The 54346-nt window shown below is 65.4% G+C and carries 55 protein-coding genes, 2 tRNA genes and 1 pseudogene (2 of these 58 cut by a window edge); 31 read left to right on the forward strand and 27 right to left on the reverse strand.

Features of this window, described 5'->3' with window-relative positions; all coding sequences use genetic code 11:
• From rplM to prfA, 4 genes are all read left to right on the forward strand, one after another.
• Window positions 1–276: the 3' portion of a 50S ribosomal protein L13 gene (rplM, locus tag CJZ82_RS07215; protein WP_094555118.1), read on the forward strand. It extends 177 nt beyond the left edge of the window; 276 of the gene's 453 nt are visible here — the last part of the coding sequence; its start codon lies off the left edge, out of view; the stop codon is at window positions 274–276.
• Window positions 273–680 (forward strand): 30S ribosomal protein S9, encoded by a 408-nt coding sequence (gene rpsI, locus CJZ82_RS07220; RefSeq protein ID WP_094555119.1) that lies wholly within the window; start codon window positions 273–275, stop codon window positions 678–680. The genes rplM and rpsI overlap by 4 nt, the downstream gene beginning before the upstream one ends.
• A gap of 32 nt (window positions 681–712) precedes the next feature.
• Complete coding sequence (gene rpmE / locus CJZ82_RS07225; protein WP_094555120.1) at window positions 713–985, forward strand: 50S ribosomal protein L31; 273 nt, start codon at window positions 713–715, stop codon at window positions 983–985.
• Between the two features lie 72 nt (window positions 986–1057).
• Window positions 1058–2161 (forward strand): peptide chain release factor 1, encoded by a 1104-nt coding sequence (gene prfA, locus CJZ82_RS07230; RefSeq protein ID WP_094555121.1) that lies wholly within the window; start codon window positions 1058–1060, stop codon window positions 2159–2161.
• A 33-nt stretch (window positions 2162–2194) separates the two neighbouring features.
• On the opposite strand, the gene CJZ82_RS07235 is transcribed toward prfA, so the two are convergent.
• Window positions 2195–2692, reverse strand: coding sequence for an HNH endonuclease (locus tag CJZ82_RS07235; RefSeq protein ID WP_094555122.1), 498 nt, complete (start codon window positions 2690–2692; stop codon window positions 2195–2197).
• Between the two features lie 136 nt (window positions 2693–2828).
• On the opposite strand from CJZ82_RS07235, the gene alr reads away from it, so the two are divergent.
• Window positions 2829–4040, forward strand: a complete 1212-nt coding sequence (gene alr, locus CJZ82_RS07240) for an alanine racemase (RefSeq protein WP_198949686.1) — start codon at window positions 2829–2831, stop codon at window positions 4038–4040.
• 18 nt (window positions 4041–4058) lie between these two features.
• Window positions 4059–4147, forward strand: a tRNA-Ser gene (locus CJZ82_RS07245).
• A gap of 73 nt (window positions 4148–4220) precedes the next feature.
• Here CJZ82_RS07245 and CJZ82_RS07250 read toward each other — a convergent pair.
• Entirely contained in the window at window positions 4221–5153 is a 933-nt protein-coding gene (locus CJZ82_RS07250) for a serine hydrolase (RefSeq protein WP_094555123.1), read from the reverse strand.
• 17 nt (window positions 5154–5170) lie between these two features.
• On the opposite strand from CJZ82_RS07250, the gene CJZ82_RS07255 reads away from it, so the two are divergent.
• The gene (locus CJZ82_RS07255) at window positions 5171–5902 is read left to right on the forward strand and encodes a C40 family peptidase (protein WP_094555124.1); all 732 of its coding nucleotides are present in this window, start codon (window positions 5171–5173) and stop codon (window positions 5900–5902) included.
• Between the two features lie 43 nt (window positions 5903–5945).
• Window positions 5946–6917 carry a glycosyltransferase family 2 protein gene (locus tag CJZ82_RS07260; protein ID WP_094555125.1) on the forward strand — a complete coding sequence of 324 codons (972 nt, stop codon included), beginning with the start codon at window positions 5946–5948 and terminating at the stop codon, window positions 6915–6917.
• Here the strand turns inward: CJZ82_RS07260 and CJZ82_RS07265 are convergent.
• Window positions 6875–7405, reverse strand: a complete 531-nt coding sequence (locus tag CJZ82_RS07265; RefSeq protein WP_094555126.1) for a hypothetical protein — start codon at window positions 7403–7405, stop codon at window positions 6875–6877. The two genes, CJZ82_RS07260 and CJZ82_RS07265, sit on opposite strands and share 43 nt — an antisense overlap.
• Window positions 7406–7497: 92 nt before the next feature.
• Here CJZ82_RS07265 and CJZ82_RS07270 point away from each other — a divergent pair, with 92 nt between their 5' ends.
• From CJZ82_RS07270 to CJZ82_RS07280, 3 genes are all read left to right on the forward strand, one after another.
• On the forward strand, window positions 7498–7614 hold the full coding sequence (locus CJZ82_RS07270) for a photosystem I reaction center subunit VIII (RefSeq protein ID WP_094555195.1): 117 nt from the start codon (window positions 7498–7500) through the stop codon (window positions 7612–7614).
• A gap of 47 nt (window positions 7615–7661) precedes the next feature.
• Window positions 7662–8153 (forward strand): photosystem I reaction center subunit XI, encoded by a 492-nt coding sequence (locus tag CJZ82_RS07275; protein ID WP_094555127.1) that lies wholly within the window; start codon window positions 7662–7664, stop codon window positions 8151–8153.
• Between the two features lie 185 nt (window positions 8154–8338).
• A complete protein-coding gene (locus CJZ82_RS07280; protein WP_094555128.1) occupies window positions 8339–11473 on the forward strand; it encodes an efflux RND transporter permease subunit in 3135 nt (1044 codons plus the stop codon).
• A 72-nt stretch (window positions 11474–11545) separates the two neighbouring features.
• On the opposite strand, the gene psaB is transcribed toward CJZ82_RS07280, so the two are convergent.
• Both psaB and psaA read right to left on the reverse strand, forming a co-directional pair.
• Window positions 11546–13765, reverse strand: coding sequence for a photosystem I core protein PsaB (psaB, locus tag CJZ82_RS07285; protein WP_094555129.1), 2220 nt, complete (start codon window positions 13763–13765; stop codon window positions 11546–11548).
• A 21-nt stretch (window positions 13766–13786) separates the two neighbouring features.
• Complete coding sequence (gene psaA, locus CJZ82_RS07290; RefSeq protein ID WP_094555130.1) at window positions 13787–16090, reverse strand: photosystem I core protein PsaA; 2304 nt, start codon at window positions 16088–16090, stop codon at window positions 13787–13789.
• Between the two features lie 454 nt (window positions 16091–16544).
• Between psaA and CJZ82_RS07295 the strand changes: the two genes are divergently transcribed.
• Together CJZ82_RS07295 and cobJ are read left to right on the forward strand one after the other, a co-directional pair.
• Complete coding sequence (locus CJZ82_RS07295; protein WP_143593562.1) at window positions 16545–17957, forward strand: hypothetical protein; 1413 nt, start codon at window positions 16545–16547, stop codon at window positions 17955–17957.
• On the forward strand, window positions 17954–19726 hold the full coding sequence (gene cobJ, locus CJZ82_RS07300) for a precorrin-3B C(17)-methyltransferase (protein ID WP_094555132.1): 1773 nt from the start codon (window positions 17954–17956) through the stop codon (window positions 19724–19726). Before CJZ82_RS07295 ends, cobJ begins: the two co-directional genes overlap by 4 nt.
• A gap of 255 nt (window positions 19727–19981) precedes the next feature.
• Here cobJ and CJZ82_RS07305 read toward each other — a convergent pair whose 3' ends face one another.
• Window positions 19982–20260, reverse strand: coding sequence for an ATP-dependent helicase (locus CJZ82_RS07305; RefSeq protein ID WP_198949687.1), 279 nt, complete (start codon window positions 20258–20260; stop codon window positions 19982–19984).
• A gap of 54 nt (window positions 20261–20314) precedes the next feature.
• On the opposite strand from CJZ82_RS07305, the gene CJZ82_RS07310 reads away from it, so the two are divergent.
• From CJZ82_RS07310 to CJZ82_RS07320, 3 genes are all read left to right on the forward strand, one after another.
• A complete protein-coding gene (locus tag CJZ82_RS07310; RefSeq protein ID WP_094555133.1) occupies window positions 20315–21733 on the forward strand; it encodes an amidohydrolase family protein in 1419 nt (472 codons plus the stop codon).
• Complete coding sequence (locus tag CJZ82_RS07315) at window positions 21733–22788, forward strand: alpha/beta hydrolase (protein WP_094555134.1); 1056 nt, start codon at window positions 21733–21735, stop codon at window positions 22786–22788. The genes CJZ82_RS07310 and CJZ82_RS07315 overlap by 1 nt, the downstream gene beginning before the upstream one ends.
• A 573-nt stretch (window positions 22789–23361) precedes the next feature.
• Window positions 23362–23889, forward strand: a complete 528-nt coding sequence (locus CJZ82_RS07320) for a hypothetical protein (RefSeq protein ID WP_094555135.1) — start codon at window positions 23362–23364, stop codon at window positions 23887–23889.
• A 135-nt stretch (window positions 23890–24024) separates the two neighbouring features.
• Here CJZ82_RS07320 and CJZ82_RS07325 read toward each other — a convergent pair whose 3' ends face one another.
• On the reverse strand, window positions 24025–24258 hold the full coding sequence (locus CJZ82_RS07325) for a hypothetical protein (protein WP_094555136.1): 234 nt from the start codon (window positions 24256–24258) through the stop codon (window positions 24025–24027).
• Entirely contained in the window at window positions 24255–24401 is a 147-nt protein-coding gene (locus CJZ82_RS18295; protein WP_158218504.1) for a hypothetical protein, read from the reverse strand. The genes CJZ82_RS07325 and CJZ82_RS18295 overlap by 4 nt, the downstream gene beginning before the upstream one ends.
• A gap of 164 nt (window positions 24402–24565) precedes the next feature.
• Between CJZ82_RS18295 and CJZ82_RS18300 the strand changes: the two genes are divergently transcribed.
• Window positions 24566–24733, forward strand: a complete 168-nt coding sequence (locus tag CJZ82_RS18300) for a hypothetical protein (protein ID WP_158218505.1) — start codon at window positions 24566–24568, stop codon at window positions 24731–24733.
• A gap of 221 nt (window positions 24734–24954) precedes the next feature.
• On the opposite strand, the gene CJZ82_RS17730 is transcribed toward CJZ82_RS18300, so the two are convergent.
• From CJZ82_RS17730 to CJZ82_RS07345, 4 genes are all read right to left on the reverse strand, one after another.
• The gene (locus CJZ82_RS17730; RefSeq protein WP_143593563.1) at window positions 24955–25149 is read right to left on the reverse strand and encodes a hypothetical protein; all 195 of its coding nucleotides are present in this window, start codon (window positions 25147–25149) and stop codon (window positions 24955–24957) included.
• Window positions 25150–25235: 86 nt separating this feature from the next.
• Window positions 25236–28199 (reverse strand): DEAD/DEAH box helicase family protein, encoded by a 2964-nt coding sequence (locus tag CJZ82_RS07330; protein ID WP_094555137.1) that lies wholly within the window; start codon window positions 28197–28199, stop codon window positions 25236–25238.
• 532 nt (window positions 28200–28731) lie between these two features.
• Window positions 28732–29922 carry a site-specific integrase gene (locus CJZ82_RS07340; RefSeq protein WP_094555139.1) on the reverse strand — a complete coding sequence of 397 codons (1191 nt, stop codon included), beginning with the start codon at window positions 29920–29922 and terminating at the stop codon, window positions 28732–28734.
• Between the two features lie 126 nt (window positions 29923–30048).
• Window positions 30049–30122: transfer RNA gene (locus CJZ82_RS07345), tRNA-Pro, on the reverse strand.
• Window positions 30123–30206: 84 nt separating this feature from the next.
• Between CJZ82_RS07345 and lipA the strand changes: the two genes are divergently transcribed.
• Complete coding sequence (gene lipA, locus CJZ82_RS07350) at window positions 30207–31076, forward strand: lipoyl synthase (RefSeq protein ID WP_094555197.1); 870 nt, start codon at window positions 30207–30209, stop codon at window positions 31074–31076.
• A gap of 8 nt (window positions 31077–31084) precedes the next feature.
• Here the strand turns inward: lipA and CJZ82_RS07355 are convergent, their stop codons facing one another.
• Genes CJZ82_RS07355 through CJZ82_RS07365 form a run of 3 tightly spaced genes read right to left on the reverse strand, consistent with a single transcriptional unit; the run spans window position 31085 to window position 33450 of the window.
• Complete coding sequence (locus tag CJZ82_RS07355) at window positions 31085–32119, reverse strand: RluA family pseudouridine synthase (RefSeq protein ID WP_233130097.1); 1035 nt, start codon at window positions 32117–32119, stop codon at window positions 31085–31087.
• Window positions 32112–32873 (reverse strand): response regulator transcription factor, encoded by a 762-nt coding sequence (locus tag CJZ82_RS07360; protein ID WP_094555141.1) that lies wholly within the window; start codon window positions 32871–32873, stop codon window positions 32112–32114. The genes CJZ82_RS07355 and CJZ82_RS07360 overlap by 8 nt, the downstream gene beginning before the upstream one ends.
• 52 nt (window positions 32874–32925) lie before the next feature.
• Window positions 32926–33450 carry a hypothetical protein gene (locus CJZ82_RS07365; RefSeq protein ID WP_198949688.1) on the reverse strand — a complete coding sequence of 175 codons (525 nt, stop codon included), beginning with the start codon at window positions 33448–33450 and terminating at the stop codon, window positions 32926–32928.
• 62 nt (window positions 33451–33512) lie between these two features.
• On the opposite strand from CJZ82_RS07365, the gene CJZ82_RS07370 reads away from it, so the two are divergent.
• The 3 genes from CJZ82_RS07370 to CJZ82_RS07380 all read left to right on the forward strand — a co-directional run bounded on the left by CJZ82_RS07370 (window position 33513) and on the right by CJZ82_RS07380 (window position 35767).
• Window positions 33513–34643, forward strand: coding sequence for a cysteine desulfurase family protein (locus CJZ82_RS07370; RefSeq protein ID WP_094555142.1), 1131 nt, complete (start codon window positions 33513–33515; stop codon window positions 34641–34643).
• A gap of 93 nt (window positions 34644–34736) precedes the next feature.
• Entirely contained in the window at window positions 34737–35513 is a 777-nt protein-coding gene (locus CJZ82_RS07375; RefSeq protein ID WP_094555143.1) for a hypothetical protein, read from the forward strand.
• Between the two features lie 11 nt (window positions 35514–35524).
• Window positions 35525–35767: a hypothetical protein gene (locus CJZ82_RS07380; protein WP_094555144.1), complete on the forward strand. Its 243-nt coding sequence runs from the start codon at window positions 35525–35527 to the stop codon at window positions 35765–35767.
• A 102-nt stretch (window positions 35768–35869) separates the two neighbouring features.
• Here the strand turns inward: CJZ82_RS07380 and CJZ82_RS07385 are convergent, their stop codons facing one another.
• Window positions 35870–36841, reverse strand: coding sequence for a fatty acid desaturase (locus CJZ82_RS07385; RefSeq protein WP_094555145.1), 972 nt, complete (start codon window positions 36839–36841; stop codon window positions 35870–35872).
• A gap of 512 nt (window positions 36842–37353) precedes the next feature.
• On the opposite strand from CJZ82_RS07385, the gene CJZ82_RS07390 reads away from it, so the two are divergent.
• The 3 genes and pseudogenes from CJZ82_RS07390 (at window position 37354) to rimK (ending at window position 39830) form a co-directional block, all read left to right on the forward strand.
• Window positions 37354–38310 (forward strand): aldo/keto reductase, encoded by a 957-nt coding sequence (locus CJZ82_RS07390; RefSeq protein WP_198949689.1) that lies wholly within the window; start codon window positions 37354–37356, stop codon window positions 38308–38310.
• A gap of 95 nt (window positions 38311–38405) precedes the next feature.
• Window positions 38406–38807, forward strand: a pseudogene (locus tag CJZ82_RS19550) (ATP-dependent zinc protease); the annotation flags it as partial.
• 90 nt (window positions 38808–38897) lie between these two features.
• Window positions 38898–39830, forward strand: a complete 933-nt coding sequence (gene rimK / locus CJZ82_RS07395) for a 30S ribosomal protein S6--L-glutamate ligase (protein WP_369820030.1) — start codon at window positions 38898–38900, stop codon at window positions 39828–39830.
• A 25-nt stretch (window positions 39831–39855) separates the two neighbouring features.
• Here the strand turns inward: rimK and CJZ82_RS07400 are convergent, their stop codons facing one another.
• Together CJZ82_RS07400 and rsmH are read right to left on the reverse strand one after the other, a co-directional pair.
• Complete coding sequence (locus tag CJZ82_RS07400; protein WP_094555147.1) at window positions 39856–40398, reverse strand: DUF456 domain-containing protein; 543 nt, start codon at window positions 40396–40398, stop codon at window positions 39856–39858.
• Complete coding sequence (gene rsmH / locus CJZ82_RS07405) at window positions 40398–41306, reverse strand: 16S rRNA (cytosine(1402)-N(4))-methyltransferase RsmH (RefSeq protein ID WP_094555148.1); 909 nt, start codon at window positions 41304–41306, stop codon at window positions 40398–40400. The genes CJZ82_RS07400 and rsmH overlap by 1 nt, the downstream gene beginning before the upstream one ends.
• A gap of 47 nt (window positions 41307–41353) precedes the next feature.
• Between rsmH and CJZ82_RS07410 the strand changes: the two genes are divergently transcribed.
• Window positions 41354–42538, forward strand: coding sequence for an NAD(P)H-quinone oxidoreductase subunit H (locus CJZ82_RS07410; protein ID WP_094555149.1), 1185 nt, complete (start codon window positions 41354–41356; stop codon window positions 42536–42538).
• A gap of 23 nt (window positions 42539–42561) precedes the next feature.
• A complete protein-coding gene (locus CJZ82_RS07415) occupies window positions 42562–42978 on the forward strand; it encodes a DUF2752 domain-containing protein (RefSeq protein ID WP_233130098.1) in 417 nt (138 codons plus the stop codon).
• Window positions 42979–43207: 229 nt separating this feature from the next.
• Here CJZ82_RS07415 and CJZ82_RS07420 read toward each other — a convergent pair whose 3' ends face one another.
• On the reverse strand, window positions 43208–43546 hold the full coding sequence (locus tag CJZ82_RS07420) for a hypothetical protein (protein WP_094555151.1): 339 nt from the start codon (window positions 43544–43546) through the stop codon (window positions 43208–43210).
• 353 nt (window positions 43547–43899) lie between these two features.
• Here CJZ82_RS07420 and CJZ82_RS07425 point away from each other — a divergent pair, with 353 nt between their 5' ends.
• The 4 genes from CJZ82_RS07425 (at window position 43900) to CJZ82_RS07440 (ending at window position 47917) form a co-directional block, all read left to right on the forward strand.
• Window positions 43900–45021, forward strand: a complete 1122-nt coding sequence (locus tag CJZ82_RS07425; protein WP_094555152.1) for an AAA family ATPase — start codon at window positions 43900–43902, stop codon at window positions 45019–45021.
• A gap of 202 nt (window positions 45022–45223) precedes the next feature.
• Entirely contained in the window at window positions 45224–45598 is a 375-nt protein-coding gene (locus CJZ82_RS07430) for a hypothetical protein (RefSeq protein ID WP_094555153.1), read from the forward strand.
• A gap of 607 nt (window positions 45599–46205) precedes the next feature.
• A complete protein-coding gene (locus CJZ82_RS17735) occupies window positions 46206–46787 on the forward strand; it encodes a hypothetical protein (protein WP_143593564.1) in 582 nt (193 codons plus the stop codon).
• A 920-nt stretch (window positions 46788–47707) separates the two neighbouring features.
• Window positions 47708–47917 carry a DUF3955 domain-containing protein gene (locus CJZ82_RS07440; protein WP_143593565.1) on the forward strand — a complete coding sequence of 70 codons (210 nt, stop codon included), beginning with the start codon at window positions 47708–47710 and terminating at the stop codon, window positions 47915–47917.
• 441 nt (window positions 47918–48358) lie between these two features.
• Here the strand turns inward: CJZ82_RS07440 and CJZ82_RS19325 are convergent, their stop codons facing one another.
• Together CJZ82_RS19325 and CJZ82_RS07445 are read right to left on the reverse strand one after the other, a co-directional pair.
• Window positions 48359–48487 carry a hypothetical protein gene (locus CJZ82_RS19325; RefSeq protein ID WP_255380789.1) on the reverse strand — a complete coding sequence of 43 codons (129 nt, stop codon included), beginning with the start codon at window positions 48485–48487 and terminating at the stop codon, window positions 48359–48361.
• Window positions 48488–48505: 18 nt separating this feature from the next.
• On the reverse strand, window positions 48506–49645 hold the full coding sequence (locus tag CJZ82_RS07445) for a cyclopropane-fatty-acyl-phospholipid synthase family protein (RefSeq protein ID WP_094555156.1): 1140 nt from the start codon (window positions 49643–49645) through the stop codon (window positions 48506–48508).
• A gap of 437 nt (window positions 49646–50082) precedes the next feature.
• Here CJZ82_RS07445 and CJZ82_RS07450 point away from each other — a divergent pair, with 437 nt between their 5' ends.
• Window positions 50083–50619, forward strand: coding sequence for a thioesterase family protein (locus tag CJZ82_RS07450; RefSeq protein ID WP_094555157.1), 537 nt, complete (start codon window positions 50083–50085; stop codon window positions 50617–50619).
• A gap of 39 nt (window positions 50620–50658) precedes the next feature.
• On the opposite strand, the gene CJZ82_RS07455 is transcribed toward CJZ82_RS07450, so the two are convergent.
• The 6 genes in view from CJZ82_RS07455 to menA are tightly spaced (at most 23 nt apart) and all read right to left on the reverse strand, a layout consistent with a single transcriptional unit that may run on beyond the window.
• On the reverse strand, window positions 50659–50895 hold the full coding sequence (locus tag CJZ82_RS07455; protein ID WP_094555158.1) for a hypothetical protein: 237 nt from the start codon (window positions 50893–50895) through the stop codon (window positions 50659–50661).
• Window positions 50895–51173: a TM2 domain-containing protein gene (locus tag CJZ82_RS07460; protein WP_094555159.1), complete on the reverse strand. Its 279-nt coding sequence runs from the start codon at window positions 51171–51173 to the stop codon at window positions 50895–50897. The genes CJZ82_RS07455 and CJZ82_RS07460 overlap by 1 nt, the downstream gene beginning before the upstream one ends.
• Before the next feature lie 23 nt (window positions 51174–51196).
• Window positions 51197–52474 carry an AMP-binding protein gene (locus CJZ82_RS07465; protein ID WP_094555160.1) on the reverse strand — a complete coding sequence of 426 codons (1278 nt, stop codon included), beginning with the start codon at window positions 52472–52474 and terminating at the stop codon, window positions 51197–51199.
• 17 nt (window positions 52475–52491) lie between these two features.
• Window positions 52492–52818 carry a hypothetical protein gene (locus CJZ82_RS07470; protein WP_094555161.1) on the reverse strand — a complete coding sequence of 109 codons (327 nt, stop codon included), beginning with the start codon at window positions 52816–52818 and terminating at the stop codon, window positions 52492–52494.
• Complete coding sequence (locus CJZ82_RS07475; protein WP_094555162.1) at window positions 52815–53894, reverse strand: enolase C-terminal domain-like protein; 1080 nt, start codon at window positions 53892–53894, stop codon at window positions 52815–52817. Before CJZ82_RS07475 ends, CJZ82_RS07470 begins: the two co-directional genes overlap by 4 nt.
• Window positions 53894–54346, reverse strand: the end of a protein-coding gene (menA, locus tag CJZ82_RS07480; RefSeq protein WP_094555163.1) for a 2-carboxy-1,4-naphthoquinone phytyltransferase. Its footprint extends 567 nt past the window's final position; 453 of the gene's 1020 nt are visible here — the last part of the coding sequence; the start codon falls outside the window, past its right edge; the stop codon is at window positions 53894–53896. The genes CJZ82_RS07475 and menA overlap by 1 nt, the downstream gene beginning before the upstream one ends.

Here is a 54346-nt window from a genome sequence, read left to right on the forward strand (position 1 = left end):
GCCGACAAGATCCGCATCAGCGGCAACAAGGCCAGCCAGAAGATCTACCGCCGTCATTCCGGTCGTCCTGGCGGCATGAAGACCGAAACCTTCGAGGCACTGCAGGCTCGCCTGCCCGAGAGGATTGTCGAGAAGGCCATCAAGGGCATGCTTCCTCACAACGCCCTCGGCCGTCAGTTGTTCCGCAAGCTGAAGGTGTACAAGGGTGCCGAGCATCCCCACACCGCCCAGCAGCCTCAGGTTCTGGCTCTCGATCCTTCTGCCACCGCCAAATGAGCACCGCTTCCAATCGCGTCGTCTACTGGGGCACCGGCCGCCGTAAAACGGCAGTAGCCCGCGTGCGTGTCGTTCCCGGCACCGGCTCGATCACCATCAATGGTCGCCCCGGCGACAACTACCTCAACTACAACCCCAGCTACCTCAGTGCAGTGAAGGCACCCCTTGACACACTGGGGCTCTCCACCGAGTACGACCTGCTTGTCAACGTCAGGGGCGGCGGTCTTACCGGTCAGGCCGATGCCATCAAGCAGGGAGCTGCCCGGGCCCTCTGTGAGCTCTCGCCGGACAACCGGAAGCCCCTCAAAACTGAAGGTCACCTCAGCCGCGATCCCCGGGCCAAGGAACGGCGTAAGTACGGCCTGAAGAAAGCCCGCAAAGCGCCCCAGTTCTCCAAGCGCTGATCCTTCCTCTCGGTATCCATTCCATTCCAGCCATGCCCAAGGCCGACATCCATCCCACTTGGTATCCCGACGCCAAGGTGATCTGTAACGGAGAGGTGGTGATGACCACCGGCTCCACCCAGCCAGAGCTGCACGTCGACGTCTGGAGTGGCAACCACCCCTTCTACACAGGCACCCAGAAGATCCTCGATACCGAGGGCCGCGTGGACCGTTTCATGCGCAAGTACGGCATGGGCAGTGCCGATACCGCCAGCACCAAGCCGAGCAGCGAAGAGCCCAAGGCCGAGGTTGAGGTCGAGGCCTGATCGCTCGAGATCCGCTTCAGAGACCGGACACTCCCCAGTGTCCGGCTTTGTGCTGTCTGCTCACCTGCCCCCATGGATTCATCCTTGCTGCGTGAGCGCCTTGAGGCTGCCGATCGCACCTTCCACGCGCTCGAGCGTCAGCTGGCAGATCCCGCCGTAGCCGCCGACCCCTCTGAGTTACGCCGTCTCTCCAAGGAACGGGCCCGGCTTGAGCCGCTGGCCACGGGCCTAAGCCACTGGCAGAGCCTGCAGCAGCAACTGAAGGATGCTCAGCAACTGGTGCGCCAGAGCAAGGGGGATTCCGAGATGGAGGCCCTGATCCAGGACGAGCTCACCCAGCTCGGAGGTCAGCTCGATGCACTCGAGCAAGAGCTCACCCTCGCCCTGCTCCCCAGTGACCCCCGTGATGAGCGCAGTGTGATGCTGGAGATCCGCGCCGGCACTGGGGGGGATGAAGCGGCACTTTGGGCCGGCGATCTCGCCCGGATGTACGAGCGCTTTGCCCAGGCCGTGGGCTGGAGCGTTCAGCCCCTCAGTGCTTCGGAATCCGACCTGGGCGGCTTCAAGGAGCTGATCCTGGCGATCCGCGGCGATGGCGTCTACAGCCAGCTCAAGTACGAGGCCGGCGTTCACCGGGTCCAGCGGGTGCCTGCCACCGAGTCCCAGGGACGGGTGCACACCTCCACCGCGACCGTGGCGGTGATGCCGGAGGCTGATCCGGTGGAGGTCCAGCTTGATCCCGCTGATCTCGACATCAGCACGGCCCGCTCAGGTGGAGCCGGCGGGCAGAACGTCAACAAGGTGGAAACAGCTGTGGATCTGCTGCACAAGCCAACGGGCATCCGGGTGTTCTGCACTCAGGAGCGCTCCCAGCTGCAGAACCGTGAGCGGGCTCTGGAGATCCTGCGGGCGAAGCTGCTGGAGAGGGAGCTGGCTGAGGCCGCTGCCGCCGAGAGTTCTGCCCGCCGTGCCCAGGTGGGCAGCGGTGAACGCAGCGAAAAGATCCGCACCTACAACGCCAAGGACAACCGGGTCACCGACCACCGCCTGGGGCGGAACTTCGCTCTTGAGCCGGTGCTGCAGGGACAGCTCGCCGAAATGATCGGCGCCTGCGTGGCGGCGGAGCAGAAAACCCGTCTGGAGCAACTGGTGGCCGAGGGCGCAGGCGCGGACTGAGGTCCAAGCTGAGGGGCGTCCCGAAAGCGTGCTTCAGGCCCCGATCACGTACTTGGCCCATTCCTGGCGACCGGAGCGGATGTGGCGGCTGGCCTCGAAGTAAAGGGTGCTCACCGGCCGCCTCGGCACCCGGGCCAGGGGCATGGCCGCTTCTCTGGGTGTGCGGCTGCCCTTGTGCACATTGCAGCGCAGGCAGGCCGTGGTGACGTTCTCCCAGGTGTCGGTTCCGCCGCGGCTGCGGGGGATCACATGGTCGATCGAGAGTTGCTCGCCCTGGTAGCCGCAGTATTGGCAGCTATGGCCATCACGCTGGAAGACGTTGCGTCGGGTCAGCGGCAACTGCTTGAAGGGCACCCGCACGAACTGGCGCAGACGGATCACCGAAGGCAGAAGCATCTCGCCACGGATCGGATGCTGAGAATCGTGCTCAAGACCTTCAGCCTTGCCCTTGAGCAGCATCACCGTGGCCCGACGCCAACTGGTGATGTTCAAAGGCTCATAGGATGCATTCAGGACCAGAACCTGGCTCACGGCGCATGGTCCACGGAAGGGGTGCCAGATCCCCAGATGGCCGCCATGCTAATGGGTCTGAGCCATCAGGCACGAGATTGGACTCACGGATCACATCAGATTGACCCTGCTGCGATGCCGGTCTGAGCTTGCACCGATGCCCCAGCCCTGCCAACAACTGCCAGTTGAGGATCCCCAGCGGTTCGGGGCACCCGGAGTGCACGCGCGGCAGAGGGCCTGGGTGGAGGTGGATGAGAAAGCAATCGAGAACAACGCCAGGGCGCTCGGCCGGTGGCTGGCTCCGGAGTCGTCGCTGATGGCAGTGGTCAAGGCCGATGGCTACGGCCATGGCGCCGCACCGGTGGCTCGCGCGGCCATGGCCGGTGGCGCAACCTCCCTGGGGGTGGCAACCCTGCAGGAAGGCATCGAGTTGCGCCAGTCGGGCCTGAAAGCGCCGGTACTGGTGATGGGGAATCTGATCCACCCCGACGAGCTGCGCAGCTGCCTGGAGTGGGAGCTGATGCCCACCATCAGCGGCATGCGCGAAGCTCTGCTTTGCCAGAATCTGGCCAGCGGCAGCGGCCGCTCCATGGCGCTGCACCTCAAGCTCGACACCGGCATGGCCCGGCTTGGAGTGGACTGGAGCGATGGGGTGAGGCTGCTGCAGGCCCTCCATGGTCTGGAGGCGACACATCTGGCTGGGATCTACTCCCATCTGGCCGATGCCGACTCTCCCGACCCGGGAGGTGGGGGACTGACCGCCGTTCAGCAGCAGCGCTTCGAGAGTGTGCTGCGCGGGGCCGTTGAGCTGGGGCTGCCCACCGGGGTGCGTCATCTGGCCAATTCAGCCGGCACCCTGCGCTGCCGCCAACTCCACTACGACCTGGTACGTGTGGGCCTGGCGCTTTACGGCCAGTCCCCTGCCGAGCACCTGAGCCACGCAGTGTCCCTGCAGCCCGCCATGAGCGTGCGCGCAAGGGTCTGCCTGATCCGCGAGGTGCCTGCCGGGGTTGGAGTGAGTTACGGCCACCGCTACCGCACCCGGCGTCCGACCAGGCTGGCGGTGGTCACGATCGGCTACGCCGATGGGGTGCCAAGGCTGCTCAGCAACCAGCAGGAAGTGCTGTTCGCCGGGCGCCGGCTGGCCCAGGTGGGGGCGATCACCATGGATCAGCTGCTGATCGATGCCACCGAGGCTCCCCAGCTGGAGGTGGGCTCGGTGGTCACCCTGCTGGGTGACGACGGAGATGAGCGCATCTCCCCCCAGGACTGGGCCCAGGCCACTGGCACCATCCCCTGGGAGATTCTCTGCGGCTTCAAGCACCGTCTACCCCGCCTCCACCTTGGCGAGGCCGAGCGCGATCGCTGATAAGCTCTTTCGGCCCCTGGAGAGGTGGCTGAGTGGTTGAAAGCGGCTCCCTGCTAAGGAGTTACAGGAGGCAACTTCTGTCGAGGGTTCGAATCCCTCCCTCTCCGTTCCAAGACCCTGGCTCCAGAAGCATCTTCGCCACGAAGACCCAGCCTGGCGAGGCTTTCCGCCCAGTGATGATCAGCTCGCTGAACAAGCCTCGCTGAGCAGCCAGCTCAGCTCCGGAAGAAGCTTTTCATCGGCGGCCCGCTCTGCCCCTTCGCTGAAGATCACCAGCAGGAAGGGAGCCCGTCCCTCGATCTCCACGTAGGCCGCGTCATGGCGGGCCTGGCTCATCCAGCCGGCCTTGCTCCACAGCCGGGCAGAAGCTGGCAGCCCCGCGCCGATGAAACCATCCACCTGGTTCTCCGGATCCGCCGCCCTCAGCTCAGAGTCGAGAGAACGGCTCAGCAGCTCCCGCATCCGGGTGCAGGCGGGGGGAGACACCAGGGCGCCGGCCATGATCACGTGCAGGAGCCGGGCCGTGGCATCAGTGCTGAGCCGGTTGCGATTCTCCAGCTCCGGTCCGTAGAACTGCCGCTCCCGTCCGTAGGGGCCATCACCCCAGGTTTTCTGGCAGACGTTGCAGCCCTCGAATTCGGGCCAGCCCTGGGCGGCGTACCACTGGTTCACCAGCTGGCGGGCCTCGATCCAGGCCCGCAGCGGCCGCTCAGGCAGGTCGGGGCCGCTGGTGGTGCCCGTGAGCCAATCCACCAGCACGGCGGTGGCATCGTTGCTGGAGTCGCGGATCATGTCGGCCATCGCCCGCCGCAACTCGGGGCCGTCTTCGAGCAGCTGGCGCTGGAGCCAGGCTTCGGTGGCCGCCAGGTAGAAGAGCTTGACCACACTTGCCGGATAGCGGGCCGTGGAGCCGTCCCAGGTGGCACCCGCCACTGGCTCCAGCCAGGGCCTCAACGAATCACTGGCCTCGGCCGCGCCGATCAGGCTGCGCTGATAGCGCAACCAGGTGATCGAGACCTGGGAGGCCAGACCGGGGCGGCCCTGGAGCTCCAGGGAATGGAGATGGTCCTCGAGGATCGCTCTCATCGCCGCATCGGGGCTGTAGAACGCCATCGGAACCGCTGTCTGCCATGGAGAGCCTAGGAACCGGGGTGAACGCCGATGGGCTGGAGGCAGGCCGCTGCTGGCGTCTGAGCGCCGACATCAACGGCCACGCCCGCTCCAGCGGGCCTGGGCTGGCCACCCAGGCCCGCCGTGGCCGCAGGCTGCAGCTGCTCGGCCCGCGCGAGGGAACCCGGCTGCGGGTCCGGCTGCTGGAGGATGGCTACCCCTGCTGGCTGGAAATCAGCCAGCTGCTTGAGCGGGCCATCCCCGCCCAGCCTCTCAGGGCGCTCCTCCTGGAGCCGAGCAGCATCGCCTCTCGCCTGCCGGAGGTGCTGACCTTCGCCGAGCGGGCCCGGGAGCAGCCCAACCGGTACCTCTGGGGCGGCAGCCTCGGCCCCGACTTCGACTGTTCTGGCTTTGTGCAGAGCGCCTTCGCCAGCGTCGGGATCTGGATCCCCCGCGATGCCTACCAACAGGAGCACTTCTGTCAGCCGGTGGCTGTGCGGCCTGGAGTCTTCGCGCTGCTGCAGCCGGGGGATCTGATCTTCTTCGGCCGTCCCCAGCGCTGCAGCCATGTGGGGCTGTATCTCGGCGCGGGGCGCTATCTGCACAGCTCCGGCAAGGAGCATGGCCGGGATGGCCTCGGCATCGACCAGCTCAGCCCCGAAGCCGATCACCCCGTTTCGTGCCATTACCGCAGCGAACTGCGCGGAGCCGGACGGGTGGTGCGTTGCCATGACGGCACCACCCTGGCCTGACCCGGGACTCCCGTAGGTTGCAGCTCGACACAGCCCAGCCGCCATGACCGCGTCGCACGGCCCAGAGCTCTCGGTCGTGATCCCTCTGTTCAACGAGGAGGAAAGCCTCGGCCCACTGGTTGAGAAGGTTCTCGCCAGCGTCAGGCCCCTGGGTCGCCGCTTCGAGCTGGTTCTGGTCGACGACGGCTCCAGCGACGGGACCGCGAGCCGGCTTGAGGAACTCGCCTCAGCGATCCCCGAGCTGGTGGCGGTGCTGCTGCGTCGCAACTACGGCCAAACCGCCGCCATGGCCGCTGGCTTCGATGCCAGCCACGGCGCCGTGATCGTCACCCTCGATGGCGATCTGCAGAACGATCCCGCCGACATCCCCCTGCTGCTGGACCGGCTTGAGCAGGGCTACGACCTGGTGAGCGGCTGGCGCCACCAGCGCCAGGACGCGGCCCTGCAGCGCCTGCTGCCCTCCAAGATCGCCAACCGTCTGATCGCCCGGGTCACCGGAGTGCGCCTGCACGACTACGGATGCTCCCTCAAGGCCTACCGCCGCGAAGTGGTGGCGGACATGAACCTCTACGGCGAACTGCACCGCTTCCTACCGGCGCTGGCCTTCATCGAAGGAGCCCGCATCACCGAGGTGAAAGTGAACCATCACGCCCGCCGCTTTGGTCAGAGCAAATACGGCATCGATCGCACCTTCCGGGTGCTGATGGATCTGCTCACGGTCTGGTTCATGAAGCGCTTCCTGACCCGGCCGATGCATGTATTCGGTTTCGGTGGCCTGGCCTGCCTGGCGATCGGCCTGGTGCTGGGGCTCGTGCTGATCGGCGAGAAGGTCTTTCTCAACGCCGACGTGGGCGACCGGCCGCTGCTGATGGCGGCAGTGCTGGCGATCATGGCCGGCATCCAGCTGTTCTGCTTCGGGCTGCTGGCGGAGCTGCAGATGCGCACGTATCACGAAAGTCAGGGCCGGCCGATCTACCGGGTACGCGCCACATTGCGCGGCAGCCTGGCGGGCTGAGGGAGGTAGGCCTGAACGGCAGTCCGACCGCGGAACGCCGCAATCCCCTCGGCGGCCAGGGCTGCCACGCAGGGGTCGGGATCGAAGCGAGCCCGCTTCAGCAGCGGCAGGCTGGCCCGATCGCCCCAGGCAAGACAGGCGGCCATGGCCGCGAGACGCTCGCCTTCGCTGCCTGTGGCAGCTGCGCGAAGCTCGGCGAGGATCTGCCGGCGCCAGCGAGGATCCAGCCGCGTGCCGGGCTCCACTGAGGCCAGGGCTTCCAGCAATGGCTCCCGCGGCGCGAGCGCACCAGGAGCGGTGATCGCCAGCGCAGTGGAGGCTGATGAGGCGGCAGATGCGGTGGCCGGGGTCACGACCCGCTCGAGCTGCGCCCTGTTGAGGGCGGCCACGGCACTGCCGTCATCGCGCCAGAGTATGGGCAGCCTGCGGCTCCGCACAAGCCAGACCATCAGCAGAAGAGCCGCGGCGGCGGGGAGGGCCTGCTGCATCGGATTGAATTTTTATTTCGCAAAGGCAGGGCGACAAGGCCTGCCCAGGAGTGATCTTTACACTATCGGCGGTTGCTGTATTGGCCCGCGCCATGACTGGAGAATTCGCTGCCGCCTGGCTGCCCGCGTTGTTGGTCCCCGTGGTGGGGATCCTCGGCCCTGCTGTGGCCATGGCCCTGCTGTTCAACGTGATCGAAGCGCGCGACTGAGCGCCTCGTCCGTTCTTCTGCCTTTCGTTCCCACCACGAGCCCGCCCATGACCGTGCATCCCGTGGCCGACCCCACCGTCGGCAATCTCGCCACCCCCATCAACAGCAGCTACTTCACCAAAGCGTTCCTGAACGCTCTCCCCGCCTATCGCCCGGCGCTTTCCCCCAACCGCCGCGGCCTGGAAGTGGGAATGGCCCACGGGTTCTTCCTCTACGGACCGTTCGCCCTCACCGGCCCCCTGCGGAACACCGAGTACGCCACCACCGCTGGCCTGCTGGCCACGATCGGCCTGGTGACGATCCTCACGATCTGCCTGTCGATCTATGGCACCGCTGGCACCGGACCCAGCGTGCAGCCCCCCGACGCCACGATCGACAATCCGCCCGCTGATCTGTTCACCAAGGCCGGCTGGGCCGAATTCGCCAGCGGTTTCTGGCTGGGTGGCTGCGGTGGTGCCGCGTTCGCCTGGTTCCTGGCCAGCACCGCTCTGGTTTCACCCCTCGTCGACCTCGTCGGCGGCGGCTGGAGCGCCGGCTGAGCCGCACAGCGCACCGAGCTGACCTCAGAATCCGGCAAGTGCAACTTCAGCATTGCGCCAGGCCCCGCTAACGCGGGGCTTTTTCATGGCCGGGGATCCCCCGCTGATCGAGCCAGGAGGCTCAGCGGCAGTGGCAGCGGCAGGGCGGGCAGACTCTTCCAGCGTGCCCTGCCACTGCCGTTTCGATGTCAGTCTCCGATCCATTCCTGCGTCGGCCTGTGCTCACCCTGGTGGTGAGCCTGCTGATCGTGATGGCCGGCCTGCTGAGCCTGCCTGGCCTGCAGGTGGAGAACCTGCCCCCGATCGCGCCGGTGCGGGTGAACGTTCGCGCCACCTATCCCGGAGGCGGAGCCCTTGCCGTGGAGCAGGGGGTGACCACTCCGCTGGAGCGGCAGCTGAACGGGCTGGATCGCCTGGAGAGCATCCGCTCCACCAGTTCCGCCAACGGCAGCTCGATCACCCTCACCTTTGAGGGAGGCAATCCCGAGCTCAACCAGATCAATGCCCAGAACGAAGCCGTTCTGGTGAACCGCCGACTGCCGCCGGAGGTGGCTCGCCTGGGGGTGCAGGTGCGCCGCAGCTCCGACGACCTGCTGATGGTGATCAGCTTCAGCACCCCGAAGGGGATGTACAGCGACGCCTTCCTCAGCGGCTGGCTTGACCAGCGCCTCAGGGATGAGCTGCAGCGGGTACCCGGCGTCGGCAACGTGGCCATCGCCGGTGGCAGTGAACTGGCGTTCCGGGTCTGGCTGGATCCGGTGGCCCTGGAGCAGCGCAAGCTCACCATCACAGACGTCGAAAACGCGCTTGAGGAGCAGAACGTTCTCGCCGCTCTGGGCCAGGTGGGAGATGCACCCAGCCCTGGTGGTCAGGAGATCACCCTGCCCCTCGAAATGGAGGGGCGGCTGCGCACCCCCGCTGAACTGGAGAGTCTGGTGGTGAGCCGGGCCAGCAATGGCGGCGTGGTCCAGCTCAAGGACGTGGGGCGGGTCGTGCTCGACGTGGAAAGTTTTGAGAGCACCGCCATGAACCTGGCCGGAGAACCCACCCTGGCGGTGCAGATTTTCCAGCGCGACGGGAGCAACGCCCTTGAGGTGAGCAAGGCTGTCAACGCAGCGCTGAGCCGCCTGGAGCCCGACTTCCCGCCGGGGGTGGAGCTGCAGCGCATCGTTGATGTGGCCGACAGCGTGCGCGAGAGCATCGAGCTCACCTGGAGCAGCCTGCGTGACGCGGTGCTGCTGGTGCTGCTGGTGCTGCTGCTTGCGCTTGGCAACAGTCGCCTGGCGGCCATCACCGCTGTGGCTGTGCCCGTAGCCCTGGTGGGAAGCTTCACGGTCCTGCGTCTCACCGGAAGTTCGATCAACACCCTCAGCCTGTTCGGCATGGTGCTGGCCACAGGTCTGGTGGTGGATGACGCCATCGTGGTCAGCGAAGACATCGGACGCCGGCTCCAGGACGGAGAAACGCCCTGGGAGGCCGCCCGAAACGCCATGCAGGAGCTTGGCAGTGCCGTGATCGCCACCTCCCTGGTCCTGGTGGTGGTGTTTCTGCCGGTACTGGCGATGCCCGGCAGTGTGGGCCGCCTTTACCAGCCGATCGCGATCACGATCAGCGCCACGATCCTGTTCTCCACCATCAATGCGCTCACCTTCACGCCAGTGGCCTCCAGCTGGCTGCTGCAGCATGGCTGGACGGAACCACTCTGGATGCGCCGGCTGCTGGATCGACCCCAGCGCTGGATCCACCGGCTTGGAGAGCAGTACGGCAGGGCGATCGATCGCAGTTTTCGCTGGCGGCGGCGCATCCTGCTTGGCTTGCTGGGCAGTCTGATCCTGGCGGGCTGGGGCCTGGGGCAACTGCCCACAGCCTTCATTCCCCAGGAAGACGACAGTCAGATTCGCGGCGTGGTGGCGTTGCCTGGGGGAGCCTCGATCCAGCGCACCGAAGCGGTGATGGAGCAGGTCCGGAAGCAGGTGACTAGGGAGCCGCTTGTGCGGGTCGGCAACTTCTACGCAGGCCGCTCCTTTGGAGACAGTGCCCCGAACCGGGGCATCTTCTTTTTGCGCCTGCTACCGCTGCAGGAGCGCGGCTCCCGGCCTGAAGACAGCAGTGCAGCGGTAGCCGAACGACTCTCCAAACGGCTGCGCAGCTCCATCAGCGAGGCCACCGTGCAGGTCAGCGTTCCACCGGTCGTGAGGGGCTTCAGCAGTGAGGGGGGACTGGAGCTGGAGCTTCTCGATCTCAGCGGCGGACGACTCAGCCTGAGCGAATTCGAGCAAGCCACCCGCGAATTCATCGCCGCCGCCAACGCCACCGGGGAATTTGAGCGGGTGGGCACGCGCTTCAGTGCCGATTCACCGCAACTGCGCCTGAAGCCCGACCGGCTGCGCATGGCGTCACTGGGGGTGGACCTCGACACGGTTGTGACGACTCTCGGTGCCAGCTTCGGCAGCAGCTATGTCAACGACACCTTCGAAGGCGAGCGCGTCAGGCGGGTGATCGTGCAACTGGATGGGGCCTACAGGCGCACAGCCGCAGATGTGCTTTCGCTTCAGGTGCGCACCCGGGAAGGAAACCTGATTCCCCTCCGCGAGCTGATGACCCTGGAGCAGGACAGCGGGCCGTCGGTGATCAACCACAGCCGCCTGGCACGCTCGATCACCATCCAGGCCATGCCCAAAGCTGGACTCAGCACAGGCAAGGCGATCCAACGGCTGGAGGAGGTCAAGCAAGAACTGGACAATCCCGTGATCGCTCTGGAATGGGTGGGGCTGGCCAAGGAGGAGCGTCAGGCGGGAGGGCGCACCTGGCAACTGTTCGTCCTGGGGATGGCGGCTGTTTTCCTGGTGCTGGCCGGCCTCTACGAGAGCTTTCTCGATCCGCTGATCATCTTGATCACGGTGCCCATGGCCCTGCTGGGCGCCCTGCTGGGCCTGGCCGGCCGCGGGCTTTTTCTCGATATCTATGCCCAGGTGGGAATGCTTGTTCTGGTGAGCCTGGCCGCCAAAAACGGCATTCTGATCGTTGAGTTCGCCAATCAGCGCCTGAAGGAAGGGCTGGGCTTACGGGAGGCCGTTGAAGAGGCTGCCATCAGCCGCCTTCGCCCGATTCTGCTCACAGCCCTCTCGTCCCTGGCTGGATTCCTGCCTTTGCTGCTGGCAACCGGAGCCGGGGCAGCCAGCCGGATCAGTATCGGCACGGTGGTGTTCTTCGGGTTGCTGGTATCAACCGTGCTGACTCTGTTCGTGGTGCCGGTGGTGTACCTGGAGGTGAAACTTCTGGAAGGCCGTCGCTGGTGGCCCCAGGCGAAAAGGTCATGAAAAAACCCTCGGAGAATATCTCCGAGGGTTGATTGGTGGAGGTGCGTCCCTCGGGGTGGCTGATCGCTTGGATCAGCCGAACTTGCCTGAAGTGGAGGCGATCAGGAAGGCGCCGTAAGTGAGGATGTATCCCACTGTGAAGTGGGCCAGACCAACTACACGGGCCTGAACGATCGACAGAGCCACTGGCTTGTCGCGCCAGCCAACCAGGTTGGCAAGCGGGGTGCGCTGGTGAGCCCAGACGATGGTTTCAATCAGCTCCTGCCAATAACCGCGCCAGGAGATGAGGAACATGAAACCGGTGGCCCAAACCAGGTGACCGAACAGGAACATCCAGGCCCAGACGGCAAGGTTGTTCGAGCCGAACGGGTTGTAACCGTTGATCAGCTGGGAGCTGTTCAGCCAGAGGTAGTCGCGGAACCAGCCCATCAGATAGGTGCTGGATTCGTTGAATTGAGCCACGTTGCCCTGCCAGATGGCGAGGTGCTTCCAGTGCCAGTAGAAGGTGACCCAACCAACGGTGTTCAGGGCCCAGAAGACGGACAGGTAGAAGGCATCCCAGGCCGAGATGTCACAGGTGCCGCCACGACCGGGGCCGTCACAGGGGAAGGAGTAGCCGAAGTCCTTTTTGTCGGGCATCAGCTTGGAACCCCGGGCATCCAGGGCACCCTTCACCAGGATCAAGGTGGTGGTGTGCAGTCCGAGGGCAATGGCGTGGTGAACAAGGAAGTCACCAGGGCCGATCTGCAGGAACACATCAGTGTTGCCATTGATGGCATCCAGCCAGAAGTGATCGCCAGGGATGTTGGCTGAAGCCAGGCTGGCGGCACTCGTCGGGTTGGAGAGCAACACATCGAAGCCATAGATGGCTTTACCACTCGCCGCTTGAACGAACTGGGCAAAGACAGGCTCGATCAGGATCTGCTTCTCGGGAGTACCAAAGGCCACGACCACATCGTTGTGGACGTAGAGACCAAGGGTGTGGAAGCCGAGGAACAGAGACACCCAGCTCAGGTGGCTGATGATCGCTTCTTTGTGCTCGAGCATCCGAGCCAGAACATTGTTCTTGTTGGCTTCGGGGTCGTAGTCACGGATGAAGAAGATTGCACCGTGAGCGAAGGCACCGCACATCAGGAAGATGGCGATGTACTGGTGGTGGGTGTAGAGCGCAGCTTGTGTCGTGTAGTCCTTAGCGATGAACGCATAGGACGGCAGCGCATACATGTGCTGCGCCACCAAGCTGGTGATCACTCCGAGGCTGGCGAGGGCCAGACCCAGCTGGAAGTGCAGGGAGTTGTTGACTGTGTCGTAAAGACCCTTGTGACCTGCACCGAGAGCACCTCCGAAAGGAGTGCCTTTCGGGGGGTTGTGAGCCTCCAGAATCTCCCGGATCGAGTGGCCGATCCCGAAGTTGGTGCGGTACATGTGGCCGGCAATCACGAAGATGCAGCCGATCGCCAGGTGGTGATGGGCGATGTCGGTGAGCCAGAGCGCCTCGGTCTGGGGGTGGAAACCACCCAGGAAGGTGAGGATCGCGGTACCGGAGCCTTCGGAGGTGCCAAACACCTGGTTGAGGGTGTCGGGATTTTCGGCGTAAACGCCCCAGTTGCCGGTGAAGAACGGTGCCAGACCGGCGGGATGAGGCAGCACATTCAGGAAGTTGTCCCAACCGACGTGCTGACCGCGGGCTTCAGGGATGGCCACGTGAACCAGGTGACCGGTCCAGGCGATTGAGCTGAAGCCGAAGAGGACGGCGAGGTGATGGTTGAGGCGGGATTCAGCGTTCTTGAACCAGGCCAGTGAAGGCCGGAACTTGGGCTGAAGGTGGAGCCAGCCGGCGAAGAGCGCCCAGGCCGACAGGATCATCATGAAGATGGAACCCTGATACAGCTCGGCGTTGGTCTTCATTCCGATCGTGTACCACCAGTGGTACAGGCCGGAATAAGCGATGTTCACCGGTGAGGTTGCACCCGCCTGTGTGAAGGCGGTGATGGCCCCCTGGCCGAAGTGCGGATCCCAGATCGCATGAGCGATGGGACGGACATGCAGCGGATCGGCGACCCACTGCTCAAAGTTGCCCTGCCAGGCGATATGGAACAGGTTGCCCGAAACCCAGAGGCCGATGATCGCCAGGTGACCGAAATGGGTGGAGAAGAGCTTTTGGTAAAGCTTCTCCTCCGTCATCCCGTCGTGGCTCTCGAAGTCGTGAGCCGTGGCGATGCCGTACCAGATACGGCGGGTTGTCGGGTCCTGTGCCAGACCCTGGCTGAACGAAGGAAATTTCGTTGCCATTGGGAAAGGTCAGGTGTGAGGTCAGCCGACCGCGATGAGTCGGGACAGGAAGAAGGCCCAGGTGGTGGCGATACCGCCCAGGAGATAGTGGGCAACGCCTACGGCACGGCCCTGGGTGATGCTCAGAGCGCGTGGCTGGATGGCCGGAGCCACTTTCAGCTTGTTGTGAGCCCAGACGATGGACTCAATCAGCTCTTGCCAGTAGCCGCGGCCGCTGAACAGGAACATCAGGCTGAAGGCCCAGACGAAGTGGGCACCGAGGAACATCAGGCCGTAAGCACTGGAGGACGAGCCGTAGCTGTTGATCACCTGTGCGGCCTGAGCCCAGAGGAAATCACGCAGCCAGCCATTGATGGTGATGGCACTCTGCGCAAAGTTCCCATTCGTGATGTGCTGGACGCTGCCGTCCGCATTCACGGTTCCCCACACATCGCTCTGCATCTTCCAGCTGAAGTGGAAGATCACGATCGAGATGGAGTTGTACATCCAGAAGAGGCCGAGGAACACGTGGTCCCAAGCCGAAACCTGGCAGGTACCGCCACGGCCGGGGCCGTCGCAGGGGAAGCGGAAGCCCAGGTTCGCCTTGTCGGGGACAAGCCTGGAGCTGCGGCTGTAGAGAACACCCTTCAGCAGGATCAGCACGGTGACGTGGATCGTGAAGGCGTGAATATGGTGGACCATGAAGTCGGCCGTTCCGAGGGGAATCGGACCGGCAGCCACCTTGCCGCCAACGGCGACGACGGCGCCATTGAACACCTCGCTGACACCGGCCAACGCATTGGGAGCGGTGGTGCCGGCAGCGGCGGCGTGCAGACCCTGAATCCACTGAGCGAAGACGGGCTGCAACTGAATGGCGGAGTCGCTGAACATGTCCTGGGGACGGCCCAGGGCACGCATGGTGTCGTTGTGGATGTAAAGACCGAAGCTGTGGAAGCCCAGAAAAATGCACACCCAGTTCAGGTGGCTGATCAGGGCATCACGAGCTTTGAGCACCCGATCCAGCACGTTGTCCACGTGCAGGGCGGGGTCGTAATCGCGGATGAGCGCAATGGCCGCATGGGCACCGGCGCCAACGATGATGAAGCCACCGATCCACATGTGGTGGGTGAACAGCGACACCTGCGTTGGGTAATCGATCCCGATGTAGGGATAGGGCGGCATCGCATACATGTGATGCGCCACGATGATGGTCAACGAACCGAGCAGCGCCAGGTTCACGGCCAACTGGGCATGCCAGGAAGTGGTCATGAACTCGAACAGGCCGTCGTGACCTTTCGGAGCAGGGAACAGCAGGGGATCGCCCTTCTGTCCTTCAAGAATTTCCTTGATGCTGTGACCGATGCCCCAGTTGGTGCGGTACTGGTGGCCGGCCACGATGAACAGCACCGCGATCGCCAGATGGTGATGGGCGATGTCGGTCATCCAGAGGCTGCCGGTGACAGGATTAAGCCCACCCTTGAAGGTGAGGAAATCGCTGTAGGCGGCCCAGTTGCCGGTGAAGAAAGCGGAGAGACCCGCACCGAATCCTGGGTACAGCTGGGTCAGCAGATCCAGGTTCAGGAATTCATGGGGCAGGGGGATGTCCGCCACCGAGGCGATGGTCTTGCCGTCGAGCACCAGCGGCTTGCCGGCGTCGATGGCATCCATCAGGGCCGTGGTCGGCAGGGACACGTGCAGCAGGTGCCCGGTCCAGGAGAGGGAGCCCAGGCCCAGAAGGCCAGCAAGGTGGTGGTTGAGCATGGACTCAACGTTCTGGAACCACTCGAGCTTGGGAGCTGCCTTGTGATAGTGGAAGACGCCGGCGTTCAGCATCAGGCCAGCCATCACCAGGGCACCGATGGCAGTGCAGAGCAGCTGGAACTCACTGGTGAAACCCCAGGCTCTCCACACATGGAAGAGACCTGAGGTGATCTGGATGCCGTGGAAGCCGGCGCCCACATCTGCGTTGAGAATTTCCTGGCCGAAAATGGGCCAGACCACCTGAGCACTCGGCTTGACGTGCAGGGGGTCGGCCAGCCAGCCGGTGTAGTTGGAGAAGCGGGCACCGTGATAGAAGGCGCCGCTCAGCCAGATGAAGATGACGGCCAAGTGGCCGAAGTGAGCGCTGAAGATCTTCCGGGAGACCTCTTCGAGATCGCTCGTGTGGCTGTCGAAATCGTGAGCGTTGGCGTGGAGGTTCCAAACCCAGGTGGTGGTTTTGGGACCTTTGGCGAGGGTGCGATCGAAATGCCCGGGCTTGCCGAGAACATCGAAGTCGACAGGAACAGGGTTCCGGTCGACCATGGCCTTCGCCGTTTTCCCACGCTCTGGTGGGCTGATGGTCATCGAGACGTTCCTCGAGGGACGGAGTCGAGGTGGAGGTCCACCCCTCCGGACCGGGCCGAAAGGCCAGGCCGGTGGGCCTCACGGTTCCGCGGATCGAAACCCTTGGAACCATGGGCACCAGTGCGGATTGGCTCCGGAAAAGACCGAAAGCCGCTGCCATCACTGGAGCTGGGGCCCCGATGAGGGGACCGCTGGCGGAAGTATAAGGGCGAGTTTCAGGCCCCTTGGGGGGTCAGTAACAAAGGTTCAATCCGCCGCCACCCCTGTCTGGAACAGGGCTCTGACCCAGGCTCCCTATCACTCATCGATGGCGCGATGGCGCGCTTTGTTTATCCAAATCCCAGCATATTTGGAGCTACATTCGGCATCATTTTTTTACAGGCCCGAGACACTCTGGGCAAACTGTTGCCTGGGTTCCGGCACCAAGGCCGCGGGCCGACTTCGATCAGGAGCGATGCACATGTTGGCAGCGGGGCTTCGGGGCCTGGGGGCGGTGCTGCTCTGCCTGGCTGTGCTGCTGAGCGGAGGCTGGAGCCTGCGGCCCAGGCCCCAGGAGCCGCCGGCCATAAGCAGCCAGCCGGCCGCATCCGGGCGCCTGCGGGAGATCCCCCCACCCAAGGCCAGCCAAGCCTTGCGGCTACGTCTGGCGGAGCTTCAACCCCGGCTGCAGATCCTGGCTCCAGCTGACGACGCCGTCCTCCCCATCGCCCCCTGGTCGCTGGATCTGTCGCTTGAAGACTGGCCCTTGGCCGATGCCGGCGCCCTGGGTCTTGGCGCCCACCTGGTGGTGCAGCTCGATGCCCAGGCGCCCCTGCGTCTGGGCCCCAAAGATCCCGAGGGACCAATCAGCAAGGACACCCGGCTGAGCGTGGCCATGGCGCCGCTCAGCCCAGGCAGCCACCGCCTGACTGTCTATGCGGCCAGGCCCTGGGGTGAAGCAGTCAAAGATCCCGGCGCCGCCGTGCAGATCCGCCTCCACGGGCTGGCCGCCAACCCCCTCAGCCAACCTCTGCGGGGAACCCCCCAGCTGGTGAGCAGCACCCCCAGCGATCTGATCCATCACGAACCCGTGCTGATCGACTGGCTGCTGATCGACGCACCCCTCCAGCCCCTCGAGGGAGACGGTTCGAACTGGCGGCTGCGGGTGACCCTCAATGGCGACAGTTTCCAGGTGGACCGGCAGGAGCCGCTCTGGCTCACAGGGCTGCGCTCCGGCAGCAACCCCCTGCAACTGGAGCTGCTCGACGGGCTGGGGGAACCACTGAATCCACCCTTCAACAGCCTGGTGCAGGACCTGGTCATGCGTCCAGAAGACCCCCATCCCTGGCAGACGGCATCGATCTCCGCCGAGGATCTGAAGCGTCTGCTGGGTGAGCTGCCAAGCGAGCCCGCAGGTGAGATCACACCTTCACCACAGCCCGTCGAGGCCGCTGGGCAGGAACCCAAACCGCGGACGGAGCTGGATCTCCAGGCTGAGGGGATGGCCACCGACCGCAGCGAAGCCGCCACCTCATTGACGACAGCAAGCACTGAGCAACCGCTTGAAGCGGAGGCCGTTGCATCTGAGACGACGCCTGAACCTGAAGCTGCGACTGAACCTGAGGCAGGTGAACGCAGGAGCTTTACGGAGCCGGCACCAGTGATGCCGGAGCATGTTGAGCCTGTGGAGCCTGTGGAGCCTGTGGACTCCCCTGACCCATCGGAGTTGCTTGCACCGCCCGGATCCGCAGAACCGCAGCCCTCGCCCGAAACGCTTGGCTCAGCTCCTCTGAAGAAGCCCTCAGAGGAGCCGGCGGCCAAGACTGTGATGCTGCCTGAAGCGTCGGCATCGCCGCTGGATCGGCTGCGTGCCAGGTTCGGGGGATGAGTGATTTGATCTGCTGGGGACTGGCCCTGAGCAGGGCCGGTGCCCCCGTGCTCGAGCGCCTGGATGAGGGCGGACTGGTGGAGGCCCGAGCTGAGCCCGGCGCCGGCGCCGCCGAGCTGCTCAGACAACATTGGAAGGGGGCGTCGGCCTTCGTGGTGGTGGGAGCCTGCGGGGCGGTGACCCGGCTGGTGGCCCCGCTGCTCCAGGGCAAGGAGCACGACCCGGCCGTGGTGGTGGTGGATCCCCAGGGGCGCTTCGCCATCCCCCTGCTGGGGGGGCACGGGGCTGGAGCAGAGCAGCTCAGCCAGCGGGTGGCCGCCCTGCTGGGGGGCGAAGCGGTGCTCACGGGCGCCAGTAGTGGCAGCGGCAGCCTGGCCCTCGACAGCTTCGGGCTGGCCTGGGGCTGGCGGAAGGGCCTGGGCGACTGGGATGCCCTGATGAAAGCCGCGGCACGGGGTGAGCGGATCGCCGTGCAGCAGGAGAGCGGTTGCCCCGACTGGCAGGGACTGGATGCCGCCGCAACGCTGCTTCAGCTCCCGGCAGAGAACCTGCCGGGGCAGATGCTGATCAGTCCACGCCTGGGCCCCGGATGTCGCTGGCATCCACCCAGCCTCTGGCTGGGCTTCGGCTGCGAGCGTGACACCAGCCTCAGCCTGCTGGAGCGCTTGCTGGAGCAGGCCCTGGATGGCGCCCAACTGGCCATGGACGCAGTCGCCGGGCTGGCGAGCATCGACCGCAAAGGCGATGAGCCGGCCCTGCTGGAACTGGCCCGGCGGCATCAGTGGCCGCTGCGGCTGTTCAGTGCCGAGGCCCTGGCGGCGGTGCAGGTGCCCAGCCCATCGCAGGCGGTGCTCAAGGAAATGGGAACCGCCAGCGTGGCTGAAGCGGCCGCCCTGCTGGCGTCATCCCCACAGTCGGAGCTGCTGCTGGAGAAGCGCATCGAGCGGGCCCAGCCCGGTGAACGGGGAGCCGCCACCCTGGCGGTAGCCCTGACTGCCGGGCAGTGGGCCCCGCAGCGGGGGAAGCTGCATCTGGTGGGCAGCGGTCCTGGACAGCTCGACCTGCTCACCCCGGAAGCTCGGCTCGCCCTGGCCGAGAGCACGGTCTGGGTGGGCTATGGCCTCTACCTGGATCTGCTGGAGCCCCTGCGGCGCCCCGACCAACTACGCCGGGACGGCCAGCTCACCCAGGAGCGCGACCGCTGCCGGCTGGCCCTGGAGCTGGCCGAAGCCGGACTGAGTGTGGCCCTGGTGTCGTCGGGTGACAGTGGCATCTACGGCATGGCGGGTCTGGCCCTGGAGCTCTGGCTGGAGCATGACCCCCAGACCAGGCCCGCCTTCTCGGTGCATCCCGGCCTCTCCGCCCTGCAGGTGGCCGCGGCCAGGGCCGGCGCCCCCCTGATGCACGATTTCTGCACGATCAGCCTGAGCGACCGGCTCACACCCTGGCCGACGATCGAGAAACGGCTGCGGGCCGCCACCAGCGGGGATTTCGTGGTTGCGCTCTACAATCCCCGATCACTGGGCCGCGACTGGCAACTGGGCCGGGCCCGGGAGTTGCTGCTGGAGGGGCGCAGCGCCGACACTCCTGTGGTGCTGGCACGGCAACTGGGCCGGGCAGAGGAAAGTGTGCAGCTGCATACCCTCGGGGACTTGCCCCTGGAGCAGGTGGACATGCTCAGCCTGGTGCTGGTGGGCAACAGCACCTCTCGCCACCAGGACGGAGTGATGGTGACACCCCGGGGCTACCCGGGCGCCGAACTGAGCTGAAAGGCTCCGGGCGGCCATCGGCCCCGAAGCTCAGAAATCGGCCCCGAAGCTCAGAAATCGGGATGACAGGATTGGATCGCCTTGTCATAGAGCTAGACCTAGAAGTACCACCTGAGGGTGATACCTGAGATCCGTGAAAGCTCCTCTTAGAAACATACACCAAGCGAGTGATCAGTCAACCCTGCTACCTCCTGGTGGTAAGGGAGGCGTATCGCAGGCAAGGGGTGGCGCATCGGCGCTCCGAAGTTGAAGCGCTCAAGCCATGTCGTCCAGGAATTTCGATCCCACCCCGCCACTGCTGATCTGCAGGTGATCCCGTGCTCGGGTGCAGGCCACATAGAGCAGATGCCGTTCGGCGGCATAAACCTCATCCAGGTCGCAGTCGTCGGTGATCGCTTCGATCCTTGAAGGGCTTGGGATCACGTCCTCGTCGCAGGCCATCACAGCCACGGCACGGAACACCGGCTCCAGCAGCCGCCACACCCCCGGCCAGTCGGCGGGCTCAAACGGGCGGATCTTCAACGGAGATGTCATTGGTCGGTCACGGACCGGATCCCTACATTGACCACCAGAGATCTTTGCCCATTGATGCGCATCCTTGGTGTTCTTCACCCATCTGGTCTTCTGTCGTCCACGGCAGCTGCTCTGACGGTCGTGCTGCCGCTGTACGGGGTTGGTGGGGCCCAGGCCAGCCCGCCGGCAGAAGCCACCCCTACACCAGCCGCGACGCTGTTCGAGAACGTGCGCATCTTCAATGGCACCTCTCCTCAGCTTTCACCTGCCTCCAACGTGCTGGTGGTCGGGTCCACGATACGAACGATCTCAACCGCCCCGATCTCTCCGCCTTCCGGCTCGGCGCTCACCCGCGTCGCCGGCAACGGCCGGGTGCTGATGCCAGGCCTGATCGACAACCACGTGCACCTGCTGATGAGCGCCAGCAGTCAACGCGACCTGGTTGACCCCAAGATGCCCCTGGCCCTGCTGCAGGAGCGCGCCACCGCCGAGGCCGGCGCCACCTTGATGCGCGGCTTCACCAGCGTTCGTGATCTGGGTGGCCCGATGCTGGAGGCGCGGCCTGCCATCGATCGCGGCAGACTGCCGGGCCCGCGGATCTATCCGAGTGGGGCCATGATCTCCCAGACATCCGGCCATGGCGACTCGCGCCTGCCGAACGAGAAGTCACGGCGCTTCTTCGGGCATGTGTCCCGTGGTGAGCTTATGGGGGCGAACTTCATCGCCGATGGACGCGACGAAGTGCTCACCGCCACGCGGGAAAATCTCCGCGCCGGTGCCAGTCAGATCAAAGTGATGGCCGGTGGCGGCGCTGCCTCGGAGTACGACCCGCTCGATGTCACCCAGTACACGCTCGATGAGATGAAGGCCGCCGTGGAAGCCGCGGAGGACTGGGGCACCTACGTGACCGTGCATGCCTACACCCCCCGTGCCGTGCGGCGCGCCGTGGAAGCCGGTGTGAAGTGCATCGAGCACGGACAGCTGCTGGATGAAGCCACGATCAAGCTCCTCGCCGACAGGGGCATCTGGCTGAGTCTGCAGTCGCTTGATCCAGCGCCACCCACCGCCAAGCCTGCCACCGCCGCCAAGAAGAAACTGGTGATCGACGGCACCGACAATGCCTTCCGCTGGGCGCTCAAACACAACGTCAAGCTTGCCTGGGGCACCGACTTTCTTTTCGATCCGGCCCAGAACGTCAAACAGAACGCCGACATCCTCAAGCTGCGTCGTTGGCTGGGGCCCGCCCAGATCCTCAAGCTCGTCACCCATGACAACGCCCAGTTGCTGGCGCTCTCGGGACCGCGCAATCCCTACCCCGGTCGGCTGGGGGTGGTGGAGCCAGGTGCGCTCGCCGATCTGCTGCTCGTTGATGGCGACCCCCTGGGCAATCTGGAGCTGATCGCCGATCCGCAGCGACGCTTCCTGGTGATCATGAAAGATGGCCGAATCTGGAAGAACACCACTGCCTTCAACGCAGCGGCCAGCAGCCGCTGATGAATCCGCTCCGCATGAACGTGCCCGTGATCGCCGCCAGGATCCTGAGCCATCACCTTCCGTCCGCCCTGGCGTTCTGGGTCCTGGTGGCTGCCGGAGCGGCCAGCGCTCAGGCGCCGGTCGTCGATCCTCCGATCGGCAGCCAGGTTCCAGCCGCCTTCGATCCCCTGCCCGATCGCCTCGTGCAACTGCGCGATGCCACGGTGCTGGCTGATGTCACCTACCGCACTGTTGACGGCTTCCGGCCCCTACGCCTTGATCTCTACCGCCCTCGCTACAGCACCGGCCTCAGGCCGCTGGTGGTGTTCGTGCACGGGGGCGGCTGGACGATCGGTCAGAAGCGGGGAACCGGAGATTTCCTCGATTTCCCCGGCGTGTTGGCCGCCCTGGCCCGGCAAGGGTTCGTGGTGGCCTCGATCGAATACCGCCTCAGCGGAGAAGCCCCCTTCCCTGCCGCCGTGGAGGATCTAGAGGCTTCGATCAGCTTCCTGCGATCGAACGCGGCTCACTACGGAATCGATCCCACGCGAGTGGCGTTGTGGGGATCTTCGGCCGGCTCGCAGCTGGCCGCCCTGGTGGCGCTGCGCTGCGATTCCCACCCCAAGGTCAAGGTCCCTGCTGCCTGCGTGCAGGCCCTGGTGGGCTGGTACGGCCCCTACGACCTGGAGCAGTTGCTGGGCCAGCAGCAGCCAGCCCCAGCCAGCAATCCTGATCCAGCCGCCCAACGTGAACTGGAAGGCGGACTCTCCTTCTTGCAGTGCACAGCGGCTGGCTGCCCTCCCGGTCGCCTGCGGGAGGCCAGTCCAATCCAGCAGGTGAGCTCCCAGGATCCGCCTGTCCTGCTGCTGCATGGCAGCGCTGATCGGCTCGTTCCAGCCTCCCAGTCAAAGCAAATGGCAAGCCGGTTACGGGCGGCGGGGGTGCCCGTGGAGCTCGTCCTGCTGCCCGGTGTCGACCATGGCTTCCGGGGAGCCTCCATCGCCGCCACCAAGACCGCCTCCACTCAAGCCCTGGCGGTTACCTTCGCCTTTCTGCGCCAGACCCTGGGGCGCTGAGCCAAGTCCCAGGTTCGGCCGGATTCAAGCTGATCACCAGATGCGGAGCGGTGGCCAGAGCGGACCGTTGATGGGTGTCCGCTCCTTCCCAGCAATGCTTTGGTCGCTCGATCGAGTAGGGCGGGCCTGGGCTGGTTACAAGCCCGCAAGAACTTCGCAGAAGAGCTGGTACCCGATTGCAGCCTGCTCAGGCCACCTCCGGGTACCAGCCCCGCTGGCGCGTCATGTCGTCGGTCCAACCTCCTGCCGGGGCACCCGATCTATGCCGTGTCCGGCCTGGATCGCATAAGGGCCTCCTGCTTGCCCCCTTCGACCACCTGCTGGCCCTCGACATGACCGACAGCCTCCACCTGCTCACCGCCGGCCGGCTGTTAACCCCTGCGGAGCTGCATAAGCGGAGGTCGCGGCCTCCGGAACCCCCAGAACCCACGGAGCCCCACCCAGGAGCCTCCCTGCGGGCGGAATCCCTCCCGCGCGAAGGGCTGGAGGCCTGCCGCCGGGGCTCCCATGGCCCACCCTGGACTCACCTGGACCTCGGAGGCCCGGCAACCTCCGGCAACTGCACGCGAACCGATGACCCCTGAGCACCCGTGGGAGCAACTGGACGCCGAGCCCTCCAAGGCGTTCTCCGCCTTCGGGTTCTTCCTGCACCTTGGCCCAGGTCGCAGCGTCTCCAAGGCCGCCCAGGCCGCTGGCGTGAGCGCTTCGACCGCCAAGCGGATGGCCCGGACATTCGACTGGAGCGCCAGGGTAGAGGCCTACGACCGCGACCTGCTGCCCCGGATCAGCGAACTGGCCCAGGCCGAGACCGCCGCCCAGCACAAGGCCGCGCTGCTGCGCTTCCGCCTCGATGAAGAGCGCCGAGCCCAACGGCTGACAGAGGCCGCCGACCTCCTGCTGGACCTCTGCGGGGCCTCTATGCGGGCGATGGTGGCCGATGGCCAGGGAATCTCCCCGACGTTGCTCGCAAGCGCCCTCAACGCTGCCGCCGCTACCAGTGAGAAGGCATCCAACGCGATGGCCTCAACCCTGGGCGTCGACGAACTGGTGGACGCGGTCCAGACCCTCGGCCTCATGGGAGACACCGAGGCCAACGACTGACGCAAGGAAGGGGGGCCAGCAGCGCTGACCCCCCTCCGAGACGACCCGCACCCCGAGCCGTCGACAGCCTGCCGAGGCACAGAATGGGGCCCCCGAGGGAGCCCAGTTCGGGGGATCGAGCGCTCCCCCTCTTCCTCAAGGTTCCCGCCAGCTCCGAGCGATGGCCTCGCCGATGAACGCCTCTCCCGCGATCCGCCCGAGGATCACCTGGGGGCGGTGACGGAGCCTCAGCGCCCACCCAGGGAACCCACGCGCCTGGCGGAGCATGAAGACCCGTTCCTCTGGCTGCTGGAGCCTCCGCAGCCGGTGCCGGATCGCCTGGAGCCTTCGGGCTCGCCCCGTCGCCTGGAGCTGCTGTTGGCGGTTCATGGCTGGCCCTCCCCTGGCAGAGGTCCGAGGGCTTCGATGGCCTCCTCCAACAGCAGCCGCGCCAGAACGGTGGGCCGCTGCCCGAGCCTCGCGGCGTGGGCCTCGATCCGCTCGCGGGCCGAGCGCCGCAGCCGGATCGTCATGGCCACGAGAGGGTCTGGGCCTGCCTCGTACCGGCCTCTCTGGTCTCTCTCCTGGCTGGTCAACACGGGGAAGGCGGAGCCCCTGACGATACCTCCATGCCCGCCGTACACAGCGGACCTCTCGCGGTGTACGGGCTACTCTGGAGGCCCCGCGCCTCCCCTCCATGGACCTGCACGACCTCGCCAGCGATGACCACGCGATCACCTACGAGCTGGCCCGCGTCGACGTCTCACCCGCCCAGCTGCTGGAGGCCGCTGGCCCCGACGTGATGGCCTCCGGCTCCCTGGGCGCTGCCCTGGCGGAGCTGGACACAGTTCTGCTTGGGGACTGATGGCCTAGGCTTAGCCACCAACCTTAGGGGCCCTGATCCTGGCGGGCATCGGTGCCTCGATCGGCCTGGCGCTGGTGAGGGCCTGCCTGACGGGTCCGCCGCCGCCAGGGGCCCCTCATTCAGATAGACCGCGAAGAGCTCATAGGCACTGCTGGTCTCATCGGGTCTCTGGTCCCAGGGGTTAGCGGTCATCGAGGGGCTCCACGCCCACAGGTTTTCGATCAGATGTCGCCGTCGATCGCCGGCCGTTCAGATCCTTCGGGCACAGGGCAACAGGGCCATTCCGGTCCCGTCAACCACCAGGTGAGGGGGACGTCGAAGTTCTCCAGCAGCTTGCGTCGATGAGCAGCTCTCCGCTCAGCGATGGTGGACCGTGTCTGCTTGTAGCGGGGGTCGATGTTCCGGCGGAAGCTCACAGCAGCGGTCAGTCACTGCCATGGGATTCCGAGGGGTCCGTATCAAGTAATTCCACAGTTCCAGTAGGAAAACCCGGAGTTACCGGCTACCGATCCCCCGGCAGCACCCAGCGGTAGAGGACTTGCTGAGCCCCCCTCGGCCCCAGCTTCTTCGCATCGCTGATCCCCCCCAGGCTTCTGACCACGGTTCCGATCGTCCTGGCAGGTTTGGTATCGCCGCCCTTGAGATCCAGGGCAAGCCAGACGGCCTTGCGCAGGGTCGCAGCAGCCTCAGGCGTCTTCAGCGCCTGCGTGGCCACCACGACCATCGGATCGTCTCCGGCCCGACGATTGCCATCACAAAGGCTGCCTACTCCGGCCTGCAACAACAGCTCCTGGACTTCGGCCAGGTTGGCCGAGATCAGGTCCCCCCCCGCGCCCCCCTCCATGGCTATCTGGGTCTCGCGGAGCGCTTCCTCCCTGGTGTCCTGCACTTCCTTGTGCGCCCCCACCGCCTGGAGCCGGAGGCTTCGGACAAGCAGTCCCCTCCAGGGATCCAGATCGCTGTAGGGCACCGGTTCGGTCCTCGTCTCCTGGCCCTTCCCGTTCCTCCGCTCCCTTGTCAGGGGCTTCACGGCGACCAGTTCCTCTGTGGCCCAGCCGTCGACCTTGGCGTAGTGAAGGGTGTAGTCCCGGAACAAGGCCAGCTCCTGGATCTGCCGCTTGGCGGCCAGGACGTAGACCTGCTCCAGGATCTCGATCTCCCGTCCCTTGGCGATCTTGAGACCATCCGCCTGCTCTCGGGCACTCACCAGCTCTTCACGGATCTCCTCTTCCTCACGGCCCAGCAACGGAAGCGAGCGGTCCCAAGCGGTCTTGGGGATGTAGGCGACGCAGGTGGATGCTGTGCGCTCGCGCCGCCCTGCCTGACCACCGCAGATGTTCGGTGGCAGCGTCCGGCCTCCTGCGACGAAGACGGTCTCGGCGAACACTCCGACCCAGCTGACCCCTGACTGGGCCACGGGCGTGCAGATCACCAGGTCCAGGTCCTCCGCCTCCCCACGCAACACCTTCTGTGCCGGCAGTGAGTCCTTCGACTCAGCATCGATGATCAGCACCCGCGAACCAGGAGCGGCCTCCAAGACCGCATCGCGCAGAGCCCGAGCGGAGAGCCCGCGCCTCCCTTCGCCGTCCTTGCCCTTGGCCCCGGTGACCACGAGGAGCGGCTTCCCTGCTCCACCCCGCTCTGTGACATGACCCAGCAGGCAGTCGCGCCAGCGAGCCTGATCCGATGTCCACTGCATCGTGCGACTTGCCTCCTTCGCCGGGCAACCCAGCACGGAATTGGCCTCAGCCCGATTCATCAAGCGGAGCAGCTCCCGCTCCGGGGGGCCGGCCTGGGCATCCATGGGGAGCACGACAGCGGCATGGTCGATCGAGCGAACCAACGAAATCCCTGCTCGCCAGCGATGGGCGGGCGTCTCCCAGATGGAGCCTTGCCCGCAGGGCGAAAGCAGGAGGTCGGTTAGGAGTTGGCGGACCTCATCGAGAATCAGCACCGTGACCATGGCGCCTTGTCCAGTGAGCACCGGGGGGGATCCAGTGTCGCCGTAGGACCAGAACTCCCCCCAGTGAGCCCGATCGCCGTTGAGCCTGCTCAGGGATCCCAATGAAGGGAGACAGCAGACATAGCGGTTGGGGAGGCACCCTGGCCCTGAGAACGGGTCCCCCTTGCCTGTGCGGGTCCCTGAGACGTTCACCGCCCTGAGCTTTTCCGCCACTGGGGCGTTGATGGTCCGCCTGGGCGTGATCACAGCCAGCGAGAGCGCTGGCATTGCCTTCGCCAGTCGCTCGATGTAAGCGCAGGCTCCTTCGGTCTTGCCTGTGCCAGTCCTGCAGACCACTATCCCCTCTTCCCTCCAGAGCGCCTCGCTGATGGCGGAGGGTGTTGGGTCCGCCAGCTCCGTGGCTTCGAGCACCCCCTGCAGTTCAAGTGTTGGGCGCTGCCAGCTGTGTTCCCGCTCAGCCCACCCAACCAGCCACGCCAGGCGCTCGCTGACTCCCTCCGGGTCGTGCGCGAAGGTGTTGCACCAGGCTTTCAGCCCCTCCAGGGATGACTTGCCTTGCTTGTCGAGGTGTCCAGCCCTGTGGAGCACCTCAGCCGCCTCCTGGGGACCCAAGGCATTGCTCAGGGCGCCTACCAGCGTCAGCACTTTGGCGTAAGTCCCTGCCCCTGGAACCCGTACCGGAACTGCACGGGCCAGGCTCACCAGCTGATCGAGCCGCTTATCACCGGTGCGTCCCAGGAAGCGGCCTTGGATGCAGGTCTGCGCGATCACCACCTGGGCGGCGGCCCTCGGAGCGGAGGTCCTCTTGGCCCACTCCTCCACCTCTGACCACGTCAGGCCCAACTGCTCCAGCGCCACCGAAGCGCTGCCCCACTGCATCACCTGGGCAACCCGCCCGGTCTTGAGGTGGATGGACCCCGGCAGCCGCATCACCTGGGTGGGGCGATGGCAGGCCGGATCCAGGGCTCCTTCGGGCAGATCGATCTGGGCGGCTGAGGCCGCCTCCAAGATCCGCTGGTGCCACAGCTCCGACGTGGCCCTGTACTGCCCGGCAGGGATCGGCGTCGCTGATGCGATCCAGGCATGGATCGACTTGCCGCCTGTGTCCAGCAGGGTGAACCGGAACCCGTAACGGGCCTCGACAGCAGCGAACAGCTTGAGCTGAAGGTCCCGGCTGTCGGGTAGATCGATCTCGGCCCGAAGGCCATAGGCCTGGGTGATCTGCTCCTTCTTCGACCCGCCCTGGGCGGCGATGAAGCCAAGCTGCCGGCCCTGGTCCAGCTCCACCGGCAACCGTGTCGCCACCTCCTGCAAGATCGAGTCGTCCCAGTGGACCGGCAGGGCTCCCCCGCCTTCTTCCCTTGGCCTCCAGCGAAGGTGACGGCTTCCGTCGCCGCCATAGAAGGTGACGGCGACTGGATCTCCTGAGCCGATACCCGCTGCCAACTCCAGGAAGCGAGGGACCGCTGCGAGCTCCTGGTTCAGACGATCAGCTACTTCCATCGAGGGCCGCCGAAGGGTTACCCCCCCTCCCTTGGTCGTTGGTCAGGCAGGCAACGGTCAGGCCTGAGTTCCTTGGAATCCGAGGTGGAAGGCACCACATAGGGGACAGGGTCCTCGTAATACCGAGACTCCTCCAGTTGATCGGGCTCAGCAGCGTTGCGATCCCGATCCTGCGTTGCCCCTCCTCTGTTCGGCGCGGATGTCAGCCGAGTGAGAACCCTCTCCGCCCAACCTGGGCCGTCAGAGTCCCGATCTGAGGGCTGCTGATGACGACTCGCTTGGAGGCCATACACAATGTCGACCAAGCGCTTGATGGCTCGACGAGCTTCTCGATCGACGCCCTCTCCAGGTGCTGAGTGAGGCTGCCCTAGATCGAAGACCTTCGGATCCGGGCCGCCCTCATCTAGCCATCGCTCGATCAAGGCCACCAGGACGTTCTGCATGGAGCGGCCATGCCGGCCGGCCGCCTCCTGGATCTGGGCGTGAACCTCGGGCGTGACCTTCAGGAGGATGCTCTTTGCTGCCATGACTATCAAACCGCTAGTAGCAAGCTATCAAAGCGCTCGATACCTGCAAGTACCTGACGCTTCTCGCCATGGCGGAGATAGACCGCTGCGGCCATCCGCTCGCTGTGGGCCTGCGCCAACGCAGCGGTCTTGCGGTCCATGCCGTCGGCCTGGGCCCGAATGGTCCAGAGATGCCGCAGGTCCGTCCAAGTAGGCAGGCAGGTGAAACCTGCAGCGGCGAGATCCTTGTGAACCGACTTGAGCAGCCGTGAGGAGTGGCGGGTGTTCCGCTCCGCCACCTCCTCGCTCGGCGAGCGCTCCTTCGGGTCGATGCCAGGAGTACGCAACAGGGCGGGATCCAGCTCAGTGAGCCACTGACGAGGGTGAATCGCGGCGACGAACTCCTTGCGCACCTTCGGAGAGAACCCCTGCAGGCCCATCGGCCTTCCCTGCCGTTCCCACGACTCCCAGTCGAAGAACGCCACCTCACTGGGCCGGCAACCGGTCGCCGCCACCACCCGGCAGAACGCCTGAGCGACGGGATCCTGGATCAGCAGGAACATCGTCTCGACGTCCGCGTCGGTGGCTGCCTCGGTGAAGGCACGCTTGACCTTCGGAGTCTGGGCGCGCCGATGCTTCGGCAGGACCCAGGTCAACCCGTTCAGTTCGATGGCCCACTGCGCCACGAAGAGCCGGTCCGAGTAGTTGGCCGTGGCCCGAGCCACGCCATCTCCCGCCCAGGCAATGGCGTTGGGACTGTCGAGCGCCAGGCTGCGCAGGTCCAGCCAGGTAAAGAGCCCCTGCCCGTGCCTGAGGAGCTTGCGCTTGCGGCCGAAGCCACAGCCCCGAGCACGGATGTGATCGAGGAGAACCCGCCGTTGCCGGTCCAGGACGGCGTCGCAGGGTTGGGAAGCGGGACGACGACGCTGGCGAGTGTCTCCACCATCCAACCAGGAGCGAACCAGTCGCTGCCCGGCAGCCAAGGCCAGTTGCCTCTCGGTGGTGGTCAGGGGCCCCAGCCCTTTACGGATCGGCTGTCCATCAATCCCTTGGATCGTCCGTGTCGTGTGCGTACTGCGCCTGCCCCAGTCGCCGCTGAGCAGCAACTTGAGGCCCTGGCGAGTGTTGCTCCACTCGTAGCGGAATGGGCAGGGGAAGATCGCCTGGCGCAGCTCGTGCGTGAGCCAGCCCAGCTCGCTGGAAGGGGTCGAGACCATGTCGGGATTGGCGCCTGAGACAGGCACCTGAGCTATAGGATAAGCATAGCAAACCGCTATAGCCGTCCCGACTGGATTTGGACCGTTCTCGCTAGCGGTTTACTAGTGGAGAACGGGGTGATTGAGTCGGGATGACAGGATTCGAACCTGCGGCCCCTTCGTCCCGAACGAAGTGCGCTACCAAGCTGCGCCACATCCCGCCTGCGGAAGTTTACGGGATCGTCCCCGGGCCGGGTTTCTAGACTTCCGGCTCCAGGATTCAGGCAGTGATGGCTCCCGACGCCCTGCTCAAGCCCGACTGGTTACGCGTCAAGGCCCCCCAGCGGGAGCGGATCGGGGCGGTGGCCGATCTGCTGGTGGACCTGAAGCTGAACACGGTCTGTCAGGAGGCCAGCTGTCCGAACATCGGCGAGTGCTTTGCCGGTGGCACCGCCACCTTCCTGATCATGGGGCCGGGCTGCACGCGGGCCTGCCCCTACTGCGACATCGACTTCGACAAGAGCGTGAGAGCCCTCGACCCCACCGAGCCGGAGCGGCTGGGAGAAGCGGTGGCCCGCATGGGCCTCACCCACGTGGTGATCACTTCGGTGAACCGCGACGACCTTGACGACGGCGGCGCCAGCCAGTTTGTGGCCTGCATCGCCGAGCTGCGTCGCCGCTCACCCGGCACCACCATCGAGCTGCTGATCCCTGATTTATGCGGCAACTGGCAGGCCCTGGCCGCCGTGATGGAGGGGGCGCCCGAGGTGCTGAATCACAACATCGAAACCGTGCCGCGGCTCTACCGGCAGGTACGACCGCAGGGGATGTACGGCCGCTCGCTGGAGTTGCTGCAGCGGGTGCGCCATGGCTGGCCCCGCACATACACCAAATCGGGATTGATGGTGGGGCTGGGGGAAACCGATACCGAGGTGATGGCGGTGCTGGGGGACCTGCGTGCCCACCGGGTCGACATCGTGACCATCGGCCAGTACCTCTCGCCAGGTCCCAGGCATCTGGCGGTGCAGCGCTTCGTGACTCCCGGGCAGTTCGCTGGCTTCAAAGCCACCGGCGAGGGAGAGCTGGGCTTTCTGCAGGTGGTGAGCAGCCCCCTCACCCGCAGCAGCTACCACGCTGGTGAGGTGCAACGGCTGATGCGACAACACCCCCGCTGAGGCCGCGCTCAGCAGAGCTCCCCAGGCGCCAGGGCCTCCAGGTCGAGCCAGCCCCCAGCCGGCAGCGGCAGGCGCAGCCGGTGGGCATGCAGCCGGTAGCCGCTGTCGCCCGGCAGGGCTCCGGGCCGGGGATTCCCCCCCGGTCCATAGAGGGGATCACCCAGCAGAGGAATCCCCACACTGGCCAGATGGATGCGGATCTGATGGGGACGACCCGTGCGGATCGTCACCTCCACCAGGTGTCCATGGGAACGGCGCTCCAGCAGTCGCACCTCGCTCCAAGCGGGCAGGGCTTCAGGGTCATCGGCCCCGGCAGCGGCAGCCCAGATCTGACCAAGCCCGGCATGGGGGCGCCGGCCGATCGGGGTGGTGATCGCCAGGGCCTCGCCCAGGCCCAGCTCCAGTGGGGCCGGCACGGTCAGAGCCCGGTACACCTTGCGGCAAGCAGCGGCAGGGGGAGCGGAGCGGACATCAGGCCGGCCCTGCGGTTGGAGCTCGGCGGTGCTGTCTCGCAGCCTGGCGCTCAGCCAGGCACGGCTCTGGGGCCGGCGGGCACAGACCAGCAGCCCCGACGTGTGGCGCCCGAGCCGGTGCACAGGCCGCGGCAGTGCCGGGAACGCCCCGCCCCCATCAGGCCCGTGACCCTGGAAGGATCGCTCCAGCAAGCGCAACACGGTGTGCTCCAGAAAGCCCCCGGCGGGGAGCACGGGCAGGCCGCTGGGCTTGTCGATCACATAGAGATCCCCGTCGTCGTGGATCAGCCGCCAGCTCGCCGGCACGGCCTCCTCTCGCCAGGGGGGGCGCTGCCACTGGAGCCGATCGCCGGTGCTGAGCAGCTCGTCGCCATCGAGCCGACGGCCATTGACCAGGATTTCGCCCTCCTGCAGGCGCACTCTCCAGAGGGAGGCCTCGGAATGGCGGTAGCGCTCCGCCAGGAACGCGCTGATCAGAACCGGTGCCTGAGCCTGATTCACCCGGTCGCTGTAGGTCCAGCCCTGGTTGAGCCGGGCCGGCAACCAGCCCGGCGGCAGCGATTCAGTCAACCAGACCGTTCTCGAGGGCGTAGCGCACCAGTTCGGTGCGGCTGGTGGTGCCGGTCTTAGTGAACAGGCGGCTCACGTACTTCTCGACATTGCGGATCGAGGTTTCCAGGCGGCGGGCAATCTCCTTATTCATCAACCCCTCGGCCACCAGCTGGAGCACGCTCGCCTCGCGGGGGGTGAAGGAATGAATGGCCGGTGTGGCGCTCTTGTGGGAGCCGGTCTGCTGCAGCAGGGAGCGGATCTCGGTGATCTGACGCGCCATCTGGCCGATGTCTGCATCGGCATAGCGCGCCGCCTCGGCCAGCAGCCGCTCCTGACGGCGCACCACGTTGTGCACCCGCGCCACGAGCTCATCCGGGTCGAAGGGCTTGGGGATGTAGTCGTCGACCCCAGCCTGGAAGCCCTCGATCCGGTCGGCCGTCATGCCCTTGGCGGTGAGGAAGATCACCGGAGTGCCCCCCAGGCGCTCGTCGCCCCTCAGGCGCTTGAGCAGGCCGTAACCATCCAGGCGCGGCATCATCACGTCGCTGATCACCAGGTCGGGAATGAGCTCCTGCGCCGCCGTCCAGCCCTCCTCGCCGTCTTTGGCGGTGGTGACTTCAAAACCCTCATCCTCCAGATAGGCCTGGACTGCGGTTCGCAGGCCCGGTTCATCGTCGACCAACAACAGCCGGGCCGGAGCCGGTGGGCTGATCGGAGTGTCCTCGCCGCTGCTCTCCCCTTCCGGCCTGCTGGTGGAATCGATCTGGCTCATGGACCGGCAACCGGCTGGCGTTGGAAGGAATCTATCCAGGCCTGCGCGGCGGTCAGAGGTTGCCGGCGGGCACCACCTGCTCCCGTTCCACCCGGTTGCCGCTGTAGCCGTGCTGAAGAGCCAGGCTGCGCAGGCTGTTGGGGTCCTTGCCGGCCTGCTCGGGGAAGCAGGTGGCCCACCAGACCAGATGATCGATGCGGTTGGCCGGCGTGACCACTCCGCCGGGATTGAGTTCCCGCAGGATCAGGTTGCGGCCGTCGTTGGTGACCCGCAGCGGCGCTGTGGGCGAACACTGGACAGTCTCGGAGCGGACCTTGACGTCGTTGGGCAGCTCCTCCCAGACCTTGATCCGCCAGACCTGGGGCTGGACGGGATCGGCACTGATGCCGAACACCCCCAGGGCCTGCTTACCGTCTGCGATGTCCCGCTCAAATAACAGGGCCAGCCCGGCGGGGCGGTTCTGATCCGGACGCACGAACACGCTCTGGGCCCCGGCTGAGGGCATGGAGATCAGCGCCGCCGGGGCGAGGCCGGCCAGGGCAACAGCCACAAGCCGCAATCGCGAGGTTGAAGCCATCGGCTGGTTCAGGGCTGCTGAGTTGTCAGCATGGAACGGTTCGCCGGGGATGGGAAGGAGGGATGGCCACCACCTATCTGGACCACCAGGCCACCACTCCCTGTGATCCAGCCGTGGTGGCGGCGATGGCTCCCTACTGGAGCGAACGGTTTGCCAACCCCTCCAGCCGCTCGCACCGCTGTGGCCTGGAGGCAGCGGCGGCGGTTGATCTGGCCCGCAGCAGCCTGGCCCAGCAGCTGGGTGTGGCCCCAGAGCAGGTGGTGTTCACCAGTGGGGCCACGGAGGCCAACAACCTGGCGATCAAAGGGCTGGTGGAAGCCCGGCGCCAGAGGGGCAGGCACCTGCTCACCCTGGCCACGGAGCACCGGGCGGTGCTGGAGCCCCTGCGCTATCTCGCCGGCCACGGCTATGAGCTCACCGTGCTGCCGGTGCAGCGTGATGGCCTGGTGGACCTGAACCGATTCAGCGAGGCCCTGCGCGACGACACCCTGCTGGTGAGCGTGATGGCCGCCAACAACGAGATCGGCGTGCTGCAAGCCCTCGCCTCCATCGGGGCACTCTGCCGCGAACGGGGCATCGCCCTGCACAGCGATGGAGCCCAGATCTTCGGGAACCGCCCCCTGCGGCCCTGTGAGCTGGGCCTCGACCTGTTCAGCCTCAGCGGTCACAAGATCTACGGACCCAAGGGCATCGGCGCCCTCGTGCTTGCTGAGGGGATCGTCGTCGCACCCCAGCAGCATGGCGGCGGCCAGGAAGGGGGCTTGAGAGGGGGAACCCTGCCGGTTCCCCTGATCGTGGGGCTCCAGCGGGCGGCGGAGCTGGCCAGCCAAGACTGGCAGGCGCGACAGCAGCGACTTGGCGGGCTGCGGGATCGGCTGCTGGCGGGTCTGCTGGAACTGGGGGGGGTGCGGGTGAACGGCAGCCTGGAACACCGCCTGGGCCACAACCTCAATGTTCAGGTGGATGGGGTGGATGGCACCCAGCTGCACCGGGCCCTGCGGCGTCAGCTGGCTGTAAGCGGTGGCTCGGCCTGCAGCAGCGGCAGCCCCTCACACGTGCTGGCCGCCCTGGGGCTGACGCCGGCGGAAGCAGCGGCCTCGATCCGGTTCGGGCTCGGACGCCCCACCACGGCTGCGGAAATCGACCAGGCCGTGCTGGTGGTGGCGGAGGCCCTTAAGCAGCTGCGGGGCTGATGAACGATCCTTGCCTCCAAGGCCACTTTTCCTCAACCTTTAATAAATCATGGTTGATCCTTAATCAACGACAGTCCGCTGCAGAGGCTTACCTTGCCGAGATCCATCTCGATCCGTGCCGCCGCACTGGCTGCAGAGGACCCGACCCTGCAGTCACTGGGAACAACGACGCAGCGGCGGCAGCGGGAGCGCTTCCTTGCCGGTGCGATCGACGGACTGCTGGGAGCCTTGGGCACGGCCCTGGTGCTCTCGGCGGCCGGGAGGATCGCCGGTATCGGTGGCAGTCGACCCACGTTCGTGCAAGCCGTGGTGACGGCGCTGGGCCTGCTGCTGCTCACAGCCGGCTGGGGTCGACTCGGCCGCGGGCTGCTGGAAGGGACGGCCACGCCCGACGGGCAGAGGCAGCTTGAGCACGTGGTGGGCTGGTTTCCCTTCGGCGCCATGGCCTTGTTTGCCACTTACAGGCTTGGAGTCAGCGACGTGGAGGCCTACAAGGTTCTGGTCTCGGAAGGGAGCGTGGTGGAGTGGCTGACGTTCCTGTTCTTTCTTGCCGCCGGAGCCCTCTTCCTGCTCACCGGGAGAGGGGAATGGGTGACGGACAGGGCCAAGGGACAACTGGGTTTAGGTGCGCTCTTCCTCGCCCTGGGCATGGTCAGCCTGCTGATCGGCTTCGAGGAGATGAGCTGGGGCCAGACCATCTTCAACTGGGACACGCCGGAACTGTTCAACAACGTCAACGCCCAGAAGGAAACGAACCTGCACAACCTGGCGCTGATTCAGGACCGGATCTGGACCATCACAGCTGCGGTGTGCGTGGGGCAACCCTGCTGGTGGGTCTGCGTCGTGCCCTGGAGGCAAAAGGACGCCTGATCCCGCGCTCAATGGCCGATGCGGTTCTGCCGCACCCCACGCTGCTGGGCTACTTCCTGTTTGCGGCCCTCCTCTACGTGCCGGTGGTGCTGATCAAGCACGACGTGGCCATCCCTGTGCTGGTGACCCGCGACCAGGAGGTTGCTGAAGCCCTCTTTTCCCTGGGTGTGCTGGTGCATGCCGGCCGCTGTTACCTCCGCTGGGCCCAGCCCCTCGATCAGACCCTGCTTAACCTGGCAGCAGCACCCGACTGAGCAGAACGAACCCCTGATCACGGCCCTCTCACGGGAATGGGTGCCCTCAGGCCAGGCGATGGCGCTGGTGCTGCTGCTGGTGATGCTGCTGCTGCTGCTGGTTCAGAGCAGCTGGAGAATCCCTTCGCCGTAGTGACGGAAGCGGGGCAGAGGTTCCAGGCCATGCCGTTCCAGCACCGCCGAGAGGCGCTCGCTGGCCTCTGGCAACCGCTGGAAGGGGATGGCCGGAAACGCGTGGTGGGCGGCGTGATGGGGTAGCCCACCCAGGCAGGCATTGAGCCAGATGCTGGCACCGACGCTGCGGGAGGAGCGCAGCTGGGTGAGCCGATGGCTCGCGGAGGGACTCCACAAGCCATGGTGCTCGATCAGCCCGCGGGTCTGAATGATGAAGCCGATGATGCGTTCCACCACCAGCCAGAAAAGTAGATAACGCAGAAACACACCATGGGCGATCACCAGGCCGAGCATGGTCAGATGCAGCGCCAGCACGCCGGCCAGGTCGAGCCGCAACCGGGCCGGCAGTCGGGGATCACAGCCGCGCAGCACCACTCCCTTGTGGGCTGTATCGACGATCAGTCCCACGCCGCCCAGCAGCAGAGCCCTGAGCCAGAAAGGATGGCGCTGATGCCACCGGCGCAACGGGCCGGCCTGCAGAATCTCCTCTTTCAGGGGTTCGACCCTCTCGGGATCCCGCCTGTCGCATCCGTTCCAGCGGTGATGCAGCCGGTGCAGCGAGGCATAGGTGGCGAAGGGCCAGGCCATCGGCCAGCTGATCAGACAGGAGAAGACGAACTCCAGTCGCGGACGGCCGAGCAGGGTGCCGTGCACCGCCTCATGGGTGGAGATCAGCAGCAGGGCATAGGCGATGCCGGCGACCGTCACGGAGCCCATCGACGCCAGCGGGCTCTCTGTGCTCCAGAACCTCCAGGTGCCCCCGATCAGCAGACCGCCGAACGTGGCAATCCGCAGCAGGCTCAGCAGCGGAGCCACCGTGGTGAGATCGGCCACGGCCTCGCGCAGATCCGACTCCAGCCGATGCAATGAAGACCCGTGGAGATCAGCGGCTTTCCCCATGAAACCGTGTGCCCGCGTTTCCTCAGGCTATGGCTTCCATCAGGGCCTCGCATACGACTGAACGGGCTGGTACTGCAGGCATCCGCCGCCGTCAAAGAGGCCGGTTCGGATCGGCTCCGCTGCGATGGCTCCGCCCATCGGGGGGGGGGTAGCCCGGCGTCACCACCTGCTCCCGCAAGGAACAGGTGCCACTCTGCGCGAAGTGGATGTCGACGTCGTGCAAGCGCCGAAGGTCAACCCTCTGGCCACAAACCTCATCTACGGCCCCGCACATGGTTCGAGTTCTCCGCCGGAGATCGTCCCTTCTGGGTTTTCACGCCCACCAGGACTCCCTTCACTGAAAGACGACCCAACCGTGCGGCCCAGGGCCGCACCTGACTGTATTCAGACCACCACTGCTTCGATCCTTTGAAGCAGGGCCCTGATCGCAACGTGATCCGCGTGGCATCGCCCTGAAGGCCGCGGCCCACCGTCACGGCGGTGGCCATCCTGGGGATGGTTGCCACACCCTCATGACCGACACCACTCCTCAGCTGCGGTTCCGCGACGGCACGGCCATGCCAGCCCTGGGCCTGGGCACCTGGCAGGTGGAGCCCGCGGCGGTGGGTCCGATGCTGAGCACAGCGCTTCGCCTCGGCTATCGCCACATCGACGCCGCCGCGATCTACGGCAACGAGTCCGCCATCGGCGCGGCCCTCGCCCGGGCCCTGGGGAGCGGTGACGTGACCAGAGAACAGCTCTGGATCACCTCCAAGCTCTGGAACGACGCCCATGACCCGGCGCAGGTGCGACCTGCGCTGGAGCGCACCCTGCGCGACCTGAGGCTCGACTGGCTCGATCTCTACCTGATCCACTGGCCCGTGGCCCATCGCTCCGGCGTGACCATGCCCAGCAGCGGGGCCGATCAACTGAGCCTCGAGCAGCAGCCCCTGGCAGACACCTGGGGCGCCATGGAGGAGCTGGTGGAGGCAGGCCTGGTGCGCCACATCGGTGTGTCGAACTTCAGCATCGCCAAACTCACCGCCCTCGCCGCCGCTGTGCGAATCACGCCGGAGGTGAACCAGGTGGAGCGACACCCCTGGCTGCAGCAGCACGCCCTGCTCAGGTACTGCTGCAACCACGGCATCCTTCTCACGGCTTACGCCCCGCTGGGGAGGGCCGCCTCGGCTGATGGCGGGAGCCTGCTGGCCGATCCGGTGATTACCGCGATCGCTGCCGCACATCGCGCCACTTCGGCCCAGGTGCTGCTGGCCTGGGGTCTGGCCTGCGGCACGGCAGTGATTCCCAAATCGGTCCATCCCGAGCTTCTCGCAGCCAATCTGGCCGCATCCGGGCTGTGTCTCAGCCCCGAAGACCTTGTGGCGATCCGCGCACTGGATCGCCACCATCGCCTGGTGGACGGCAGCTTCTGGGTGCTGCCAGACGGCCCGTACACCCTCACCAACCTCTGGGATGAGGTCGCCGCTTGATAGGCCGCTCCAGGCGCCGCAGTTGTCGACAACGGCCGCCAGAGCCATCAGCATGACTGGCGTGAACGCTTCTTCCGCACCACCTCCACAAAACCATGACGGGCAGCGAAGGCAAAATCATCGTTGGAAGCGAGGAATGGTGCAGTTTTCCCGAAGCGGGGCTGCCGGCGATCAAGGCACGGGTCGATTCAGGCGCGGCCACATCCTCCCTGCATGCCCTCAACATCGTGCCCTTCCAGAAGGATGGCTGCACCTGGGTCAGCTTCGAGATCCATCCGCTGCAGGGCGACCGCAGTGTGGTGGTGCGCCATGAGGCCCCCGTGCGCTCCAAGCGGGAGGTGAGGAGCAGCAGCGGCGCCGTGGAAAGCCGCTACCTGATCCGGGAGCGCCTGGTGCTCGGGGATCAGAGCTGGGAGGTGGACCTCACCCTCGCCAACCGCGACGCCATGGGATATCGCATGCTGCTGGGCCGGGAGGCCATGGTGGGCCGAATCCTCGTGGATCCGGAAGGCAGCAATCACCTGCGTGAGGTCAGCCCCGAAGAAAGCCGGGCGTTGTATGCCCATGCGGTTCAACACAAGAGTGGTCTGCGCATCGTGCTGCTGGCCAGCAATCCGGATCTCTACAGCAACCGTCGTCTGATTGAAGCTGGCGAGGAACGCGGCCATGAGATGCAGTTCCTGAACATCAGGCAGTGCTACATCCGCCTGGATGCCAAGAATCCAGAAGTGCATTACCGAGGCGGAGATGTGCTTGGGGCCGTGGATGCCGTCATCCCGCGCATCCGTCCGAGCGTCACCTTCTATGGCTGCGCCGTCACACGGCAGTTTGAATCAATGGGTGTGGAAGTGCTCAACAGCGCTCAGGCGATCACGGCCTCCCGCGACAAACTCTATGCCTCCCAGGAGTTCGTCCGCTCCGGCCTCAACTCACCGATCACCGGCTTCGCGGATTCCCCCCACGACACCGTGGATCTGATTCAGATGGTGGGCGGCGCCCCTTTGATCGTGAAGTTACTGGAGGGGGCCCAGGGCAAGGGGGTGGTGCTGGCTGAAACCCAGAAAGCGGCCGAAAGCGTGATCAACGCTTTGCAAAGTCTGGATGCCAATCTCCTTGTTCAGGAATTCATCAAGGAGGCGAGCGGCTCGGACCTGCGTTGTTTCGTGGTGGGGGGCAAGGTGGTGGCTGCGATCGAACGGCGCGCCGCCAAGGGGGAGTACCGCGCCAACCTGCACCAGGGCGGTTCGGCCAGCGTGGTGCAACTCGAGCCGGAAGAGAAACAGATGGCCGTCAAGGCCTGCAAGGTGCTGGGCCTGGATGTGGCCGGCGTGGACATCCTTCGCTCCCACCGGGGGCCGCTCTTGCTGGAAGTCAACTCCAGCCCGGGGCTTGAGGGGATCGAAGCTGCCACAGGCAAGGACCTGGCCGGCAAGATGATTCAGAAGTTGGAGCAGAAGCTGGGCTGGGTTCGCCCCTTGTCGCAGGAGGCCGTCACCCAGACCACCGCCGCGAGTCAGTGAAACCAACACCTCCGCGGCCTGCCGATCAGACCAGCATCCGGCTGAGCAGCACGAAGCCCAGCACACCGATCACCGACAGGATCACCTGGGCCAGCCTGCTGACCAGCATGCCGGCCACCACCGCCAGTCCCACCAGCAACGAGCGCCGCAACCGCTCCAGACCGAAGGGGCCCAGCTCCGTGGAAGCAGTGATCAGTTCGCCCAGGCTGGCTCCCAGCAGGGGTCCCACCAGGGCCCCCAGCAAGACACCACCGAAGGGAAGAGTGGGCAGCAACCCCAGAAGTCCCACCACCAGCCCGATGGCGGCACCGATGTAGGCCCACCGGGTGGCCTGCAACCGGGCGGCTCCCAGCAGCATGCCCAGGGCGTCAGCGCCCCAGCCCAGAGCCAGAATCATCAGGGCCAGGGCCAGGGCTGGCCAACCCACGCTCCAGCCCACGGCCCAGCACCACAGGCCCGCCCCCAACGGCAGCAAGGCCAGGCCGGGCAACACCGGGAAGATGGTGCCTGGGATCGCCACAAGCTGGATGAGCAGGGCCGCCCACCAGATCGCATCGAGGCGGCTCATCAGGACGGTTCGAGGGGGATGGGGCGTCGTCTGCCGACCCGCAGTTTGGCCGAACGGCTGCGGGGATTGTGCTCCTGCTCGGAGGCATCGGCCACCAGCGGCTTGCGCGTGATTCGTTCAAGCCGCTCATCAGCGAGGACGGCGGTCTTGACGCGCCGGTCTTCGAGGGAATGGAAGCTGATCACCGCCAGCCGTCCGCCGGGGACCAGCCAATCTGGGGCGCGGCGCAGCCATGTGTCGAGCACGGCCAGTTCATCGTTCACGGCGATGCGCAGCGCCTGGAAGGTGCGCGTGGCCGGATGGAGACGGCCGTAGCGGGCCTTGGGCGGATAGCAGCCGGCCACCAGGTAGGCCAGGGCGGTCGTGCCACGCCCCGAACCCGGTCCGGCGGCCCCGCTCCAGGGACGCTGCTCCACGATCCGCCGGGCGATCCGGCGCGACAGCCGCTCCTCGCCGTAGGTGTAGATCAGATCCGCCAGCTCACTTTCCTCCAGCCGGTCGAGCAGATCGGCGGCGGTCTCGCCCTTCGCAGGGTTCATACGCATGTCAAGGGGGGCATCGGCGCGGAAGCTGAACCCCCGCTCCGCCACGTCGAGCTGGGGGCTGCTGACCCCCAGGTCGGCCAATACTCCGAATGCCTGCTCCGGCGGCGTGTAGCAGGCGAAATTGGTGGCCACCAGCGTGGCGCGATCACCGAAGGGCGCAAGGCGCAGTCGGGCCGCCTCAAGAGCGGTGGGATCCTGATCGAGACCGATCAGCCGCAGCCCGGGATGGGCCTCCAGCAACAGGGCGCTGTGGCCGCCTCCGCCCACGGTGGCATCGATCAGCAGGCCTTCGGCAGGCAGACCGGCGAACGCCTCCAGCACGGGGCCGGCGAGCACCGGGATGTGGTCGAACGTCTGCTGCATGGGTTCCTTCCTAAGATCCCCGAGTTCGCCTTCGAGTCCCCGGGCCCATGACGCAACTGGAAACGCGCACGGAGCCGATGGTGGTCAACTTCGGGCCGCACCACCCGTCGATGCACGGGGTGCTGCGCCTGGTGGTGACCCTCGATGGTGAAGACGTGGTGGATTGCGAGCCGGTGATCGGCTATCTGCACCGCGGCATGGAGAAAATCGCTGAGAACCGCACGAACGTGATGTTCGTGCCCTACGTGAGCCGCTGGGACTACGCGGCCGGCATGTTCAACGAGGCGATCACGGTCAACGCCCCCGAGAAGCTGGCCAGCATCCAGGTGCCGAAACGCGCCAGCTACATCCGGGTGCTGATGCTGGAGCTGAACCGCATCGCCAACCACCTGCTCTGGCTTGGCCCCTTCCTCGCGGATGTGGGTGCCCAGACTCCCTTCTTCTACATCTTCCGCGAACGGGAGATGATTTACGACCTCTGGGAAGCGGCCACCGGTCAGCGGCTGATCAACAACAACTATTTCCGCATCGGTGGCGTGGCGGCTGATCTGCCCTACGGCTGGCTGGAGAAGTGCCTCGACTTCTGCGATTACTTCGGCCCGAAGATCGACGAATACGAGAAGTTGATCACCAACAACCCGATCTTCAAACGCCGCATCGAGGGCCTGGGGGTGATCAGCCGGGAGATGGCGATCAACTGGAGCCTGTCGGGCCCGATGCTGCGGGCCTCCGGTGTGCCCTGGGACCTGCGAAAGGTCGACAAGTACGAATGCTATGACGACTTCGACTGGGACATCGCCACCGAACAGGAAGGCGATTGCTATGCCCGCTATCGGGTGCGAATCGAGGAGATGCGCCAGTCCCTGAAAATCCTGCGCCAGGCCTGCCTGGCTATTCCCGGTGGCCCCACCGAAAACCTCGAAGCCCGCCGCATGAGCGAAGGCAAGAAAAGCGAGTGGTACGACTTCGATTATCAGTACGTGGCCAAGAAGGTAGCGCCGACCTTCAAGATTCCTGTTGGTGAGCTCTACGCCCGAGTGGAATCAGGCAAGGGCGAACTGGGGGTGTTCATCATGGGCAACGACGATGTGACCCCCTGGCGCTGGAAGATCCGCGCCGCTGATTTCAACAATCTGCAGATCCTCCCCCACATCCTTACCGGGGCCAAGGTGGCCGACATCATGGCGATCCTGGGCTCGATCGATGTGATCATGGGTTCGGTGGACCGCTGAATGCTCGTTCCAAACCTCAAGCCTTGAGGCCTACTCCGCTGCGGCGCCGCTGGCTCGGACAGTTGCGTCACTGCGGGGTTCTGATTCCAGCCACTCTCACCGGTTATCTCTGGCTCAAAGGCCGCCACCCAGGCCTGCCCGGCCTGAGCTGTCCATTGAGGGCGCTCACTGGTATTCCTTGCCCAACCTGCTTCCTGACCAGGGCCACTGCTGCCGCCCTGAACGGGGAACTGGGAGAAGCGCTTCACTGGCACGCCTTCGGACCGGCCGCCGCCGCGCTGCTGCTGGCGTGGTCGTTTCAGGCGTTGCGCAGCGGCCGTCTGCTGCCGAAGAACCTCAGGGAGATCCACCTGGGCTTCACGGCGGTGCTGCTGGTGCTCTACTGGGCGGCGCGCATCGGGCTCACCTATGGGCTCGGCAGGGCTGCATTTCCGACATGATCTTGTTGCATTGCCTTGAGCATGGCTGCTTTCGTTGATGCCCAACCTTCAATCATCTGATCGATCATGTGATTCTGAGATGCTTCGACACCCTCGGCACCATTGTCCGAGTAGCCGGCGCTGCATTCTGAATCGATGAGTTCGCCAGTCCTGTTGGTTGACTCCAGCTCTGAGCCACCAATCCCTGCTGACCAGAGCAGGGCCTGAAAGAGAGGGGACCAAGAAACTGTCAGGGGGCTGAAACTTCAATCACATTGGCGTAGCCACCCACTTCCTTGAGAGTAAAGCTACGGTTGCCGGTCATCAGCCAGGAACGGCCCTGGGCGTCCTTCATCTTGCGGTTCAAGGTGGTGGCGGGGCCGGCAGGGGTGAAGACAAAGATCGGCCGGTCCCCGGCGGAGAACTCCATCTGGAACCCATCGTCGGGTGCAGGTCTGATGGTGCAGCTTTGCTTCACTTTGTTCATCCAGCAGGTGACCTTGGAGCTGGGACCGGCCAGGGCCGGCTGAAAGCTGATCAGGACGACACCGCTGATCAGGGCAAGGGCAGGAAGGAGCGACTTGGTCATGGGCTCGGGGACATTGACCACTCAGTCTGTATCAACACTCCAGCCCTGTTCCTGGAAGCGGTGAGCACCAGGTTGGCGATTGATGGCATGTGTCGGATGCAGCCCAGACTGTCCGCTCGGATCCACTCGCGTTCTGTGGCTCAGAGCCTGCTGCGGGGTGGCGGCCCACTCTCCCCGTGGCAATCTGGATCTCACGAATCCTCGGCCTGCGGCACCTGGCACTGGTGGAACTGGTCATCTGAGCTGGGGAAAAGCGATCTGAGTGATCAGCCCAGACCGTCCATGCAGACCGCTTCCTGTGATGGAGACCAACCGAGCAGGCCTGCCCGCCTTCTGACACCTTCCTGAGCCCGATGCTGCAGGTCCTGGCCATCGCCGGCTACCGCTCCCTGCAGCAGCTGGTGCTGCCGCTGGGCCAGCTCACCGTGATCAGCGGTGCCAACGGCAGCGGCAAATCCAACCTTTATCGCGCCCTGGGCTTGATCGCGGCGGCGGCCCGCGGCGAGCTGGTGGCCAGGCTGGCCCGGGAAGGGGGCCTGCCGGCGGTGCTCTGGGCCGGACCGCAGCAGCTCAGCCGAGCCATGCGCGCCGGGGAGCAGCCGGTGCAGGGCGGTCCGCGCAGCAAGCCGGTGCGGCTGAAGCTCGGCTTTGGCAGCGATCTGCTCTCCTACGCGATCCAGCTGGGCTACCCCCAGAACGGGAAGAGTGCCTTCAGCCTCGATCCCCAGATCAAGCGCGAATGCCTCTGGGCCGGCGTCAGTTTTCATCCGCGCGCCCTGCTGGCCGACTGGACCCCCAGCGAAACCACCACCGCCGCAGCGGGAATGGGTGGTCTGCTGGGCGGGGAGGCGGATCCGCAGAATACGGCGGAAGTGCTGGCGGTGCGGGAGCTGATCCTGAGCTGGCGCTTCTACGACAGCCTGCGCACCGATGCGGCGGCACCGGCCCGCCATCCCGGCATCGCCAGCCGTTGTCTTGCCCTGAGCAACGACGGCCATGATCTGCCCGCCGCCGTGCAGACGATTCTCGAAATCGGCGATGCCCGCGGCCTGCAGAGCGCCGTTGCCGACGCCTTCCCGGGTTGCGAGCTGAGCCTTGACACCAGCTCGTCCACGTTCCGGCTGCAGCTGCGCCAGCCAGGGCTGCTCAGGCCCCTCGATGCCAGCGAACTCTCCGACGGTACCCTGCGCTATCTGCTGCTCACCACCGCCCTGCTCAGCCCGCGATTGCCCCCCCTGCTGGTGCTCAACGAACCCGAAAACAGCCTGCATCCCGACCTGCTGCCTGCCCTGGCGCGGCGCATCGCCGCTGCGGCACACCGCACCCAAGTGTGGGTGATCGCCCATGCCCCCGCCTTGATCACGGCTCTGGCCGGCGAGCAGGGCTGCCGCCACCATCATCTGACGCGGGAGCTGGGGGCCACGCTGCTGCCAGGCCAGACCACCCTCGAGCGAGGCGCCTGGCGCTGGCCCTGAGCGGTTCCCCATGACCAAACCCAATCCCTTCCGCCTCTGGGTCCCTGTGCAAACGCTGCTGTTCCACCGCGCAGAGGGGTGCTACCCATGACACCCCCTTGCTGCGCTTCCGGCACACTCCGATCACCATTACCCAACCCAGAAGGCGGGTCGAGGGAGACTCTGTATTAAGGTATACAACTTATTCACCCATGCCTGGTCCATGAACCGCATTGCCTTCGCTGCAGCCGCTCTCACCATCACCAGCAGTGGCCTCAGCCTTGGCCTGATCACGCCCGCCGGCCATGCGGCCGATGATGAAGCCAAAATCGAAGCTCGCGTGGGCAGCTGGGGCCGCAACTGCAAGAGCGCCATCGCCGACAAGTTCAAGGCCAAGACGATGGCCGATGTGGAAGTGACCCTCGCAGATTCGCTGCGGACCAGTATCGATGCCGGCGAATTCAGTCTGGCCGACCTGAAAAGCAACGGCCTTTCCTACAACTTCCGGGTCCACCACCTGCCCGGCAAAGATCCTGAGGGGTATTGCAATACCGATGGCCAGGGCAACGTGGATGAAATCACCAACATCCACAACTGATTCTCAGCAGATGGGATCCTCTCAAGTACCAGGCCAACAGCCAGTCACGCGCTGACCTGCACAGAAACGGCCTGGGCGAACTGACCACCGCCCAAGCCTACGATCTGAATTCCTGGAAGGACAACTGTTCCTCCTTGGTGGCGGGGCCGGCAGGGGTGCACACAACGATCGGCCGCTCTCCTTGAAGCTGCCAAGTCAGGCTGAAGCCTGATCAGAGCGTCAGCATGCACCGATTGCCCTCCAGACCGTCAACACGGATCCGATGGAGATGGGTGGCTCTCCATCTGTTGCTGGGACTGGGGTGGATTGGCCTGATCCTGGCGAGCAACCCCAATCCAAAAAAGGCGCAGCTCGCACTGATGTTGCAGCTGGCTGGCGGGCTTGCTGCCTTCCTTCCACATGGAGATTATTCACGCCTATGCCTCTCCCCTTCAACCCGTGCCAGCGCCCCCAATCCCTGGTGCTGCAGCGCTAGACGGCTTCATCGGCAGGCCGAGAAGGCGTTATAGACGCAGCCAGAACTGACCCCTAGAGATGTGTGCCTCAGCAAACATCCACAGAGGAAACAGTTAAGGCGCTAAATTGCATTAACTCCACTGTAAAATTAATGCCATCCATCTTCAATAGAGCCGGCACAGCCTTAATCGGAGCAGCCACGTTAATACTTTGTGGCGGAAGTGCTGAGGCCATTCAGTACACCTTCGAGAACGTAACTGGCAGTTACACCGCTGGCGCAACCGGCAACCGGGGACCACGGAACTTCACCGTCAGCTTCACGGGATCCTTCGACTACACCACCAGTGGGGGTGTGAGCAACGTAGCTGCATCTGCATTCATCACAGGCGACAGCCCCAACCCAAGCTCCTTTACGTTCACGAGTGGGTCTTTTGATTCAACATTCAACGAGCTTTCCTTGTCGGGAACTGGTATAGCCAATTTCGTGCTCTCTGATGATTTGATCGAGGCCCCAAACACCTCGCTCCCCATTAATGCCATCAACCTTGCGAATGTCTGCATTTTCTACAATGGAAACAATGGTACTTGCCGAACTTTTGGGCAAGCCAATCTCTCCAATATCAATGGCAACGTTGTATCAGAGTTTCCTGCATCTCCCCCCACGGCCCTCACCCTGATGGCTCTGGTGCCGATAGCAGCCCTGCGGAAACGCTATCGACTCCCCTCCGGGTGAAGGCCCAAGCACTGCTCATCGCGCATCAGGTGCCGTTCAAGGGGCCGTCGCTTCATGCACATTCTCTGTTCTGAATGGCTTGAAGTGCATCCCTTGAATGCAGTCAGTCCAGCCACGGACCAGCTCCCGTTTGAAACGATTCCGCCGATGTGCGCTCGAGCCACACACCCCCGTCCGCCGACAATGAAGTTGGCCGGCGGTGGTGACGACGTTTTTGCCGAGAGGGAGATGAAGCCGCTGGCCCCAAGGTTGTCCTGAATCAGAAGCTTCGATCTGCTCAGGCTGACCACAACTCTGCATGTCGATGCGAAGGTGACAGACATGGTGGGGGCACACATCACGATTGACAAGGTCTGTTGGAAAACAACACTGACCCTTGCCGCCCCCGGGATGGCGTCAGTGACCTGCCGCATCACCCTCGCCTGATCGGCCTGCCATACCGTCAGTGATTCGCTTGTCTGCTTCGTCAGATTTGTCTGGAGGCCAGGGTCCAGCCGAATGGAGCCGACCATGGGCTCAAGCCGTTACCGCCGTTCCGCCTTTCCCTGACCGATTCAATTTTTCCGCGCAGGGTCTCGAAGCGTTGGGATGCGGCCACGGACGACTGGTTGGCCGTGCCGAACGCTGTGCTCCAGTCGCGCCATGCAGTGCCGCAAGGCCGCGTGATCACGAGCCCACAGCCAATGGCTGCAAACAGGGCCAGCCGACTGGCGAGGAGGCTGCGTCTCTTCTCTCCTGGATGGGATCATTGGGGACATTCACCAAGCCCAGCAGAAAGGCCAGCAGCACTGCCAGGGCACCAGCGCAGTGGACCGTGCGTCATGTCAGTGGCCGCGTGAAGGATCAACATGGAGATCCGATCAGTCCCAGGCCTGCATCCTGATCCGCTGCGACGATCTTCAGCAGACAAGAGTGCCGCGATGAAACGCAACCTTGCCGTTATCTCCGCCCTGTTCCTGCTCGGCAGCCTGGCCTGTGTGGTGAGCTACCAGCGGATCGGCTCCCATGTCGACCCAGATGGCACCCTGCGGGAACCCTTCTCACTGATCCCGATCGGCTGGGCCACTGGACTCGCCGGCATCGGCACCGGCCTGGTGGCTCTGGCGCTGCCTGGCCGGCGGCGCTCCTGAGCTGGCCGGCGTGCCCCCCAGCTCCCGATCGGTGTCGAATCCCCGGAAGATTCCGTCCGGCCCAGCAGCGGCCTGGAACTCGGCAAACTCCATGGTTGCCCAGCGTCAGATTGTTCTCAACGCTCCAGAGCGCCGCTGGCACCACCCGCAGGCTGCTGCCCGGCTGATCGATCAGGTCGACCACCAGTAGGGGATGTTCAGGATGCTGGAAGGTGAGGGCATCCACGAGAAACACCATCGGCTGGCCAGAAGCGGTGACGCCGGCAGCCAACAGATCGTCGCTGCTGACCCCGGTGTCTTCTACGCGGCTAAGAAACGCCACCTGAGCCTGAAAGCCGTCCACCGGTCTGCTGATGGCCACCTGCAGCGTCTGCCAGGCCGTCTCGTCGCCGAACGCGGTACGCAGTACCATGGTCTTGTCGCTGCTGGGCAAGGGATTCATCAGGGCTGGCTCGCGGGGATCGGCGTCCCCCTGCCCAGGCCGTTGCAGATCCCGCTCCGCCGCAGCTCCAGCAGCAGGCCCGGATCACCATCCCCCTCGAACAGGATCCGCCCGGCCTGGATGGTCACCCAGAGCCCATCATCGGTTCAGGCCTGGGTCATCAGGTACTGGCCATTGCCATTGAATTCACCATCGCAGGTGGCAAAAATCGTGCCAAGCAACAACAGATAAAATCGCCAGAGGCGCCGGAACTTTGCATATTCCATGCCGTAGTCCAGGCTACTGCAAATGTCCTGCGAAGCATCGAAGCGTTTCAGCCAGGCGGTAAGGGTCTGGTGGTAGTTGGTGCCATTCATATACCAGCGCTGAACGGTTTTGAGATCGCTGCTATGACTGGGAACGGCGTCATGGTTCCAATACCGTCCATGGGGGAAGATGTACTTGTGGGTAAAGCCCGACGACATATTGCTTGGGATCCGGACGGTAATGATATGAATCAGAACCTTCCCCTCAGGCTCCAGCAGGGAAGCCAGCCTGGCGAAGGCCTTGGTGAGATTGCCCACGTGGCAGAACACGCCAACCGAGATGATCTTGTTGAATTTCTCCGGGAACACCACCTCGTTGATGTCACCCTCCACGAGGGTGAATCTTCCAGAGCTCAGTTGGCTGCGTGGATCGTTCATCTTGCCTCGCATATAGGCACATTGACCGCGGCTGAGGTTGACCCCCGTGCAGCGCAGATTGGGAAATTTTGAAAGAATGTAATTGGGGACAGAGCCCCAACCGCAGCCAAAGTCGAGAAGGTGATCACCATCTTCAATGCCCAACCGTTCGATCATCTGATCGATCATATGCTTCTGGGATGTTTCCAGATCCTGGGCACCATTTTCCCAGTAGCCGGTGCTGTACTTGGGATAGATGGGTTCCCAGTCACCCAGCATCCGGTTCAGCATCTCCTGGGGTCGGTCGTACTGAACCGCCATCAGTTCCTTGGATGATTCGGCGATGCGATCGGACTCATTCAGCACCCACTCGTAAGGCGCCAGAAGGGAAGGAAAGTGGCGGAACAGGATCGGCATCGAGGCGTGGAGCATGCCACGGAAGAGAGCGTCTGGGATTTCAAGGCCGTTGATGTAGGCCTCCGCCATCGCCATCTGAGTGCTGTTCAAGCCCGTGGCCAAGAGGCGGCTCCAGCGATAGCCCATGGAGTTGGGCGAATACAGACGCAACGCGTTGGGATCGAAGGCAGGAAGATCGGACGCCTGATCGAAGATGGTGGTTGTCATACAAGCGGAGAGCGGAGGGATCGTTCCATCCAGCCGAACCGATTAGCCGGATGACAAGGCTGGGCAGTCCATCGCATCACGCTGGCTCCACAGACTCATCTCGACCCTAGCGAGGGTGATCGGCTCTGGCCCAAATGCTGTGCAGACCCTTGGAGCCGCTTTCGATTGCCTGTGGATGGCTGAGCGAGTGCTCCGCACTCTGAGCGGACAACAACGCTGTTACTCAACGCGGTTCACAGCCACCTCAAGAGCAGCTTCAGCAGCACCGGCCTCGCCCTACGCTTCAATCTGGATGTGGATCGCTACCTGAGCACCTTGATTGACCGCTTCAACCTGGCGGCAAAGGCTGAGTGGGTGTTGCAGGTGATTTGCACCGCGCCGATCGTCCGGAGCGACTCCAGAGCAGCGCGAAGTTTGCGACCTGATCAAGACACGACATGAACACTGGAACTGTTGGCACAGAGGCGGAGGGCACTGCGCCAGCCGGACTCGACCACTGCAGCTGGCTGCTGCTCTGCCGCAGAGTGCGCTTCGGTGACACCGATGCGGCCGGGGTGATGCATTTCCACCAGCTGCTGCGCTGGTGCCATGAGGCCTATGAGGAGAGCCTCGAAACGTTTGGCCTTCCATCCCCGGCCATCTTTCCCAGCCCCAGCTGGGACGCCCCCTGCGCCGGCGGGGCCGGTTCCAGCTCAGCGCAAACGGCCTTGCCGATCGTGCACTGCAGCGCCGACTACCTGGCCCCCCTGGTGTGCGGCGACCGGCTGACGGTCAGCCTCAGCCCTCAACGGCTCGATGCCGGATCGTATGAGGTGAGCTACATCTTCACCAAGCTGGAGGCGGCCGGCCGTCCTGCAGCCCGGGGGGTCACCCGCCATGTGGCCATCGACCCCATCAGTCGACGCCGCTGCGATCTGCCCGGCCCGATCGAGCGCTGGCTGGAGGCCTCGGCCAGCGGGATTTCAGCGTCCTGATCACAGGATCAACGCCGGAGCCGAGGCTTGACGATCCAGTCAGAGCATCGGTGGCCTGCGGGAGAGCGCCCAGAGCAAGGCCGCCAGCTGCAACGGGAGCAGGCTGGCCACCAGGGTGAGCGGATGGAAGCCATCCTCCACGGCCACTCCCGCGAGGGAGAAACTCACCGAGGCCGCCGCAGCGATGAGCAGGATCAGGCCAAGGCGGCCGGAGAGCCCGGGTGCACGCAGATTGAGGGTCCCAGCCTTCGCTGGGATGGGGCCGCGGCCTGGCATCAGAACCACTCCTTCTTGGCGTCGATATAGGTGGCCTTGAACTCTTCTGGGGTTTTGGTGAGGTAGATGATCCCCTCCACCAAGCCGATCACCCCCATCACGAAACTGGCGATGCCACAGGTGACCACACCACCGGCAACAGACACCACCAGCATGATCACGCCCGATGTGGTGTAGCCGAGCACGAACTTGTGGATCCCGAAGGCACCCAGAAAGATTCCAAGCAACCCCGCGGCAAGCTTTTTGTTGGAGAGTTCCGGATCAGCGGACGAGGTCATTCAGAGGGCGCAACTGCCCAGCTTTAGCGGACTTCAGCGCCAGCGTCATCCGCGCTGGCTCCTCCGTCACAGGACTGGAGCAACCAGCGGCTCCAGCGGCCCCGCTCCCACTTTCCCAGGACGTTGGGTGCCAGATCAGGGCAGGCCAGCCAATGTTTAGGGCGCTGGGCCGGGGGAAGCTGTTGGGCCAGCCGCTGGCAATGGGCGATGAGGGCCGCCGTGGTGGCGGTGGACGCATCAGGTCCTGGCGAGCCTGAGGCCCCGCCATGACGGACCAGGGCCACCAAGCGCTCGCCCCAGATGGGATCACGGCAGGGCAGCAGCAGCAACTGGTCCAGGGGCAGCTGCTCCGCCCGGGCCCAGCCCAGCAGCCGAGCCTCCACCTGCTCAGGGAAGACGGTTTCGCCGCCGCTGCTGATCGCCCCATCCAACCGCCCCAGAATCTCCAGGCCAGCGGGGCCGAAGCAGGCGCCATCGCCACTGCACCACCAACCCTCCTGCCGCTCCAGGGGCTGCAGCTGCCCGGCCTCCAGGCAGCCCGGGCTGAGACGTTTCGTGCGCACCAGCAGGGCACCACCGGGGTCAAGCCGCAACTCCACATCGGCCAGCGCCCGGCCGCACCCCCCCTCCCCCTGCAGGAAACGCTCCGGAGGCAGGGCCGCCACCATCGCGGCGGTTTCGCTGGCGCCATAACAAGGCGAGAGCGGGATCTCAGCTGCCCGGGCCCGGGCGGCCAACTCGCTGGAGAGCGCCGCGCCTCCCACCCAGACCACGGAGCAGCCCCGCAGCCAGGCGCAGCCCTCCGCTGCGGCCAGCAGCCGCTCCAGCTGGATGGGCACCAGGGAGAGCAGCGCCGGACGGTCGGCTGGAAGGGGAAACGCCGCCGCCAGATCCTGGGGCCGGCGCATCAGCTCAGGCGGCAGCCTGCGCCAGGACGTCCCCCAGACCCGGCTCCGCACCAGGGGCAGCAGACCGCTGACGTGATGGAGCGGCAGGGGATTGAGCTGCAGCGTCGCGGAGGGATCCAGCCGGATCGATTGCAACCACAGACCAGTGGCGCCAGCTGATGCCTCCAGGTGGGCCAGGGGCTGCAGGCACCAACGGCGGCCGCCGGCACTGCCGCCACTGCCCACCACCACAGCGGCCCCGCACAGAACTGATCCGGCCAAAGCAGCGGCCAGCAGGTCCTGCTCCTGCTCGGCGCAGAGGCCCACCAGCCGCTGCTCACGCCAGGCCTGCTCAAGCCGTGCCACCAGCCCCTCGGCCCGCTCGGCGCTGGTGAGTAGCAGAGGAGAACCCATCGGCGACGATCCCGCGCTTACTCCTGCCGTGCCCGGCGGGCGGCGATCCCCGCCTCCACAGCGGTGACACCGGCAAGCAGCAGCAGGCCAAGCAGACCGACCAGCTGTTGGCGCGGATCAGGCTGGGAGCCCAGCTCCACTCCGTCCCGCTGGCCCAATACCAGCCCGAGCACAAACCAACCGGTGCTCAAGGCCGAGGTGATCCAGTAGGCCCGCCAGCGTCGTTGATAGATGTAGCCGGTGCCCAGGCCCGGCACCAGGTTGAGGACCACGGCCACCCAGGGGGCCGAGGCCGCCAGGGTGTCCTGCTTGCTGAGGCTCATCGCGGTGGCGGTGTCATTCATGCCAACTCTGGCGGCTCCAGCCAACTCCCGGCGGCCGCGGCCCAGACCCGCTCGGGATCGGAACTGGCCAGATCACCGCTGGCGCCCCAGCCCGGGGCCAGACCCGGCGCCGCGGGGGTGGGTCCCTCTGCCTGGAGAGCGGCCAGCTGGTGCAGCCAGCGGCGGCCGATGCCGGTCTCGAAGCCCGTGCTGAGCATCAGCCTGGGCACCCCTGCCCGCAACTGCGCCAGCAGGGGCCTGGGGTCCCCCTCCTGGGAGGGCCGGCGCACCTGCCAACCGCCCCAGCTGCGGCGCAGAGCCGGATCCTGCGCCAGCGACTCATCCAGGGCCAGCGGCAGGGCCGGAGGGCCAGCCGCCAGGGCGAGCAGTCCGGCGTGATCGGCGGGAGCCAGCGGTTGCTCCAGCCACTCCAGGCGAGTTTCAGCGGCGAGCCGCGCCCCCCAGGCCGCAGCTGTGGGGCGCGGCCAGCCCCCATTGGCATCCAGGCGGAGTCTGGCCCCGCTCGGCAAGCGCTCCAGCAGCAGCTCCAGCAACTGACGCTCCTGGAGGTCATCCGTGGCCGCCACTTTCCACTTCAACGTGAGGGGGAGAGCGCCGGGCTGAGCAGGCTGGCTGCTGTGCTGGTGGCTGTCCAGGACCCGCTCCAGCGCCGATAGCAGCGGCGGCCCTGCCGGCAGCAGCCATGCAGAGGCTGGCGGCGGCAGCCACCCCCCGGCAGCGGCCCCCACCAGCCCCTGGATCTCGCCCAGGGCGGCTCCGAGGGCGAAAGCCAGGGTCGCCGGCAGGGCCGGCAGGCGCGCCTCCAACTCCTGGCGCTCGATCGTGGGACCCAGGGCTTCGATGGCCCTGGCGATGCTGACCAGCTCCGGGCCCTCACCTCCCTGATCGGCGCCCGACGGCAGCGGAGCCGCCTCCCCCCAGCCCTGATCGAGCAGCGGCGCAGACCCCCTATCTCCCCCAGCCAGCACCTTGAGCCGCAGCAGCCAACCGCGCTTGCTCCTCAGGCTGCCCCGGCCGGTGACAAGAGGCGAGGGCAGAACCAGTTCAAAGGGCCGCCAGTGCAGGCCCAGGGTCATCACAGCGGCAGCCAGGGGCCGATCGCCAGGCCAAGCGCCAGGCCCAGACCATTGAATGCCTGGAAGCGCAGGGCCAGGAACTTGCTGCCAGCGATCCGCTCAGGTGTGTCGTGGTGCTCGCGCAGCAGCTGAATCAGGCCCCTGGCTGAAGGCAGGCCCACGATCCCCAGCAGGGCCGTCAGGGGCCAGCGCCCCAGAAGCACAGGTGCCCACTGCAGGGCCAGGGTCAGGGCGATGAACCAGGGCACCAGGGCCGCGGCGCTGGCTGTGCCCAGCTGCACCACGGGGGAGCGCTTGCCGTGGCTGGCGTCCTGTTCCACCTGGTGGAAATGGGAGCAAAACAGCACAAGAGTGGTCGCCAGGGCGGGTCCGCTGCCGAGCAGCAGGGCCGCTTTCCATGGGATGCCGGCGAAAGGAAGCAGGTCAGCGAGCCCGGCGCCGGCGGAGGGCGC

This window comes from Synechococcus sp. 1G10 (assembly GCF_002252625.1).
In the GTDB taxonomy this organism is placed as follows: domain Bacteria; phylum Cyanobacteriota; class Cyanobacteriia; order PCC-6307; family Cyanobiaceae; genus Regnicoccus_A.

Excerpts from the sequence above, each read along its gene's own strand:
- rpsI (WP_094555119.1), top strand. The coding sequence starts at position 273 with ATGAGCACCGCTTCCAATCGCGTCGTCTACTGGGGCACCGGCCGCCGT.
- rpmE (WP_094555120.1), top strand. The coding sequence starts at position 713 with ATGCCCAAGGCCGACATCCATCCCACTTGGTATCCCGACGCCAAGGTG.
- prfA (WP_094555121.1), top strand. The coding sequence starts at position 1,058 with ATGGATTCATCCTTGCTGCGTGAGCGCCTTGAGGCTGCCGATCGCACC.
- alr (WP_198949686.1), top strand. The coding sequence starts at position 2,829 with ATGCCCCAGCCCTGCCAACAACTGCCAGTTGAGGATCCCCAGCGGTTC.
- CJZ82_RS07250 (WP_094555123.1), bottom strand. The coding sequence starts at position 5,153 with ATGGCGTTCTACAGCCCCGATGCGGCGATGAGAGCGATCCTCGAGGAC.
- CJZ82_RS07255 (WP_094555124.1), top strand. The coding sequence starts at position 5,171 with ATGGAGAGCCTAGGAACCGGGGTGAACGCCGATGGGCTGGAGGCAGGC.
- CJZ82_RS07260 (WP_094555125.1), top strand. The coding sequence starts at position 5,946 with ATGACCGCGTCGCACGGCCCAGAGCTCTCGGTCGTGATCCCTCTGTTC.
- CJZ82_RS07265 (WP_094555126.1), bottom strand. The coding sequence starts at position 7,405 with ATGCAGCAGGCCCTCCCCGCCGCCGCGGCTCTTCTGCTGATGGTCTGG.
- CJZ82_RS07270 (WP_094555195.1), top strand. The coding sequence starts at position 7,498 with ATGACTGGAGAATTCGCTGCCGCCTGGCTGCCCGCGTTGTTGGTCCCC.
- CJZ82_RS07275 (WP_094555127.1), top strand. The coding sequence starts at position 7,662 with ATGACCGTGCATCCCGTGGCCGACCCCACCGTCGGCAATCTCGCCACC.
- CJZ82_RS07280 (WP_094555128.1), top strand. The coding sequence starts at position 8,339 with ATGTCAGTCTCCGATCCATTCCTGCGTCGGCCTGTGCTCACCCTGGTG.
- psaB (WP_094555129.1), bottom strand. The coding sequence starts at position 13,765 with ATGGCAACGAAATTTCCTTCGTTCAGCCAGGGTCTGGCACAGGACCCG.
- psaA (WP_094555130.1), bottom strand. The coding sequence starts at position 16,090 with ATGACCATCAGCCCACCAGAGCGTGGGAAAACGGCGAAGGCCATGGTC.
- CJZ82_RS07295 (WP_143593562.1), top strand. The coding sequence starts at position 16,545 with ATGCACATGTTGGCAGCGGGGCTTCGGGGCCTGGGGGCGGTGCTGCTC.
- cobJ (WP_094555132.1), top strand. The coding sequence starts at position 17,954 with ATGAGTGATTTGATCTGCTGGGGACTGGCCCTGAGCAGGGCCGGTGCC.
- CJZ82_RS07305 (WP_198949687.1), bottom strand. The coding sequence starts at position 20,260 with ATGACATCTCCGTTGAAGATCCGCCCGTTTGAGCCCGCCGACTGGCCG.
- CJZ82_RS07310 (WP_094555133.1), top strand. The coding sequence starts at position 20,315 with ATGCGCATCCTTGGTGTTCTTCACCCATCTGGTCTTCTGTCGTCCACG.
- CJZ82_RS07315 (WP_094555134.1), top strand. The coding sequence starts at position 21,733 with ATGAATCCGCTCCGCATGAACGTGCCCGTGATCGCCGCCAGGATCCTG.
- CJZ82_RS07320 (WP_094555135.1), top strand. The coding sequence starts at position 23,362 with ATGACCCCTGAGCACCCGTGGGAGCAACTGGACGCCGAGCCCTCCAAG.
- CJZ82_RS07325 (WP_094555136.1), bottom strand. The coding sequence starts at position 24,258 with ATGAACCGCCAACAGCAGCTCCAGGCGACGGGGCGAGCCCGAAGGCTC.
- CJZ82_RS18295 (WP_158218504.1), bottom strand. The coding sequence starts at position 24,401 with ATGACGATCCGGCTGCGGCGCTCGGCCCGCGAGCGGATCGAGGCCCAC.
- CJZ82_RS18300 (WP_158218505.1), top strand. The coding sequence starts at position 24,566 with ATGGACCTGCACGACCTCGCCAGCGATGACCACGCGATCACCTACGAG.
- CJZ82_RS07330 (WP_094555137.1), bottom strand. The coding sequence starts at position 28,199 with ATGGAAGTAGCTGATCGTCTGAACCAGGAGCTCGCAGCGGTCCCTCGC.
- CJZ82_RS07340 (WP_094555139.1), bottom strand. The coding sequence starts at position 29,922 with ATGGTCTCGACCCCTTCCAGCGAGCTGGGCTGGCTCACGCACGAGCTG.
- CJZ82_RS07360 (WP_094555141.1), bottom strand. The coding sequence starts at position 32,873 with ATGAGCCAGATCGATTCCACCAGCAGGCCGGAAGGGGAGAGCAGCGGC.
- CJZ82_RS07365 (WP_198949688.1), bottom strand. The coding sequence starts at position 33,450 with ATGGCTTCAACCTCGCGATTGCGGCTTGTGGCTGTTGCCCTGGCCGGC.
- CJZ82_RS07370 (WP_094555142.1), top strand. The coding sequence starts at position 33,513 with ATGGCCACCACCTATCTGGACCACCAGGCCACCACTCCCTGTGATCCA.
- CJZ82_RS07380 (WP_094555144.1), top strand. The coding sequence starts at position 35,525 with ATGGCCGATGCGGTTCTGCCGCACCCCACGCTGCTGGGCTACTTCCTG.
- CJZ82_RS07385 (WP_094555145.1), bottom strand. The coding sequence starts at position 36,841 with ATGGGGAAAGCCGCTGATCTCCACGGGTCTTCATTGCATCGGCTGGAG.
- CJZ82_RS07390 (WP_198949689.1), top strand. The coding sequence starts at position 37,354 with ATGACCGACACCACTCCTCAGCTGCGGTTCCGCGACGGCACGGCCATG.
- CJZ82_RS07400 (WP_094555147.1), bottom strand. The coding sequence starts at position 40,398 with ATGAGCCGCCTCGATGCGATCTGGTGGGCGGCCCTGCTCATCCAGCTT.
- rsmH (WP_094555148.1), bottom strand. The coding sequence starts at position 41,306 with ATGCAGCAGACGTTCGACCACATCCCGGTGCTCGCCGGCCCCGTGCTG.
- CJZ82_RS07410 (WP_094555149.1), top strand. The coding sequence starts at position 41,354 with ATGACGCAACTGGAAACGCGCACGGAGCCGATGGTGGTCAACTTCGGG.
- CJZ82_RS07420 (WP_094555151.1), bottom strand. The coding sequence starts at position 43,546 with ATGACCAAGTCGCTCCTTCCTGCCCTTGCCCTGATCAGCGGTGTCGTC.
- CJZ82_RS07425 (WP_094555152.1), top strand. The coding sequence starts at position 43,900 with ATGCTGCAGGTCCTGGCCATCGCCGGCTACCGCTCCCTGCAGCAGCTG.
- CJZ82_RS07430 (WP_094555153.1), top strand. The coding sequence starts at position 45,224 with ATGAACCGCATTGCCTTCGCTGCAGCCGCTCTCACCATCACCAGCAGT.
- CJZ82_RS17735 (WP_143593564.1), top strand. The coding sequence starts at position 46,206 with ATGCCATCCATCTTCAATAGAGCCGGCACAGCCTTAATCGGAGCAGCC.
- CJZ82_RS07440 (WP_143593565.1), top strand. The coding sequence starts at position 47,708 with ATGAAACGCAACCTTGCCGTTATCTCCGCCCTGTTCCTGCTCGGCAGC.
- CJZ82_RS07445 (WP_094555156.1), bottom strand. The coding sequence starts at position 49,645 with ATGACAACCACCATCTTCGATCAGGCGTCCGATCTTCCTGCCTTCGAT.
- CJZ82_RS07450 (WP_094555157.1), top strand. The coding sequence starts at position 50,083 with ATGAACACTGGAACTGTTGGCACAGAGGCGGAGGGCACTGCGCCAGCC.
- CJZ82_RS07455 (WP_094555158.1), bottom strand. The coding sequence starts at position 50,895 with ATGCCAGGCCGCGGCCCCATCCCAGCGAAGGCTGGGACCCTCAATCTG.
- CJZ82_RS07460 (WP_094555159.1), bottom strand. The coding sequence starts at position 51,173 with ATGACCTCGTCCGCTGATCCGGAACTCTCCAACAAAAAGCTTGCCGCG.
- CJZ82_RS07465 (WP_094555160.1), bottom strand. The coding sequence starts at position 52,474 with ATGGGTTCTCCTCTGCTACTCACCAGCGCCGAGCGGGCCGAGGGGCTG.
- CJZ82_RS07470 (WP_094555161.1), bottom strand. The coding sequence starts at position 52,818 with ATGAATGACACCGCCACCGCGATGAGCCTCAGCAAGCAGGACACCCTG.
- CJZ82_RS07475 (WP_094555162.1), bottom strand. The coding sequence starts at position 53,894 with ATGACCCTGGGCCTGCACTGGCGGCCCTTTGAACTGGTTCTGCCCTCG.